Annotated in this window: 33 protein-coding genes and 1 tRNA gene; 24 read left to right on the forward strand and 10 right to left on the reverse strand. The window is 61.9% G+C overall.

From position 1 onward, the window contains the following. The first annotated feature begins 537 nt into the window (after window positions 1–537). The 4 genes from G3I74_RS03970 to G3I74_RS03985 all read left to right on the forward strand — a co-directional run bounded on the left by G3I74_RS03970 (window position 538) and on the right by G3I74_RS03985 (window position 6,646). Window positions 538–3,345, forward strand: coding sequence for a hypothetical protein (locus G3I74_RS03970; protein ID WP_164210298.1), 2,808 nt, complete (start codon window positions 538–540; stop codon window positions 3,343–3,345). Between the two features lie 698 nt (window positions 3,346–4,043). Further along, window positions 4,044–5,420 carry a S8 family serine peptidase gene (locus G3I74_RS03975; protein ID WP_164210299.1) on the forward strand — a complete coding sequence of 459 codons (1,377 nt, stop codon included), beginning with the start codon at window positions 4,044–4,046 and terminating at the stop codon, window positions 5,418–5,420. A gap of 538 nt (window positions 5,421–5,958) precedes the next feature. Then, a complete protein-coding gene (locus tag G3I74_RS03980; RefSeq protein WP_164210300.1) occupies window positions 5,959–6,345 on the forward strand; it encodes a type II toxin-antitoxin system RelE/ParE family toxin in 387 nt (128 codons plus the stop codon). Next, the gene (locus G3I74_RS03985) at window positions 6,326–6,646 is read left to right on the forward strand and encodes a helix-turn-helix domain-containing protein (RefSeq protein ID WP_164210301.1); all 321 of its coding nucleotides are present in this window, start codon (window positions 6,326–6,328) and stop codon (window positions 6,644–6,646) included. The genes G3I74_RS03980 and G3I74_RS03985 overlap by 20 nt, the downstream gene beginning before the upstream one ends. Window positions 6,647–6,656: 10 nt before the next feature. Here G3I74_RS03985 and G3I74_RS03990 read toward each other — a convergent pair. Together G3I74_RS03990 and G3I74_RS03995 are read right to left on the reverse strand one after the other, a co-directional pair. Continuing rightward, a tRNA-Ile gene (locus G3I74_RS03990) sits at window positions 6,657–6,733 on the reverse strand. 8 nt (window positions 6,734–6,741) lie between these two features. Then, a complete protein-coding gene (locus tag G3I74_RS03995) occupies window positions 6,742–7,074 on the reverse strand; it encodes a DUF3144 domain-containing protein (protein ID WP_203594528.1) in 333 nt (110 codons plus the stop codon). A gap of 153 nt (window positions 7,075–7,227) precedes the next feature. Between G3I74_RS03995 and G3I74_RS04000 the strand changes: the two genes are divergently transcribed. Both G3I74_RS04000 and G3I74_RS04005 read left to right on the forward strand, forming a co-directional pair. Then, window positions 7,228–11,532, forward strand: a complete 4,305-nt coding sequence (locus tag G3I74_RS04000) for a hybrid sensor histidine kinase/response regulator transcription factor (protein WP_164210302.1) — start codon at window positions 7,228–7,230, stop codon at window positions 11,530–11,532. Between the two features lie 242 nt (window positions 11,533–11,774). Then, window positions 11,775–12,683: a diguanylate cyclase gene (locus G3I74_RS04005; RefSeq protein WP_164210303.1), complete on the forward strand. Its 909-nt coding sequence runs from the start codon at window positions 11,775–11,777 to the stop codon at window positions 12,681–12,683. A 10-nt stretch (window positions 12,684–12,693) separates the two neighbouring features. Here G3I74_RS04005 and G3I74_RS04010 read toward each other — a convergent pair whose 3' ends face one another. Further along, complete coding sequence (locus tag G3I74_RS04010; protein WP_164210304.1) at window positions 12,694–13,488, reverse strand: methyltransferase domain-containing protein; 795 nt, start codon at window positions 13,486–13,488, stop codon at window positions 12,694–12,696. A gap of 92 nt (window positions 13,489–13,580) precedes the next feature. On the opposite strand from G3I74_RS04010, the gene G3I74_RS04015 reads away from it, so the two are divergent. Further along, complete coding sequence (locus G3I74_RS04015) at window positions 13,581–14,291, forward strand: ComF family protein (protein WP_239056578.1); 711 nt, start codon at window positions 13,581–13,583, stop codon at window positions 14,289–14,291. A gap of 7 nt (window positions 14,292–14,298) precedes the next feature. Here G3I74_RS04015 and ubiA read toward each other — a convergent pair whose 3' ends face one another. The 7 genes from ubiA to G3I74_RS04050 form a co-directional block, all read right to left on the reverse strand. Further along, window positions 14,299–15,186: a 4-hydroxybenzoate octaprenyltransferase gene (ubiA, locus tag G3I74_RS04020; RefSeq protein WP_164210305.1), complete on the reverse strand. Its 888-nt coding sequence runs from the start codon at window positions 15,184–15,186 to the stop codon at window positions 14,299–14,301. Then, the gene (locus tag G3I74_RS04025; RefSeq protein ID WP_164210306.1) at window positions 15,186–15,851 is read right to left on the reverse strand and encodes an SPOR domain-containing protein; all 666 of its coding nucleotides are present in this window, start codon (window positions 15,849–15,851) and stop codon (window positions 15,186–15,188) included. Before G3I74_RS04025 ends, ubiA begins: the two co-directional genes overlap by 1 nt. Before the next feature lie 123 nt (window positions 15,852–15,974). Continuing rightward, window positions 15,975–16,784 carry a biotin--[acetyl-CoA-carboxylase] ligase gene (locus tag G3I74_RS04030; protein ID WP_164210307.1) on the reverse strand — a complete coding sequence of 270 codons (810 nt, stop codon included), beginning with the start codon at window positions 16,782–16,784 and terminating at the stop codon, window positions 15,975–15,977. 10 nt (window positions 16,785–16,794) lie between these two features. After that, window positions 16,795–17,442 (reverse strand): glycerol-3-phosphate 1-O-acyltransferase PlsY, encoded by a 648-nt coding sequence (gene plsY, locus G3I74_RS04035; RefSeq protein WP_164210308.1) that lies wholly within the window; start codon window positions 17,440–17,442, stop codon window positions 16,795–16,797. Continuing rightward, window positions 17,439–19,268, reverse strand: a complete 1,830-nt coding sequence (locus tag G3I74_RS04040) for a DegV family protein (protein ID WP_164210309.1) — start codon at window positions 19,266–19,268, stop codon at window positions 17,439–17,441. Before G3I74_RS04040 ends, plsY begins: the two co-directional genes overlap by 4 nt. After that, window positions 19,261–19,491: a glutaredoxin family protein gene (locus tag G3I74_RS04045; RefSeq protein ID WP_164210310.1), complete on the reverse strand. Its 231-nt coding sequence runs from the start codon at window positions 19,489–19,491 to the stop codon at window positions 19,261–19,263. The genes G3I74_RS04040 and G3I74_RS04045 overlap by 8 nt, the downstream gene beginning before the upstream one ends. 54 nt (window positions 19,492–19,545) lie before the next feature. Beyond that, window positions 19,546–20,883 (reverse strand): metal-dependent hydrolase family protein, encoded by a 1,338-nt coding sequence (locus G3I74_RS04050; protein WP_164210311.1) that lies wholly within the window; start codon window positions 20,881–20,883, stop codon window positions 19,546–19,548. Between the two features lie 88 nt (window positions 20,884–20,971). Between G3I74_RS04050 and G3I74_RS04055 the strand changes: the two genes are divergently transcribed. The 17 genes from G3I74_RS04055 to G3I74_RS04135 all read left to right on the forward strand — a co-directional run. Further along, window positions 20,972–22,342: an L-serine ammonia-lyase gene (locus tag G3I74_RS04055; RefSeq protein ID WP_164210312.1), complete on the forward strand. Its 1,371-nt coding sequence runs from the start codon at window positions 20,972–20,974 to the stop codon at window positions 22,340–22,342. 95 nt (window positions 22,343–22,437) lie between these two features. Beyond that, entirely contained in the window at window positions 22,438–22,686 is a 249-nt protein-coding gene (locus tag G3I74_RS04060; RefSeq protein WP_164210313.1) for a type II toxin-antitoxin system Phd/YefM family antitoxin, read from the forward strand. 2 nt (window positions 22,687–22,688) lie between these two features. Next, a complete protein-coding gene (locus tag G3I74_RS04065) occupies window positions 22,689–23,117 on the forward strand; it encodes a PIN domain-containing protein (protein WP_164210314.1) in 429 nt (142 codons plus the stop codon). Window positions 23,118–23,214: 97 nt separating this feature from the next. Beyond that, window positions 23,215–24,183, forward strand: a complete 969-nt coding sequence (locus G3I74_RS04070; protein ID WP_164210315.1) for a peptidoglycan DD-metalloendopeptidase family protein — start codon at window positions 23,215–23,217, stop codon at window positions 24,181–24,183. Continuing rightward, entirely contained in the window at window positions 24,155–24,472 is a 318-nt protein-coding gene (locus G3I74_RS15655; protein ID WP_203594531.1) for a hypothetical protein, read from the forward strand. Before G3I74_RS04070 ends, G3I74_RS15655 begins: the two co-directional genes overlap by 29 nt. Beyond that, complete coding sequence (locus G3I74_RS04080) at window positions 24,469–24,768, forward strand: type II toxin-antitoxin system RelE/ParE family toxin (RefSeq protein ID WP_164210316.1); 300 nt, start codon at window positions 24,469–24,471, stop codon at window positions 24,766–24,768. Before G3I74_RS15655 ends, G3I74_RS04080 begins: the two co-directional genes overlap by 4 nt. 62 nt (window positions 24,769–24,830) lie before the next feature. After that, window positions 24,831–24,968, forward strand: a complete 138-nt coding sequence (locus tag G3I74_RS04085; protein ID WP_203594532.1) for a PIN domain-containing protein — start codon at window positions 24,831–24,833, stop codon at window positions 24,966–24,968. Window positions 24,969–25,057: 89 nt separating this feature from the next. Further along, on the forward strand, window positions 25,058–25,423 hold the full coding sequence (locus tag G3I74_RS04090) for a PIN domain-containing protein (protein ID WP_164210317.1): 366 nt from the start codon (window positions 25,058–25,060) through the stop codon (window positions 25,421–25,423). 73 nt (window positions 25,424–25,496) lie between these two features. Then, entirely contained in the window at window positions 25,497–27,107 is a 1,611-nt protein-coding gene (locus G3I74_RS04095) for a peptide chain release factor 3 (protein WP_164210318.1), read from the forward strand. Between the two features lie 137 nt (window positions 27,108–27,244). Then, on the forward strand, window positions 27,245–27,631 hold the full coding sequence (mntA, locus tag G3I74_RS04100) for a type VII toxin-antitoxin system MntA family adenylyltransferase antitoxin (RefSeq protein ID WP_164210319.1): 387 nt from the start codon (window positions 27,245–27,247) through the stop codon (window positions 27,629–27,631). Then, entirely contained in the window at window positions 27,628–28,035 is a 408-nt protein-coding gene (hepT, locus tag G3I74_RS04105; protein WP_203594533.1) for a type VII toxin-antitoxin system HepT family RNase toxin, read from the forward strand. Before mntA ends, hepT begins: the two co-directional genes overlap by 4 nt. A gap of 258 nt (window positions 28,036–28,293) precedes the next feature. Beyond that, window positions 28,294–28,479: a hypothetical protein gene (locus tag G3I74_RS04110; protein WP_164210297.1), complete on the forward strand. Its 186-nt coding sequence runs from the start codon at window positions 28,294–28,296 to the stop codon at window positions 28,477–28,479. A 172-nt stretch (window positions 28,480–28,651) separates the two neighbouring features. Next, a complete protein-coding gene (locus G3I74_RS04115) occupies window positions 28,652–28,915 on the forward strand; it encodes a hypothetical protein (protein ID WP_164210321.1) in 264 nt (87 codons plus the stop codon). A 43-nt stretch (window positions 28,916–28,958) separates the two neighbouring features. Further along, window positions 28,959–29,180, forward strand: a complete 222-nt coding sequence (locus G3I74_RS04120; protein ID WP_420823062.1) for a FitA-like ribbon-helix-helix domain-containing protein — start codon at window positions 28,959–28,961, stop codon at window positions 29,178–29,180. Between the two features lie 358 nt (window positions 29,181–29,538). After that, a complete protein-coding gene (locus G3I74_RS04125; RefSeq protein WP_164210323.1) occupies window positions 29,539–30,516 on the forward strand; it encodes a phospholipase A in 978 nt (325 codons plus the stop codon). 197 nt (window positions 30,517–30,713) lie between these two features. Further along, window positions 30,714–32,066: an MATE family efflux transporter gene (locus G3I74_RS04130; RefSeq protein WP_164210324.1), complete on the forward strand. Its 1,353-nt coding sequence runs from the start codon at window positions 30,714–30,716 to the stop codon at window positions 32,064–32,066. A 371-nt stretch (window positions 32,067–32,437) separates the two neighbouring features. Continuing rightward, on the forward strand, window positions 32,438–42,852 hold a 10,415-nt coding region (locus tag G3I74_RS04135), incomplete at its 3' end, for a DUF7507 domain-containing protein (protein ID WP_164210325.1).

Below are 42,852 nucleotides of genomic sequence, written 5' to 3' on the forward strand. Positions count from 1 at the left end.
AGGAAACGAAAAATGCCAAAACAAACGACCGGAAATGCCGCTTCTAGGCTAATCACGCCGATGGTGGCTGTAAAACGCCATTGTTCAGATGTTCCTTAGTTTCCGAAAACCGATCCTATTCCGAACGTCAAGTTCGGCGGGGCGCCAGGTTGGCGGTTCTAAGTCCACGACCGGAAATCGGTTTGTTTTACCGAACCTCGAACCCTGATCGACCTTGCTCCAAGAAGTAGGTTAATTCCGACAAAAGAATCTTCCAGGTCAATGGCTTAGCTGGCAGTTCGACGCGCGGCTGGAGTCTCATGGGCCATGGGCGTTGACGGATTTGACAGCGAAGTGTGAAGAAAAGTAGAGTAAAAAGGTGATATATTTCACACTCGCTGCTGCTGTGTGCGCATTTGACCCTGGGAGAGACTAGTGTTTAGAGGGATGTGCTTTAGGGGAATTATCGTCAGTGTCCTGCTCCTATCAGGACTGCTGCAAACCACCTCACCTGCAGTCGCACAGAGTCGAGGTGATACTCAAATCATCGAGCAGAGCATGATCTTTAAGACAGATCAGCAGGGCATTGTGCTTGATCCGAATCCCAGAATTGGGCATAAAAGCCGAGTTGAATACAGGCGCCCCATAAGTGAAGGAGCTCGACAGCCTGACGCTAACAAAATCGCAACGTCTTTCATAGTCAACATCCTAGAAAATGACATCGGACTAGGTGTTCCGGGCTGGCTAATCGATGTCGCCAATGAAGTAGGCGACTTCTTTGGTCTTAGTGTCGAGCCCACATTCCGGTTTGGCCTATTAGGCGACGTCGGGGGCTACTTTGAAGTGAATTCCGTGGGTAAATCAGGGCTAAAGATCGATTATCCGCTTACCGTCCCAATTACTCTGCCGGCTCCGAACACATTTGCGTGTGGGGACTTCGTAGATGTCTCCACAACACGGGTGAATGGTAACCCCTGGATGGAGGTAGAGCCAGCCTTCTACAATTTAGAGGTGGGACCAATCGCTGATGATTTAAGAATTGGAGTAGAGATCGGCTTAAGTGTCAGCGTTTGTTTGGGAGTCGATCTGCCAGGTGTTGGGTGTGCTGGAAAGCGCAGGCGCTTTAACTCTGGCCTCCAGTCCCTGACACTTCTTGACCTGCCAGATCTATCTCTTCCAGCTTTGCTCAACTTCTGCGAAGACGCTTTCGAAGAGGGTGCTGATGTCGCAACACTTCTTGGCTGTACTGCTCCTGGTGGCACAAGAACCCTTTTGCAGGTCGCGCAGACTCTAATTGAGAACAATTCAATAGCGAAAACAATTGCTACTTTTGAACCCGGCAAAGTCACCATTGCAACACCTGATCTTCCCACTAACCCAGTCAGTCTGCCTGAGGTTGCGGGTGAGTTTAGAGATGTCAGGTCCGGTGCGTTAAGTTTTAATGCCGAAGACGGGGGCGATCGTCTCAAAGTATCAGGCGCCACAGATGATATTGCAGAGGTAGGCTTTGATCTTGTTTCATTGATCGACGTTGCGACCGGTGTTCCGACAAGCTTAAGCCTTGGCTCAGGGCTGGGTTCGCTAGACCTAGGGGACATTGCTCCGACATTGAGTGTTAACCAGAGGACGCATTACCAGTTTGACGCGCTGCCTGAGTTTGATGCTGTGTTGGACACCGAAATGGAGTGGCAGGTATTTTCTGCTGAAGGGGCACTCGTTGCCTCCGGGTTTGGGAAAGTCATTCGAATGAGCCCGGGTGAGCGGCTGCAGGTTCGCTATCCTCAAGCGCTTCAAGATCCCACTGGAGTTGCCAATATTTTTGAATTGGCTGGACCGTTTACAACGCAGAGCCAGCAAGATTACATTCAGTCTCTCGAAGCTAGGGCGCTTCAACTAAACGTCCCGGGTTTGGTCAACGAGACGCTACTCGAACTGGATCTTGGTAAAAGTCAGATTCCGGGTTCTCCCAAGAAAATTGAGCATCATCGTTTTGAGCTTGAGAGTTTCAACATAAGCAGCCAAACGCCTTTCTTCCTGGACCCCGAGAAACCGATTCTTGACATCGTTCGCTTCGATGTGACCGATTCTTTGAATCTTGGGCGCGGCGAACGAGGTATTGTTTATAGGCTTGATGTTAGTAACGGTGGGGATGTTGTCCTCAATCAGCTGCAGATATTCCGAGATTTCTCCGAGACGTTTGGGTCAGCACAGAGCTTCGAGGTTCTGTGTGTTGACAGCCCTGACTTAGAGAAGAATGAGACTTTTGATGGCAATGAAGATACGAATTTGCTGGCCCAAGGAAATACTATGGAGATTGGGCAGCAATCCACCATCAAAATGCTCGTTAAAGTAAAGCCGGAAGTTTCGGAAGTCCTTGAAGACGGTTGCTTTGGAACGGTTGATTATTTCGCAACCTCATCGGCCACCGGTGTGAGTCCGATCGGTACTGCGGTAACTGACGGGTTCGATCAATGCACACAGACGAACCGATCTGACCCTATTGTTTCGCCGGTCGATCTTGGAGCCGCTGTGATCGATGAGCTCTCTGACTTTACGGTGTATGGCTGGGAGGGCGTTGACTTGGCTAGAAGCTTGGGATTGTCTGCCGGAAATTTGGGTACGGGTAAGGATCTCCAAGTATTGCCTTACAGAGGAAAGCCGTCAGAAGATCTCAGGATAATTGGAGATCTGCATATCGCGCGCGACCTACAAATCACGCAGAGCGTCTTGGAGGCTGATTATCTACAGCTGGGGCGAAACTTCAGGGGCAATGGTCGAGGAACAAACCTCATACTCAATGGCGCCAAAAGTGTCGGCTCAATGTGTGTATCCACTTTCGACAAGCCGAGCGTCAGTTCTGCAAATATCAGGCGTGCGCCTAAGATTGAAGTAAAAGAAGGAACTGAGATTAATCTTCCTCCAGGGCAGTATGAAGAAGTGATGGTAGAGCGGGGAGGGCTGCTAATTCTCTCTGCAGGAATCTATGATGTTGGAAGCCTCAGAATTGAAGGCGATGGCGCCATTGTGAATTTTGATGTTGCGCTCGGGCCAATAAATCTGAATCTCAATGAATGGTTAATGCTTCCCGTGAGAGATCTAGCCTTTCTTGTGGAAAACGGTTCGACGCGAGATGTACTGATTGACTATTCTGGACGCAAGCCGCAGATTTTCCGCTCAAGTCTCGTGCAGGCGACGATTCTCGCCCCCCTCGCTTCGCTTAACTTCGATGAAGGGACGCGATTAGAGGGGGCGGTCTACGCCAACAGAGTGAAATTCGGACCCGCCTCGAGCTTCAGCGGACATAGATTTCAAGAACCTCTTCAGATTGATCCGGTTTGTCAGGCTGTGCTGAACCCGGCCAACTAAGCCCGGACAGCGTGGAAATGGATTGACGTCACGACGCTCCACTTTGGGCACGAAGACTACCGAAACGGACTCTCGTTCACGCCACGCAAACGTGACGCAATGCACATATTACTACCCGTATTGCCGGTGTCTATAAAGGGAGAGAGCCGGCCGAGCCGATGCTGGTGGCCTGTTAGCTTGATTAGGTCGTGCGGCTCAGTTTGACAAAGCTCGGGAAATCTGTGGGCGCCACGACAGGTCCACGGAACCAAGTCACGCGACTACCCGACCCCCAGTCTATGGGTCACGCTGGTATTAAAAGTCCATAAATCAATAAGCTGTGTGGAACTGCAGGACTCGAACCTGCGAGTTGCCCGCATGAATCGGCCTGTCTCTTTCTATAACCTTTTCGATCCCAGCTCCCCAGTCAACCTAATCTGTTGATGATTTTACGAATCGCTTTCACAAAATCTTCGCGGCTATGACTGAATCTTCACTGCGCACGCGGGCAGGTTGCGCTCTCTTTTTTTCATCGAGAGCGTGAGGGCTTGAGTTGCTTGCGGAATGCGCGACGATGCGAATGTGGCATTGGTACTGGAAAATTGTGTTTCTAGTTAGGTTCGGGAGCCTTGACCGCTTAGCGATCTGATTAGGGGCGGGTGAAAATGCTTGTGTGGTTTTGCGGTTAAACCATTACACTTACCGAGGAGATTCAACCTGTGATACGTTTATTGAACGCGAAAGTATTCTTTGCGGCAGCCCTGACTGGGTTGCTAAGTATGGTGCCAGGGTCCGATGCGGCGCAGGCCAGCTCAATGCCCTTCTCGGCGCAGCCTCAGCACATGATTCTAACGAAGGGTGCACCCAGCACCCAGCTGCTTGCGGCAATTGAAGACGCTGGAGCTGAGGTCGTTTTCTCCCATGACATTGGGTTTGTATTCGCCCGTGGACTGGATTCGATTTCGGCAGAATCGCTTACAGCCGTTAGGGGTGTCACTGACGTTCAAGGTGACCAGTGGTTCTCGGCCGATGAACCACAATTCACTGATGCGATTGAGTCGCCCGAAGTTTTCAGTCCGGATGATCCATCACAGGCTTTCTTTTATCCGCTGCTGCAGTGGAACATGCCGGCGATCTCTGCCGAGACCGCGTGGGAGGCTGGTAGAACAGGCTCTCCGGATGTGACAGTCGCTATTCTCGATACGGGAATTGACTATCAGCACTTGGATCTTCAGGGACGGGTTGATTTGTCGCGATCAGTCTCGTTTGTAGAAATTGACGACCTGTTCGCGCAGGCTTTCTTCCCAGACAGGAACCTGATTGCTGATCTGCACTTCCACGGGACACACGTTGCTGCAACAGCAGTTTCAAACTCTATCGTTGCAGCAGGTGTCACCTCAAAGCCGACCTTGATGGGCGTAAAAGTCTGCACATTTACCGACTTCTCCTGTTCTTTTGCTGCCGTGATCTCAGGCATTCTGCACGCTGTTGACAACGGGGCCGACGTCGTCAACCTCAGCCTGGGTGGTGGATTCCCCAAAGCAGGCAATGGTCGTTTCGTTGGCTTCATCAACAACATCTTCAACTATGCACGTAGAAATGGCTCGACGATGGTCGTGTCGGCAGGTAATGCAGCGACGGATCTTGACAAGAATGGGAATATTTTCGCGAGCTACTGCGACGCTCCTGGTGTTATCTGCGTATCCGCGACCGGCCCGACTTCATCAGAAGGGGAGACTGGCCCCTGGTTCGAAGTCGATGCGCCTGCGGACTATACAAACTTTGGGCGCTCATCTATCTCGGTGGCCGCACCCGGTGGAAACACCGGGGGTTCAGTCTGGGCTGCTTGCACCACTACGAGTTTTGTCCTTCCTTTCTCATGTGGCCCCGACTCCGTCCTTGGTATATCCGGCACTTCCATGTCAGCCCCTCATGTTTCAGGACTTGCTGCTTTGATAGCCGAGGATGTCGGTAGTCGCCCCGGGCGGGTAAAGTCCGCTATCCAGAAGGGTGCTGATGACCTTGGCCAGCGGGGTACGGACAAGTTTTACGGAAAAGGCAGAATCAACGTTGGCAAGACGTTGGGTTTGAACTAAGATCCAGCCTCATCAATGTTGCTTTTGCAGAGGCTCGGCGAGGGGTACTGAGTGCCCCTCGTCTTTTATGGAGCAATTGAGCGCTGCAGACTCCTGGTAGATTCTAAACAGGCGCAGAAACGGCCTCCCATTGCGGCCAGGTTCGAAACAGGAACCGTTGGTAGATGTGCCCGCATCTTATTTCGAAACGATAAAGAGTGACTCCCTAGACCACGAGTGAGTGCAATCCAGAAGCTCTGGTGCGAAGGTTTTTAGTGGTATCGGGGTTTAGAGCGACCACCCGACCCCCAGTCTATGAGTCAACCGGCGGGTAAACCCATAGAAATCAATAAGATGGTGGGCCCTGCAGGACTTGAACCTGCGACCTACCGATTATGCGGCGCGCGCAGGCTCGGAAACTGCTTCGACTGCCTGCCAACTGGCCAGGATACATCCCACCGGACATGGCTTTGGTACTGACACCCGAGGAGGGCGTGAGTTTTTCCGCCGGAAGGGCTTCGCGGGCGCAAGTTACCCCACTGAGTGGTATAGTATTGGAATGATGCGAGTTTTCAAGACCCGCACTTTTGCCCGCTCGACCAGAAAGTTGGGGTTGACCGACGCTGCGCTCTGGGCCGCAGTCCAGGAAATGAGCGAAGGGCTCGTGGATGCGACTTTGGGTGGCGATCTCCTAAAGCAGCGAGTCGCATTATCGGGTCAGGGCAAGCGTGGTGGTGCCAGAACCATCGTTGCGATGAGAACGGCGGGCCGTTGGTTCTTTCTGTATGGCTTCAACAAGAATGAGCGATCCAACATTGGCAAGCATGAACTGAAGGTGCTCCAGGAACTGGCCAAGGAGCTGCTTGCATTTGAAGATCGGCAGCTGGAGATTGCCCTGTCTGCCGGTGAAATTGTGGAGATCATCAATGGCGACAACAAAGCGTAAGAGTCGAATTCTGAGTGAGATGCACGAGACCGCGTGCGGGCTGCATGACGCAGGCCTGATCAGCAAACGTCGCATGGGCGAGTTCGAGGCGCTGTGCCATCTGGACGTTCACGAAATGCCGCCGCAGAAGATCAAGGCCTTGCGCGAAAAGGCGCACGTAAGCCAGGCGGTATTTGCCGCAGTACTGAACACAAGTCTTTCGACCGTTCAGAAGTGGGAAGTCGGTGACAAAAAGCCTGGCGGCCCCTCTCTCAAGCTCCTGAACCTGGTCGAGCGGAACGGGCTCGAGGCGCTGCTGTAAAGCCGGAAGATGGTGGGCCCTGCAGGACTTGAACCTGCGACCTACCGATTATGAGTCGGCTGCTCTAACCAACTGAGCTAAGGGCCCGGGGATGTTCACTCTTCGCTGGAAGTCTTGCCCTGTTCGCCCGCGGCTTCGGCGACGGGTTTGGGCGTGAGGCCTTTTTCTTCCAGTTCCTGCTTTTTGCGCTGCTGGATATAGGACAGGTTTTTCTTGTACATGTCGGCCACGCGGTCGACGCCCCCGGGGGCCAGGAAGCCCTGGTTGCCGGCCGCGGTAAAGGTGGCGTAGACACCGGAGGCGGCCATCAGGGCGGCCGAGACCAGTTTCATGTCGAACCCCTTGTCGTTGACCATGGAGTTGGCCATCTGGATGAACTCCGACATTGCCTGGTTGTGGGCGTCGATCTGCTTTTGTTTTTCGGACATGCAGGATCCTGAAGATCGTGTGCTGAATGGCCTACCAGAATACCATGGGCTCGCCTGAGCAGTGGGCTCTGGCGCCGGGCACTGGTTGACTTTGCCGGCCGGACGGTGCAGTTTTGACGGCATAATTTCCCGCGACTGAGATTGATCTTCTGCATGACCCCCTTGACCCGGCCGGCTATTCGACTGTGGGGATGCGCGATACTGCTGCTCGGTCTGGTGTCGATGAACCACCTGCGCGCCGATGGCGAGGTGCGCTTTGATCGGTTGACGGTGACCGAGGGCCTGTCCCAGTCTTCGATTTCGGGCATTGCCCAGTGCAACGATGGCTACCTCTGGTTTGGCACGCAGTACGGGCTGGATCGGTTCGATGGCTACAGCGTGCGCGCCTTTCGGCACGAGCCGGAAGATCCGACCACGCTGAACGACAGCTTCATCACCGATGTTCAGTTGGCCAACGATGGTCACTTATGGGTCACCACGGAACGCGGACTGAACCGGTTTGATACCCGTACCGGCCATGCCGAGCGGTTTGCGATGCCCGGGCTGACCGAGATCGTGGCCGAGCATCCCGACGGACGCCTGTTTCTGTCGGCCGACGGGCGGGTACGGGTATGGCGTCCCGACACGGGGCAGATTCACCGGATTCCGTTCGCCCGGGAACTGGCGCGCAGCCAGTTGGCCGAGCGCTCTGGCGGGCTGGATCACCAGGGACGCTACTGGGTCTTCAATGCCGTCGGACTGTGGCGCCTGGACGAGGTCGCCGAGCGCATGGAGCTGGTTCTGCCGCTGGAACAAAGCCCCGGATTTCGAATGTTCAACCCCATGAGTATCACCGCCGACGGAGCCATTGCAGTGGCGGCGGATCATGCTTTTCTGCTGATCGACCCGAACAGTCTCGAGATTCTGGAGCAGCTCACGCTCGAAGACGTAGGCGGGGTCGATGATCGCTTCAACGCGGTGATGTCGACGGCCGACGGGCTGGTCTGGCTGCCGACGCCGACCCGCCTGTTGCGGTATCGACCGGAAGATCGCTCCCTGGAGGTCGTGTTTGACGGCGGGCGCCTGGACGCGGCCGAAAATGAACGGCAACGCCTGACGCTGCACCAGCACCCCAACGGGGATCTGTGGTTTGCCAGCCAGTACGGACTGGCTCATATGGACGCTGAAACCGGAGAAATCCGCCTGTTAGGACATGACCCGACCAACCCCTTCAGTATGCCGCAGACTATTCCCAGGGCCCCCATCTCGCTGTTCATTGACCGCCAGGGGCTGGTTTGGGTGGGGACCAACCTGGGCGGCGTGGGCTGGCACGCCCCCGAGAACGCCCGTTTTCGTCACATCTGGGACAGAACCCGCCCAAGCTCCAGCGCAATGCCTTTCGCGGGTCAGAACGTGGTGCGTGGCATTGTTGAAACAAATATGGCCGGTCATACCGATCTCTGGCTGGCGCTGGATCGGGCGGGTATACGGCGTCTGCGCCTGGCCTCTGACGGGTCTTTTGACTGGTACCGCAGCTATCACGCCGCTGATTCGTCACCGTCGGGGCTGCCGGAAAACCGTATCTGGTCGCTGGCTGCCGACGCAGAAAGGGGCCTGGTCTGGGCTCTGGGTGATCGCTACCTGGTGGCGATTGACGCCCGCTCCGACCAGGTCGTGAGCCGGCTTTCGCTGCGCGATGCGCTCGGAGTGGCCGGGATCGGACGCTCACTGCTGCTGGCGCGCGACGGGCGGACTTTGTGGATTGGAACGACCGAGGGCGTTTGGCAGTTTGAGATCGGTGACACGCCTGCCGATCTGCAGCGACTTGGGCCGCAGCGCCTGCCGGAGCTGCTGGTCTCTGATTTGCTGGAAGCGAAAACGGGTGACTTGCTGGTTGCCGGCGTGGAGGGTCTCGGGTTTATTGTTCCGGACGAGGCCGGTGGCGATGTCTTTTTTTCGACCGCGGAGTTGCACCCGACTCGCTCAAATCATCTGCACACGATCGCGCCGCATCACTCACAAGGGTGGTGGATTGGTGGCCGCGAAATCGGACTTGGCCATTTGCGCCTGAGCGATTTGGACGACGGTGCCAAGATACCGGAAGTCGAGTGGTTCGACCAAAGCTCGGGGCTGATTGACGACACGATCTATGCCATTGTGCCCGAGCCGGGTGGAGAACTCTGGATGAGCACGAACAACGGTTTGATGCGCTGGAATCCGGCCACCGGTCGGGCGCGCCATTTCACGCCGCTGGACGGTGTGCAGGCCCTGGAGTTCAATCGTACCGTAGCCCACGTCAGCCCTCGCGGCGAGTTCTATTTCGGCGGCATCAACGGTGTCAACCGGTTTCGGCCGGATCGCTTCGATTCGCTGCAGCCACCGCCGCGGGTGCTCCTGCAGGAAGTCCTGGTCAACGGCCAGACCGTGGATCTGGCCGGTGCCGATCAGCCGCGTCTTCGCCTGCGACACGATGAAAACGACCTTGAGATCAAGTTCGTCGGGCTGCAGTTTTCGGATCCGCAACGGCTGCGCTACGCGTTCCGCCTGGAGGGCGTGGATGGGGACTGGATCGACGGCGGCAATCGCCGCCAGGTGCGCTACGCCAGCCTGCCGCCAGGCCAGTATCGTTTCCATCTCCGCGCCGGTAACAGTGACGGCGTGTGGTCCGACGATGAAGTTTTGTTGGCTGCCAGCGTCGCCGCGCCGCCCTGGGCGACGTCGTGGGCGCTGGCCGGATATGGATTGCTGCTGATGCTTGCCGCCGCCGGGACGTATGGGGCATATCTGCGGCGAAGGCGAGGCCTGGAGTCAGAGGTGGCCGCCCGCACCGCGGCCCTGACCGAGCAGCAAGTGCTGATTCGGCGCCAGGCGCGCGACCTCGAACAGGCGCTGGAAGCGCGCACCGTGCTGTTTGCCAATGTCTCGCACGAGTTCCGAACGCCGCTGACCCTGGTCAAGGCCAGCCTGGATCGCATCGAGCGCGACGGTCCGGGTCCGGATACGCTGGCCACCGGGCGGCGGTATCTGCGCCGCCTGCTGCGCCTGGTCGACCAGCTGCTGGATTTCTCGCGCTTGAGCTATGAGCAGTGCGAGACTTCTCGCCAGGCCTGGCCGATCGGTCGTATGGTGCGATTGACGGTCGACGCCTTCAGCCAGGTCGCCGAAGAACGTGGAATCGAGTTGCTGCCCGATTTCGAGCCCGGCTGGCGCACGCGCTGCGACCAGGAGCAGATCGAAAAGATTCTGCTCAACCTCCTCACCAATGCGCTGAAGTTCACGCCGGCCGGCGGCCAGGTACGCGTCGAACTCAAGGGTGGTGAGCATGGCGTGGACCTCAGCGTTGCTGACTCGGGTCCAGGCATTCCGGAGAATGAGCAGGGCACTATTTTCGAGCGTTTCTACCGGGTCCCGGCCTCGGAGCAGGGTGCGGTCGACGGCGCCGGGATCGGTCTGGCGCTGGTCAAGGAGGCTGCTCTGGCCAACGGCGGCCAGGTTTACGTCGATAGTGAGCCGGGGCGCGGCAGCCGGTTCACGGTGAGCCTGCCGGCATGGCGGGAAGCGCATGCGGCCGGTCCCATGGTATTGCTGGCCCAGGGTGAGCGAAGCCGCGAGATTGAATCGCTGATGCCGGTATCGAACGCCTCTTCGGTCCGGCCGGTTGCCGAATCCGGTGCAGCAATGCCCCGGGTGCTGGTGGTCGAAGACAATGCCGATATGCGCAACTATCTGAGCGAGTTGCTTGCTCCCGGGTGGCGCGTTCACCAGGCCGCAGACGGGGAGGCGGGCCTGAAGGCGGCCCGATCCGTCCAGCCGGACGTGATCGTCAGCGACATCATGATGCCGGGTCTGGACGGTTTCGAGCTGCTGGCGCGCCTGCGCCAGGATCTGCGGACCAGCCATATTCCGGTGATGCTGTTGACCGCGCGCCGCGATCGGGATACCCGGGTTCGCAGTTTCTCGCTGGCGGCAGACGATTTCCTTGCCAAGCCGTTTGACGCCCGCGAATTTCTCGCCCGCCTGATGGCCATGATGGAGCGCCGCAAGCGCCTGCGCGAGGACTTGCGTATCGAGCTGGTCGGCGGCGGGCGGTCGGATGATGTCTCGGGCACGGCGACCGCACACAGCATCAGCACGCGCGACCGGGAGTTGCTCAAGCGGCTGCAGGACTGGCTGGAGGCCAAGCATGACGACCCCGAAATCAAGGTCGCCGACATGGCGGCCGCGGCCCTGGTGGATGCGCGCACACTGCAGCGAAAGCTCAAGTCGCTGCTGGATCGAACACCGGCCGGCTACCTGCAGGAGTATCGGCTGCGCAAGGCGAGAACGATGCTGCGTGAGAACGGGCGCGCGATCAAGGATGTCGCCGCCCACTGCGGCTTTTCCAGCGCGCAGGCGTTTACCAAGGTCTTTCGCCAGGTCGAGGGTATGCCACCGTCTGAATGGCGAAAGATGCAGGGCCGCCCCGTCGACACCCCCTGAGCTGACGCTTTCAAGGTCGATTGTCGCGTTTTGACAATCTCTTGTCGCGCAGCGATAACACGAGAAATGCATGTTCCCTAAACTGCCTGTGTCTCGGCAGCTGAGCATCGGCCGCCCGCTTACGGGGGTTTGCCGGGCGGGCCGGTTTCAGCGAGGGGGACATAACCGATGAGGGCAAGGGCCGGCATCCTGCAAAAGATGCCGGCCCTTTTTTTCTCGACACGGGGCCGTATACTTCGCGCATGAGTGCTGGAAACCGCGAAGGCCTGACCGATCCGAATACGGTGCTGCTTTGTCCTACCGATGAAGTGCTGTCGACCGGTTCTCCGGTTCTGGTGGTCATCCGGGGAGAGCGGCTGGGCGCGCGGCTGGACATCTCCGGCGGGCCCCTGGTCATCGGCCGCAGCAGCGAGAGCGATTTTCGTATTGCCGCGCGCAGCGTATCGCGCACGCACTGCCGGGTTTCACAGCAGGGTCAGTCGGTCTGGGTGGAAGACCTCGGCTCGACCAACCGGACCTTTGTCAACGATGAGGTGATCGATCGTCGCCAACTTCGCGACGGTGATCAGTTGCGGGTCGGCAAGACCGTCCTGAAATTTCTCGGGCCCGACAATCCCGAAGCGCATTACCTGGCCGAAATGCACGAAAGCTCGATCCGCGACAGCCTGACCGGTATGTACAACCGGGCTCACGCAATGCAGGTGCTGGAAGAAGAGTTTCGCCGCAGTCAGCGGCTTGCAGACGCCCGGCTGGTGCTGGCCATCATCGATATCGATTGGTTCAAGCAGATCAACGACGAGATCGGGCACCTGGCCGGTGACGCCGTTCTGGTTCACCTGGCGCGGGTCCTGGGCAAGGCCTTGCGGGCCGGTGATACGCTGGCCCGGATCGGGGGTGAGGAGTTTGCCCTGATCATGCCGGATACCTCGCTGCAGGAGGCGCACCAGGCCTGTGACCGTCTGCGCCAGCGGGTGGCCGACGAATCGTTTCTGACCGATTGCGGAAAGCGCCTTGAAGTCACGATCAGCATCGGCCTGGCCGAAGCCACGCCGCAGATGACGGAGTTCCGTGAACTGCTTGGCGAAGCCGACAGCCATCTCTACGACGCCAAGACCGCCGGTCGCAACAGCGTGCGCTCCAGGGCGGCGTGAGTCTGGCGGTTCAGGATCGGCGACGCACGCCGATGCTGCCGACCGGGATGCTGGCCTCTTCTCCGAACCCACCACGAATCGGCTGACCCGGCTCGGGCGCCCAGGCCGACGCCGAGACGACCTCCCAGCGAACCGCGACCTGCTTGGGTCCGCCGTCGGCCCACTCGGCGTTGCCCTTTTGGTCATTGAGCAAGCCGGTTCCCAGCAGTTCGGTGGCCAGCGCCGCCGGAGAAGAGTGCGTGGTCGTCAGCCAGTCGGTATCCAGCACCGGCTCAGAGAAGCCGGCGGCGACCAGCATGCCCCCCAGCTGCTGCACATCGGGCAGTAGCCGCAGCGCCAGCGCGGCCTTGTGATCCGATTCGTCGAGCGTATCCGGACCGAACAGCGCGACGAGTAGCAGACCACCCGGGCGCAGTATTCGCCGCATCCCGGCCAGGGCCCGCTGCGGATCATGCGACCAGTTCAGGCTCAGGTTGACGTAGACCAGATCCATGCTTGCGTCGGCCAGCGGCAGGGCTTCCAGATCGGCCCGCAGCAGATCGAAGCGCGGTCGCCACCAGCCGCGCCGGCGCCGGGCCCGGGCGAGCATCGCGCTGCTAGTGTCCAGACCGATCACGTGTGCCCGCCCAAAGCGCTCGTGCAGGGCCTGACATTGCCTGCCGGTGGCGCAGCCCAGCTCCAGTACCCGGGCGGGCTCGAAGCGCAGCCCGTCGAGCCGCTCCAGCAGCCGCCGGCCGGTTTCTTCGGCCACGGCAGCGTGTTGGTCGTAGGCGGCGGCCAGAGGATCGAAGCGGCTTGCGGACATCTCGGCGAACGGGGATGCGGGACTGGCCGGCATTCTATCCGGCCGGGGTGAGGCGGGTCGATGGCGCTGTCCTGCGCTATGCTGGCGTCCGGTTGGCTGCAGTTATCCGAAACGTGATCCTCGAGCGGCTCCAACAGGCTTTTTTCCCGCCCGTCTGCCTGGTTTGCGGCCAGGCAGGTCGGCCCGGGGTGGACTGCTGCGGCGGTTGCGAGGCCGAGCTGCCCGTGCTGGCCGGACAGTGCGGGCGCTGTGGCCTGGAGCTGGACCGGGACGTTGCCGTTTGCGGTCGCTGCGCCATGGCCATGCCGGCCTTTTCGGCGACCTGGCCAGGATTTGCTTATCGCGGGGAAATCGAGCGACTGATTCGCCGCTTCAAGTTCCACGGTGACCTCGCTGCCGGCCGCCTGTTGGCCGATCTGCTGGCTCGTCGTCTCGCCTCGGTGGGGGCACCGAGGCCGGATCTGCTCGTTCCGGTTCCGCTTCATCCGCGCCGGCTGCTGCAGCGCGGCTACAACCAGTCAGCCCTGCTGTGTCGGGATCTGGCCGCCAGAATGGATGGTCTGCCCTGGATGGATGCGCTCGCGCGCCTGCGCTCCACGGCCAGCCAGGCCGAGTTGCCGGCCGAGCGACGTGGTGGAAACGTTCGCGATGCGTTTCGGCTCGCCAGGCTGCCGGGGCCGCCACGCTTCGTATCGCTGGTCGACGACGTCATGACCACCGGTTCGACTCTGAACGAGTGTGCGCAGGTACTGCGCGCGGCCGGGGTCGAGCGGGTAGAGGTGTGGACCGTGGCCCGCGCCTGATAAACGATCAGGGGTGGAGGGCGAACGACAGCGCGATGCCGGCGAAGATGGTCATGCCGACCCAGTGATTGCTCAGAAAAGCCCGGAAACAGGCTTCCGGGCGGCGATCGCGGATTCGCCAAAGCTGGTTTTGAAACAAAAAGAACACCAGAACCACGGCCGTAAACCAGGCCGGCGTGGGCAAAAACTGCAGGCCGATCAGCACCAGCAGCGCAGTCACCAGACCCATCAGGCCGGCCAGAATCGGCACGTCGAAGCGGCCGAAGGCAATCGCGGTGGATTTCACCCCAACCTGTAGATCGTCGTCGCGGTCGGCCATGGCGTACTCGGTGTCGTAGATCACCGTCCAGACCAGGTTGGCCGCGAACAGCCACCAGGCCAGCACGGGGATGGTGCCGGTTTCGGCCGCGAACGCCATCAGGATGGCCCAGCTGAATGCCGTGCCCAGCCCGATCTGGGGAAAATGAGTGAAACGTTTCAGGAAGGGATAAGTGCCGGCCAGCAGGGCGCCGCCAATGGCCAGCAGCACGGTCAGCCGGTTGGTCATCAGCACCAGGCCCAGCGCGATCAGCATTAGCACAATAAACAGCGCCAGCGCCTGGCCGGGCCGGATCTCGCCGCAGGCCAGCGGACGATTGCGCGTGCGCTGAACGCTGGGGTCGAGGTCACGGTCGGCGAAGTCATTGATCACGCAGCCGGCTGCTCGCATTACCACCACGCCGAGCGTAAAGATGACCAGATTTTTGATCTGGGGCACCCCGCCGGCGGCAAACCACAGCCCCCACCAGGTCGGCCATAGCAGCAGCGCCATGCCGATCGGCCGGTCGAAACGCATCAGCCGCAGCCACGGCCCCAGCGGCCCGGAAAAGATGCGGGCGGAAAGGCGGAACTCCATCAGCTGAATGCCTCCCCATCTCCAAAGCAAGGAATGGCGCGGTGCTGGGCGTTGGGAGAGGCCTCAATGACAAACCGCCAGGGTGCTTCGAGCTCAGGGTCGACCTCGTAGTCGACCCAGAACTGGGGCGTGGACTCGCGCCGAATCTCCATCTGGGCGTTGAATCCGGCCTCTCGCACCTGGCGCTGACGCGCGCGCGCATTGTCGATGTTCTCGAACAGCCCAACGGACACCACGTTCTCCATGTCGCCGCGAGTGACGACAAAGAAGTCCTCCAGGCCGCTCTCGGCCAACTGACGGGTCAGGTCCAGGGCTCGGCCGCGTGATCCGGCCGCCAGGTAGACCCACCAGCCACGATCCCGTTCTGAAACGGTCTGGCGGGTGCGGATCCGGTCAGCGACCAGTCGCAGCCGATCTTCGGCGCGTTGCTGGGCCAGCAGGGAGGGCAGCGGGCCGATGCTGAAGCATTCTTCTTCGCTGCCACTGTCGTCCGCGGTCTCCGGGGCTTCAGCGGCCATGACCAGTCGAGGCCATTCCGCGGGCAGAGCGGGTACCGCCGGGGCCGGGGGGTCGGGGCGGACATCGCCACGCAGGTAGATCACCAGCGCAAAAGTGTTGGCGATCACCAACACAGCGACCAGCCAGCGCCATACGGCAACGCTCATGTCGTCGTCACCGGGCGGCCCGGAAGGCCCCTATGGTCAGCCACTCGATGTGCCGGACGGGCGTACAGAATCATCCGGGAAAGGATAACCCGCCCCGGCGGCCAGTGTCGTTTTGGCGGCGCGTCAAGAGTTGGTTCTCAGCGAGATTTCCCCGCCGTGGAGGCGACGAAGCCCTTGCGGTGTCTGAATCAGCAGGCGGCCGGATTCGTCCACGCCCTGTGCCTGCCCCCTGATCATGGTCGTGCCGGGCCCGGAAGCGAGCACGGCACATCCCGCCAGCACATCCCGGCGGGCCCACCGAGCCTGCATCGCTGCGAATCCCTGGTCATCGAACGTATCCAGGTCCTCGGCCAGCTGGTCGATGAGGGCGGCGGCCAGCCTGTTGCGATCCGTCGCCTGCCCGGTCGTGGTCGCCAGGTCTGTCCAGGGCTGATCCGGCGCGGTCTGGCCACGGAAATCAACGTTGATGCCGATACCGATGATGGCGCTGGCGCCATCGCGCCTGCCACCCAGATCGATCAGGCAACCGGCCACCTTGCGCCCGTCGATCTGGATGTCGTTGGGCCATTTCAGACCCGCTCGCAGGCCGCAGCAACGTTCGATGGCGGCAGCGCCGGCCAGTCCGGCCACCAATCCCAGCGCTTCGAGGCGCCTGACCGGTCCGGAAAAGCGTCGATATAGCGACAGGTACAGTCCGCCCGGCGGCGAGATCCAGCGTCGTCCGCGGCGGCCGCGACCGGCCGACTGGGCTTCGGCCAGCAGGATATCGACCGCTTCACCCCCCGCCCGCAGCGCGGCCAGCCGGGTATTGGTGGAATCGACCTCGCGCTCGACCCTAAGCGTCGCTGTGCTTCGGTTCAGTCGGCTCCGGATGCGCTGGGCATCCAGCGCGATCGGGCCTGGCGCCGGCTGAGGACGGCTGCCGTTGGTCATGACGAGCCAGTCAGCGCCGGCGCTTGAGCAGGAGGGCCTGGTCGAAGCGATTTTCCGAGCCATCGCGCAGGCGCGCAAGATTGCTGCGGTGGGTGAAGATCAGAGTAACCGCGAGGATGACGGCCAGCGCCCCCAGCACCGGGGGCAGGGGATCCGGACCCAGCAGCCACATCGCTGGGACCAGTGCGATGCCGGCCAGAATCGTCGCCAGGCCAACGTAGCCGGTCCCGACGATGGTGACGATCCAGACCAGCAACAGCGGCAGTATGCACCAGGGTGCCAGCACTGCGATCGCGCCGACCGCGGTGCCGGCGCCCTTGCCGCCGCTGAACCCGAAATACAGCGGCCAGACATGGCCGAGCACGGCGCAGAATCCGGCGACGGCGGCGAGCGTGAGCGGCGCCACGGCGGTCGGAAGCAGACCTGCCACCAGCCAGGGTGCCACCAGCGCGGCCAGCGCGCCCTTGCCCAGGTCGATGATGATCACCGCCAGCGCGAAACGCCAGCCCAGGGTACGCAGGGCGTTGGTCCCGCCGGCGTTGCCCGAGCCCATGGCGCGGATATCCACGCCGCGCAGTCGGCCCAGCACCAGACTGCCGGAGAGAGAGCCCAGCAGGTAGCCGATCAAGGCCGCCGTGCCCAGGGCGAGAATAGTCACTTGGCTTGTTCTTCCGGGGCGTGCCAGGGGTGGAGGCCGCACAGGAGGGCGCCCGGTCCGGCGTGGCAGCCAATGGCCGGGCTGGCGTCCTCCAGCCAGCAGGCGTCGACCTTTGGATGCCCGGTCAGCAGCCGATCGCGCAAGGTTCGAGCGTCTTCCAGGGCATCGGTATGGCTGATGATGACTCGATACACTCGATCGCGGTCCATTTTCTTGAGCACGAAGCGGGCGAACCGCTCGACCGCGTTGCGCCGCCCGGGCAGCACGCCGCGGGGCCCCAGTTTGCCCTCTGCCGTGTTGGCCAGCACCAGGTTCAGGCGCAGACGGCGCGAGACGGTTTCCATCCATGGCTTGATCCGCCCACCGCGCACGCCCCAGGACAGATCGCGCACCAGGCACAAGGTCTGGAATTCGGCTCGTGTCCGGGTGAGGTGTTCGATGATGGCCGCCCGCTCCCAGCCGCGGGCGGCGGCTTCGGCGGCCCACAGCACCATCAGGCCCTGGCCGGTCGCACCGTTGAGCGTATCGAACACGGAGATAGCGTCGCCTTCGAAGCGCTCGCCGGCAGACTTGGCAGCCTGGAAGGTACCGCTCACGGCGCTGGAAATCTGCAGGGCCAGCACCTCGAGACCGTGCGAGGTCAGCAACTCGAACTGGCGGCGGAAATCACCCGGCGGTGGTTGCGAGGTGCGAGGTGCCGTCGTGCTTGCCGCCAGGCGCTGGTAGAACGCGGTCGGCGTGATCGTAAGCTTGTCGAGGAATTCCTCGTCGCCGAAGTTCAGGCGCACCGGCACGACGTTGATGCCCAGGCGGTCGACTTCCTCGGCCGGCAGATCGGCGGCCGAGTCGGTCACGATGGCGACCTGGCCGTGCTGGTTCATCAAGCCGTGCTGGCGGGTCATGTCGTCGGCTTTCTGCTGACGGATTTCGCCATGATCGCCGCAGATTCGAAAGACCTCGCCGGGGGAGTCGGTGTGAATGTGCACGCGCGCCCGGCGCGCGCCGCCAGCCACGACCAGCGAGGACGCATCGAGCGCTTCGAGTTCGCTTCTGAGCGCGACCACGTCGAGGGATTCGCCGGCGATCAGGCATTCGGTGCAGAAACGATGTTCATCGGGCGCCTCGCCGTGCAGGTGCATGGCTTCTCCGCCGGCGATCGCGGCAGAACCCTCGCTGATGCCGGGCACCTTGCCGCTTTGGATGTAGCGCGAAATGCCTTCGAGGAAATCCACAAAACCCTGCGCGCCGGCATCGACGACGCCGGCCTCGCGCAGGACGGCCAGTTTTTCCGGGGTGGCGGCCAGTGACTGGCGGGCGCGCTTGAGGCCGCGCTGAAACAGGGCCCGGATATCGTCGACGCCGTCGCGCGCCAGGCGGCCGAGTTCGTCGCCGAAGTCTTCCAGCACCGTCGGCAGGGTGCCCGGCACCGGGTTGGACATCGCGCCCCAGGCTGAACGCGCGGCCGAGCGCGAGGCTTCGGCCAGCCCCGCGGCATCGAGCACCTGGTGATTGCGGCTGGAGTCGCTCAAGCCCTGGAAATACTGGGCCATGATCGCCCCGGAGTTGCCGCGCGCCCCGTCCAGCGCGGCCTCGGCGATCTGCTCGAGCAGTTCCGGCAGACTGCGCCGGTCCGGTTGCTCGATGGCGCTGCGGACGCTGGCCAGAGTGAACGCCAGGTTGGTCCCGGTATCGCCGTCGGGCACCGGGAATACATTGATCTTGTTGATGTAATCGCGCCGTGCGAGAACGTTGGCAATGCCCGCCAGCAAGGCTTCCTGAAGCCGGGAAGCGTCGACGTGGGTGACAGCCAGCGCGCCGCTAGCCATTCATCAGGTCCCGGACCTGAGACGCGGTAAACGGCCAGGACAGTTTTTCACCGGTGGAGTCTCGCATGAGGACCGGGATCTGGTCGCCGTAGCGCTCGGTCAGCTCGGGGTCATCGTCGATGAAGACCTTGTCGACCTCACCCCCAAAACCGGCTTCGGCCAGCAAGTGCTCGGCCTTGGTGCAAAGCTCGCAGTCGCTGCGGGTATACAGAATCAAGCGCATGAAATCGTCAGCTCAATTAAGAAGCGGAAGTGTAGCGTCGGGCCGCAGCGGCGTTCAAGGCGCCGTCGCGTCACGCATGATACGGCCATCTTTGAGGATCACAACGAAGTTGCGCGCAGGCTCAGCAAGCACGGTCAGGTCGGCAAGCGGGTCTCCGTCGACCAGCAGCAGGTCGGCCAATGCGTCCGGTTCGATCACGCCGAGTCGACCGGGGTAGGGATTCCTGGGCCCTGACAGCGCCAGCAGGCGGGCGTTGTCGTGGGTGACCATCTTGAGGATCTCGGCCGGCGTGAACCATTCCAGCAGCAGCATCAGGTTGCTGTTTTGCTCGTGGTTGAGGGCTGGTTCGAACAGGAAATCCGTCCCCCAGGCCAGCTGTACGCCCAGCTCGCGGGCCAGCGGCCACAGCCGGGCCTGCCCGGCCAGTACCGGCTCTCGCTTGGTTCGGCGCATCGGGTCCATATCCGGTGTGCTGGCGCGCAGGACCTGGGTCGACAGCCAGATCTCTTGCTCGGCCATGATGCCCAGCGTTTCCTCGTCGAGCAGCTGGCCGTGCTCAACCACCCGCACGCCCGCCTCGATCGCCCGGCGGATGGCGCGCGGGGTGTAGGCATGAACGGCGACGTAAGTGCCCCAGTCTTCGCTGGCCTCAACCGCGGCGCGCATTTCGTCGAAGGTGTACTGGGTGACGTCGACCGGGTCATAGGCCGAGGAGGTGCCGCCGCCGGCCATCAGCTTGATCTGGCTGGCGCCGAAGCGCAGGTTTTCGCGCACCGCCGTCAGCACTTCGGCGCGGCCATCGGCGATGAAGGTCGCACCCAGTTGCTCGGCCCGCGAGGGTTCGCCAAAGAACCGGCGCGAGCGCTCGCTGGGCAGCCGGAAATCACCGTGACCGGCGGTCTGGCTGATGGTTGCACCCGAGGGCCAAACCCGCGGCCCCGGATAACGGCCCGAATCGATGCCCTTCTTCAGGCTCCAGATCGGCCCGCCCATGTCGCGCACCGAGGTAAAGCCGCGCAACAGCATGGCCTCGGCTTGCTCGGCTGCAGCCGTCTCGGCCAGCTCAGGGGTCAGATCGGGCGAGAGCAGGCGCGGCATGGACAGGGCGCTGAAGGTCAGGTGCACATGGACATCGATCAGGCCCGGCATCAGGGTGCGGCCCTGGCCCTTGATCACCCGAGCACCCGATGGCGTTGCCAGGTCGCCGCCGATGGCAGCGATGCGATTGCCCTCGACCAGAACACGCGTCGGTTCGGTCAGTTCGGTGGCTGTTCCGTCGAAGACCCGGACGTCCTGAAACAGGATCGAATTGGGTTCCTCTCCCCCGGCGAAAGCCGTACCGAGCAGGGAAAAGACCAGGAGCAGCGTCGTAGCGGTCGATCTCGTGTTCATCAGGCCGGACCTTGGGGTGTGAGTTTTGATTATTTCATCGGGGCTTGGCGCCGTCCAGCCGGCCCGGCTTTTGGCTACACTGGCATGCATGGCTGTCAGCATTTTTGATTTGTTCAAGATCGGCATCGGTCCATCGAGCTCGCATACCGTGGGCCCGATGCGAGCGGCCGGGATTTTTGTCCAGCGGCTCGACGAGCGCGAACTGCTCGAGCGCGTGGACCGGGTGCGGGTGGAATTGTTCGGCTCGCTGGGGCATACCGGCCGCGGCCACGGCACCGACCGGGCCGTGTTGATGGGCCTGGAGGGCGAGCTGCCCGAGCAGGTCGACCCCGACGCGATCGGCTCGCGCGTGGCCGAGATCGCCGAGCAGGGCCGACTGCGCCTGGCCGGGCATCACGAAGCGCGCATCGATCTGCGCGCCGACCTGGTGTTTCACAAGCGCCAGACCCTGCCGCATCACCCCAACGGCATGCGCTTCATCGCGCTCGATGGCGACGGCGAGGAATTGCTCCGGCGCGACTACTACTCGGTCGGCGGTGGTTTCGTGGTTAATGCCGACGAGGCGGCCTCGGACCGCATCGTGGCCGACAGCACGACACTGCGTTATCCCTACACCAGCGGCGACGAGCTGCTGGCCATTTGCGACCAGGAAGGCCTGCGCATCAGCGACGTGATGCTGGCCAATGAGCAGGCCTGGCGGTCACAAGACGAGGTTCGTGCCGGGCTGATCGAGATCTGGCAGGCGATGCAGCTGTGCGTCGAGCGCGGCCTGGAAAAGACCGGGCACCTGCCCGGCGGTCTGAAAGTAGCCCGGCGCGCGCCAACCCTGTTTCGCAAGCTCAAACACCGCGCCCAGGAGAACAATCTCGACCAGCTCGACTGGATCAACCTCTACGCCCTGGCCGTCAACGAGGAAAACGCCGCCGGCGGGCGGGTGGTGACCGCGCCCACCAACGGCGCGGCCGGCATCATTCCGGCCGTGCTGCACTACTACCGCCGCTTTGTTGCCGGCGCCGACGAGGACGGGGTGATCGAGTTTCTGCTCACCGCCGGCGCGATCGGCATTCTGTACAAGGAAAACGCCTCGATTTCCGGCGCCGAGGTCGGCTGCCAGGGCGAGGTTGGCGTGGCCTGCTCGATGGCCGCCGGGGGCTTGACCGCCGCCCTGGGCGGCAACATGGGCCAGGTCGAAAACGCCGCCGAAATCGGCATGGAGCACAACCTGGGCCTGACCTGCGACCCCGTCGGCGGCCTGGTCCAGATCCCCTGCATCGAGCGCAACGCCATGGGCGCGGTCAAGGCGGTCAACGCCACCCGCATGGCCATGGCCGGCGACGGCAAGCACCGGGTTTCACTCGACAAGGTCATCAAGACCATGCGCGACACCGGCCGCGACATGAAGACCAAGTACAAAGAGACCTCCCGGGGCGGGCTGGCGGTCAACGTCATCGAGTGCTGAGGCGCCTCGACGAGGGTGGGGCTGAACAGCGTAGTCATCGCTTATCCCGGTTTGCTGACTTGCCAGGTGACCACTTTGGTGACTATCATTTACCCATGAGCGAAGCGACCACCAATCTCAAGGACGCCAAGGCGCGCCTGAGCGAGCTGGTTGATCGGGCCCAGGCCGGTGAGACCGTAACCATTTCGCGCCGAGGGCGGGTGGTGGCGCAATTGACGGCCAGTCCGTCCGCCCGCCGAGCCATTGACGTCGAGGCCTTGCGCGAATTGACCCGTCGGCTGCCCAGAACCGACCAGGAGGCCGGTCGGCTACTCCGCCAGATGCGCGACAACGCCCGCTATTGACGGTGGGGCCCTGTTACCTGGACACCAGCACGCTGGTGGCCGCCCTGGGCAACGAACCGCATACGGCAAGATCCCAGGACTGGCTGGCCGCCCAGGCCGCGCAAGACTTGTTCATCAGTGACTGGGTGATCACCGAATTTTCCAGCGCGCTGGCGCTAAAGCTCAGAACCAGGCAGATTGAGGAAGATCACCGGGCCGAATGCCTGGCGGTTTTTGCCCGCCTGGTTGAGCACAGTCTGATCGTGCTGCCCGTCAGCAGCAGCGATTTCCGCGCGGCCGCTCGTCTGGGCGATCAGCACCAGATCGGCTTGCGCGCTGGTGACGCCCTGCACCTGGCCATCTGCGCCGCCCACGGCCTGCGCATGATCACCCTGGACAAGGCTTTGGCCCAAGCGGCCACCACCCTGGCCGTCCCGGCGAGACTGCTGTGAGTTGCCCATCACAGGGTCGGTCTGCGCCTGTCCGGCACACCTGGCCCCAGCCCGGGCTTGCCGTTACTTGCGCCGTGAACGCTAGACTGGCCTGCTAATGAAGCTCGCGTCCGCCCAGCTCTTCGCCGTTCTCCTGCTCAGCGGGCTGCTGACCGTGCCGGCAGCCTGGGCCCAGACGATTTATAGCTGGACGGACGAGGACGGGATCACCCACTTTACTGATCGCAAGCCTGACACCGATCGGGAAGTGACGGTGCAAAAGGCGATCGCCGAGCCGGAATCACCATTGGAGATCCGGCGCAGCGGGCCGGACGATGACCCGGTCTGGTGGTTTCGCAATCGCCTGGCCGGACCGCTGGCCGTGCGTCTCAGCCTGGCCGAGTCGGACAACGTGGTCTCCGAGCCTGAATTGCCGCGGGTCTTCATCCTGCCGGGCGAGACCGAGAGCGAGCTGGTCACCCTCGGCCCGCTGGACCCGCGCCGGTCCTGGCGCTACCGCTTTCAGACCGAGGCCGTGGTCGGTTCGCCCGAAGCCGTTCATCGCCCACCAGGGCCTTACCGCCCGCCGTTTGCGCCGGGTGAGTCGTTCACCATCGGCCAGGCTTTCGGTGGTGCGTTCAGCCACAGCGATGCGCAGTCGTTTCATGCCGTCGACATTGCCATGCCGGTCGGCACAGCCATTCATGCAGCGCGCGCCGGGGTGGTTATGGACATCGCGCGCTACTTCCACCGCGCCGGTACCGACCGCGACCGCGACGGCCCCAGGGCCAACTTCGTCCGCATCCTGCACGACGACGGCACCATGGCCGTCTACGCCCATCTCGACTACGAAGGCGTGCGTGTCCATCCCGGCGAGCGGGTGGCCAGAGGCCAGTACATCGGCCGCTCCGGCAACACCGGCTACTCCTCCGGACCGCACCTGCACTTCGTCATCCAGAAAAACCGCGACATGGCGCTGGTCTCGGTGCCGTTCGAGTTCGAGGGGGCGGGCGGCGGCGCGGTAACGCCGCGTGAGCGGCTGCGCCTGAGCGCACCTGATGCACGGACGCCCGGATCATCACTTTGAAGATGCACTGATCGCCGCGACCGCCTTGATCCATCATCTAACCGTTGCCGCTCTGAGACTGACGCGGAAAACGACAAGAGGTAAACTAGACCGCATGGCTTCTAAATCAGACACCGTTAAGGCCAAGGCTCGGGAGTTGATTGAGCAGCTACCCGACACCGTAACCTGGGATGACGTGGCTTATGAAATCGCCGTACGTCGATCCGTTGAGCGTGGGCTGGACGATATTGATGCCGGGCGCACTTATACGAGCGAAGCCCTGCTGAAGTCTCTTGGCCTGAGTGCATGACGGTCATCTGGTCGGCCGAGGCGCAGGCTCAGCTTGCTGCCATTCATGAACATGTGGCCGAGAACGACCCCCAAGCTGCCGAGGCACTGATCAAGCGCCTGGTCGCCCGTGTTGTTCAGCTGGAGACTGTTCCGTTCAGCGGACGCAGGGTGCCTGAGTACCCAGACGACGACCTGCGCGAGTTGCTGTTACGACCTTATCGGATCATCTATCGGCAACGCGATGAGCGCGTGGAAGTCGTGACCGTGATGCACTACCGGCAGCTGTTGCCCATTAACCCCCACGACTTGACCTGACTTCGGCAAAACCGTGTGAAACGCGGTAACGCCGCGAGAGCGGCTGCGCCTGAGCGCACCTGATGCACGGACGCCCGGATCACCACCTTGAAGATGCACTGATCGCCGCGACCGCGTTGACCCATGATCTGACCGTTGCCACCCGCAATACGAAGGATTTCGGTTTGTTTGGCGTCAGTTTGGTCAATCCGTTCCGGTGACCACCGAGAGGGGCTCAACGCCCGAACCGCCGTCCGCCTGCATACCCGTCGTGAACGCGCGGCCTGCGCGAAGAGTGGAATGACCGGTTTTGAAGTATCTGCTCGACTCGGTCATCGTGCTCGATCATCTTAACGGCATTGCTGAAGCGACCGGGTTCTTGCGTGCGCATGCCCACCTGAGTGCCGTTTCCGTCATCACCCCGGCCGAAGTACTGGCGGGAGTATCAGACACCGAGGAACAACCGGTCACCCGCCTGCTCAACCAGTTCCGCACTCTGCCGATGACGGTACAGGTGGCCGACCAAGCCGCCGCGCTGCGTCGCTCGGAACGCTGGAAACTGCCCGACGCGGTCAAGGCAGCCATTGCGATCGAATCCGGGCTTGTGGTGACCCACAATACCCGCGACTTTCAGCCGGGCAGCCTGCCCGAGGTGCTGATTCCTTACCGTCTGTAGGTTATCGGCCTTTGAAAAGTGGTTAATGGCACCCAAGGCTTATAATGGCCAGTTAGCTCAAGAAGTCGTTGATATGCCCCGCCTGCCCGAAGAAATCGCCCGCCGCCGCACTTTCGCGATCATCTCGCATCCGGATGCCGGCAAGACCACGCTGACCGAGAAGTTTCTGCTGTTCGGCGGGGCGATCCAGCTGGCCGGGTCGGTCAAGTCGCGCAAGGCTTCGCGCCATGCCACCTCGGACTGGATGGAGATGGAAAAAGAGCGCGGGATCTCGATCACCTCCTCGGTGATGCAGTTTCCCTACCACGACGCCATCGTCAACCTGCTCGACACGCCGGGCCACGCCGACTTCTCCGAAGATACCTACCGCGTGCTGACCGCGGTCGACTCGGCGCTGATGGTGATCGACTGCGCCAAGGGCGTGGAGGAGCGCACGATCAAGCTGATGGAGGTCTGTCGCCTGCGCGACACGCCGATCTTCACCTTCATCAACAAACTCGACCGGGAAGGCCGCGAGCCGATCGAGCTGCTCGACGAGGTCGAAGAGGTGCTCGGCATCGAGTGTGCGCCGGTGACCTGGCCGATCGGCATGGGCCGGCGGCTCAAGGGCATCTATCACCTGATCCGCGACGAGATCCACCTGTACGAATCCGGCAAGAACTACATGCGCCAGGAGCCGCGCGTCATTGCCGGCCTGCACAGCGCCGAGGCCGATGAGGTACTCGGCCCGATGGCGGCCGAGCTGAGAGACGAGATCGAGCTGGTCCAGGGCGCCAGCCACGAATTTGACCTCGAGCGCTATCTGAAGGGCGGCCAAACGCCGGTGTTCTTCGGCTCCGCACTCAATAACTTTGGCGTCATCCCGCTGCTCGATGAGTTTGTCGAACACGCCCCGGCGCCGCAGCCACGCGCGACCCTGGGTCGGACAGTGCAGCCAGCCGAAGAAAAGCTCACCGGCTTCGTGTTCAAGGTCCAGGCCAACATGGACCCGGCCCACCGAGACCGCATGGCCTTCATGCGCGTGTGTTCCGGCGTTTTCGAGAAGGGCATGAAGCTGCATCACGTGCGCTTGGGCAAGGAGCAGCGCACCCACGGCGCCCTGACCTTCATGGCCGACGAGCGCGCGGCGGCCGAGTACGCCTACCCCGGCGATATCGTCGGCCTGCACAACCACGGCACCATCGGCATCGGCGATACCTTCACCGAAGGCGAGAACCTGCAGTTTGCCGGCATCCCGAGCTTCGCGCCCGAACTGTTCCGGCGCGTCCAGCTCCGAGACCCGCTCAAGCTCAAGGCCCTGACCAAGGGCCTGACGCAGTTATCCGAAGAGGGCGCGACCCAGTTTTTCAAGCCGCTGATCGGCAACGACCTGGTCCTGGGCGCGGTGGGCCTGCTGCAGTTCGACGTGGTCGCCTACCGGCTGAAGGCCGAGTACAACGTCGAGGCGCGCTTCGAGGCGGTCAACGTCGCCACCTGCCGCTGGGTGTCCTGCAGTGATGAGCGCGCGCTGGAAAAATTCCGCAACAAGAACGAGCAGCACCTGGCCGAAGACGGCGGCGGCCAGCTGGTCTACCTGGCCCCGACCCGGGTCAACCTTCAATTGGCCCAGGAACGCCATCCCGAAATCACCTTCCGCGCCACGCGCGAGGTCAGTGTGTATGTCGAGGTCGAGCAGGCGGCTTGAGGGGGGCTTTACACTGAGAAATTGAGAAATCAGTGGAGCAATGAGCGTCCCAAAGGTGAGCCTACGAGGGCTTGAGTCTGACTTCCCCTGATCTGCCGAGCTTTCGACCATCCCGGAACCTAACCTATACTTCACTGATGGATACACAACTCCAGCAAATTTCCCAGTGGCTGGCAACCCAGCCGGATATCCGGCTGGCGGTCGGCTTTGGTTCGGTTGCCGAGGGCACAGCGAAGCCGGATAGCGATATCGATATTGCGGTGCGAGCCGAACAGCCGCTGGATGCCGAGCGCAAGATGGCGCTTATTGAGGGCATTGCGAGCCTGGCTGGTCGCACCGTGGATCTGGTTGACCTGGCGCGCATCGGCGAGCCGTTGCGAGGTGAAGTCCTGAGGGGGCAACGCTTGTTTGGCAGCGACGAAGATTGGGCCGAGCAAATGCTGCGTCACATCTACGACAACGAAGACTTCGTGCCTTATGTTCGGCGTCTGTTGGCCGAGCGACGTGAGCGGTGGCTGAGATGATTACTGAACGCAAACTCGACTCTCTCCGACGTTGTCTCGAGCGAGTCCGACGCTGGTGCCCTGACGAGGCCGAAGCACTCACAGTCGATGTTGATGCGCAGGATATTTTGTCGCTCAATCTCACCCGAGCGGTGCAACTGTGCGTGGACATCGGTGCTCAGGTCTTGGCGCGCAGCGGAGCTGCAGCGCCACAGACGATGGCCCAGACCTTTGCCCAGCTCAGCCAGGAAGGCATCATTGCTCCGGAATTGGCCGAGCGCATGCGCCGAGCGGTAGGATTTCGCAATATAGCGATTCACGAGTATGACGAGATCGACTGGCAAATTGTCCACGCCATCGCCACCCGTCACTTGACTGACTTCGAAGATTTCGCGCGGGCTGCCGTCGCTGAGCTTGGCAGCTGAAACAGCCCTCTTATGCTCAATTCATTAGAGAATCTTCGAATGCACTTGCTAGTAGCGTCACGCTGCGGAAAATCCCTGCCGACCATAGATTAAACCTCGCAGACCCAGTCGCGCCCGGGGTTGCGACTGATTGCGATGCTGGTGTTGGTCGCGATGGTGATCACTGGCCTGGCCGCTACGACGTCAGCTCAGGCGCAGACAGCGGTTGCGCCCACTATGCACTCTGAGTAACGAAAACGATCCGCAGTCCGCAGGGCGTTGTCGTGTCTGCACAACCACGGCACCATCGGCGTCGGCGACACCTTCACCGAAGGCGAGAACCTGCAGTTTGCCGGCATTCCGAGCTTCGCGCCCGAGCTGTTGGCCCAGGAACGCCATCCCGAAATCACCTTCCGCGCCACGCGCGAGGTCGGTGTGTACGTGGACGTTGATCAGGCGGCTTGAGGCTTTGCAGTAGAGCAGGGGCTGACGCTGAGCAATACCAGCGCGGCTGGTCCGACTATCGAGGCCTTCTTCGAAAACTGTCGCAGCCCGCGCCGGAAGTACCGTCGAGCAGTCGCTCGACGGTATCCGGCAGCGGCAGGACAATAAGGCCGCAGATGGCCTGCCCGTACAAGTGACCAAAATCGCGACGATCACCGGTCACGAAAAGGTCGGCTTTTTGGGCTATTGCGGCTGCCAGGATGGGAATGTCCTTGGAAGGCAGTCCCTGGGCTCGAGCGGCGGCCAGATGCTCAGCGCCTGGCTCGGCACCGATGGCAACATTGCCCAGCAAATTCTCGAGAATCTCCCCGCGTTGCGCGCGCTTACTGGCCAGGTTTCGACGCGCCTCTTCGACGGCAAGCCTGGACCGATGGGAGAAAACATGTTGAGCACATAATAAAATGTGCGAAACATTTATAGTGGAGCAGGCCGTGAGCCACATGATTCAGATCAGGAACGTGCCCACCGAGCTGCATCGTGCGCTGAAAGCGCGAGCGGCAATGGAAGGGACGAGCATGAGCGAGCTGTTCTTGGACCTGATGCAAGGCTGGCTGGAGCTGCCCTCGGAACTGGAGTTACGCGAGCGGTTGCGCGATGCCGAGCCTTTCGACATGACCGAGTCCTCGGCCGAGCTGATCCGCAAAGAACGAGATGCGGCGTGAGTCGGATTCTGGTCATCGATGCATCGATTGCCATCGACCTGATCGCCCGCTTTCGTCCCGAGCCGGGCAGATCCCCGCATCCCGGTCGGACCTGGCGGGCGAATTGAAATCATTGCCCATCCGCCGTTACCGGCACGCAAACCTGCTCGACGGCATCTGGTCACTGCGCGGGCACCTCACCGCTTATGATGCTGCCTATGTCGTATTGGCCCGACTTCCTAACGCCACCCTGGTGACACGCGATGAACGACTGGCGCGCGCAAGCGGCCAGCTCGAGCGAGTGCTATTGCCGTAACTTGAGGAAATCCTGATGACGTTATTCGCGACAAGGACAATCGCGGCAGGCATCCTGCTGATAATGGCGACCGCGCCAGCGCTGGCGGAGTCACCGCGCGAGTTGCGCCAGCAGGTTCAAAACTGCCAGACCATTCGCGAACCCGAGCAGCGCCTGGCCTGCTTTGATCGCTTGCTGGAAACGCCCCAAGAGCGCGCCGAAGGCCCGGGCGCGGAGTCTGCGACCGAGGATATCCGGCCCGTCTCCCGCATGAATCTATTCTGGGAGCTGGACGACCAGACCCACAGCGGCCTAGGCCGCATCCGAGCCTACCGCCCACTGCTGGCCACGTTGGCGCGCTGGAGCAGTTCACCGAATGGCAGGCCGTCTTCGCCGAACGGTGAGGCGATTGACGACTTTCCGCTCGATTCGGTGGAGGCATTTTTCCGCATCAGCCTGCGCACCAAGGCCTGGGACAACCCGATCGGGGACAACGGTGATATCTGGGTTGCCTACACCCAGACGGCCCATTGGCAGGCCTACAACACCGACAATTCCTCGCCGTTCCGCGAAACCAACTACATGCCGGAAGTGTTTTCGGCCTGGCGCGTCGGCCTGCCGCTGGGTGAGCGGTGGCGCTGGGAGCTGCTCAGCCTGGGTTTCAAGCATCAGTCCAACGGCCGTGGCTCGGTGCTGGGCATTTCCCGGAGCTGGAACCGCATCTATGCCAACTTCGGTTTCAAGGCGCAAAATACCGAGGTCTATCTGCGCCCCTGGGTTCGGGTCTTCCATGAAGATCCGGACGACAACGCCGACATCGAGGACTTTCTCGGCTACGGCGATCTCCAGGTCATCCGCCACCTGAACCAGAGTCGCCTGGAACTGACCGCCAGACTCAACCCGTCGACCAGAAAAGGGATGGTTCGACTGGGCTATCACTTCCCGCTGGTTGGCGATCTCCACGGCTACCTGTCCGTTTTCAGTGGCTATGGCGAAAGCCTGATCGACTACAACCATCGCCAGACCACCCTGAGCGCGGGTGTTTCGATGTTTCAGTTCTAGCTCAGTCAGGAGAATCGCTAAGGGGTCGTTTAAGCCGCATATCGCCCTGGGACATGTTCAACATGCAAATTCCCCAGGGATGAGATGCCGCGATCAGGAATTCAGCCGCGCGCCGCCGGTTCGTGAGCGTGGTCTGGTTGCAACATCGGGCACAATGCCCAAGTGACTTTCGTTCCCGCTCCAATCTGTCCTTCCCGATGGTGATCACCGCCGGTTCCGGTCTTTTCCCCAGCCGAACCCGCCGCCGCCAGCTGTTTGCCATTGCCCTGCCGGTGATCGGCGGGATGACCTCGCAGAATATTCTCAACCTGGTCGATATCGGCATGGTCGGGCGGCTGGGTGATACGGCGCTGGCCGCGACCGGGCTGGGCAGCTTCGCCAACTGGCTGTCGATGGCCTTCATCCTGGGGCTTTCGACCGGCGTGCAGGCGATCGCCGCCCGCCGCATGGGGCAGGGCGCGAGCGGGGAGCTGGCCTTGCCGCTCAACGGCGGATTGCTGCTGGCGCTGCTGCTGGGCACGCCGCTGGCCGCGGCCCTGATTCTGCTGGCGCCCGAAATCATGGCCCTGCTCAACCCGGACCCGGACGTGGTCGCCGAGGCCGGACCCTACCTGCAGGTTCGCCTGGTCGCGCTGGTGGCGGTGGGGATGAATTTCTCGTTTCGCGGCTACTGGTCGGCGGTGCACCTGACCCGGCTGTACCTGGTCACGCTGTTGATCATGCACACGGTCAACGTGTTTTTGAACTGGGTGTTGATCTTCGGCAACCTGGGCGCCCCGGCGCTGGGCGTGGTGGGCGCCGGCCTGGCGACCACGCTGTCGATCTTTTTAGGCCTTGCCGTCTACGTCTACTTCGGCTTTCGCTACGCCCGCGAGGAAGGTTTTCTGTGCGCGCTGCCCAGCCTGGCGATGCTCAGAAGCCAGCTCAAGGTGTCGCTGCCGGCCAGCCTGCAGCAGTTTTTCTTTGCCGCCGGCATGCTGACCCTGCTGATCATCATCGGCCAGATCGGCACGCGCGAGCTGGCGGCGGTCAACGTGCTCATGACCCTGGGCCTGGTGATTATCCTGCCGGCGATCGGCTTCGGGCTGGCCACGGCCACCCTGGTCGGCAATGCCCTGGGGCGCGAGGATCCCCAAGACGCCATGCTGTGGGGCTGGAACGCGGCCGTTTTCGTCGCCGTGCTCGGGCTGGCGCTGGGTGCGGCGGTGATGCTGGTCGGGCGCCCGCTGCTGGAGGTCTTTCTGACCGACCCGGCGACCGTCAAACTCGCTCTGCCGGCGCTGATGATCTCGGCGGCCATCATTGGCGTCGACGCCGCCGGCATGGTGCTGCTCAACGCCCTGCTGGGCGCCGGCGACACGGCCCGGGTGATGCGGATTTCCATCATCGCCCAGTGGGGCATCTTCCTGCCCCTGGCGGCCCTGGTCGGGCCGATCCTGGGCGGCGGCCTGCTTGCGGTGTGGATTTTGCAGGCGGTCTACCGCTGCGGCCAGGCGGCCTGGTTTGCGCGAACCTGGAAGCAGGGGCGGTGGCAGTCGATCAGGATATAGATGACCGTTTTTCTCAGGCGCATTGCGGGACAAAGCGCGGCCTTTTCGGGCTCACCGGATCGATCCCGTAACAATTCTTAATAAACCAGATGGGGCTCGGGCGCATTGAGCTTGCTAGAGTAATCAACGCGTCTTATGCGTGTTTCCATGGTTTTTGCGTTTTCCGCTGAATGGAGTTCGGGGACCGTCTCCAGCCAGGTGATCACCCCTGGAGCATGACTGCAATACGGACGCAGAAAAATGCTTGAACGTCCAATGCGAGTCTTTTCCGGGGGCTACTTGTTGTGTCCAGATGGTTCGCGATTTTCATCGCGGTCTTTTATTGTGTAGTAATCGAGGGGGCCTCGGCTCAGGAAGCCCCGGAACCGCAGTTGACCGAAACGGTTCCGGATGAGTCCTTTCTGGGCGAGCCGTTCTGTTTTAGCACTGAGGTGACCAACTCCGGCCCGACCGGTTTCGGGCCTTATCTGCGCCTGGTGTTGCCGCCGCTGCTGCAGTTCGACTCGGCCTCGGCCTTCGGTGGCGGAACGGCTAATTTTATCGGCCAGTTTCCTCTCGACCCGGATCCGTTGGTCACCGAGACTGAACTGAACGATCCGCGTATCGATGAGCCGGTAACCGGGCCGGAGGGTTTCTCCTATCGCAACATCTTGCTGCCGGTCGGCTCCCTGGTCGAAGGCTCTCCACCGCTACCGGTGGAAATCTGCCTGACGATCGACCCCGATGCCGTGGTCGGCGATCCGCTTACCGTGGACCTGACCCCGGTCTACCAGTTCGGCGACAGCGCCACCGGCGACAACGGGCCAATCGTCGGCGATGGGGTCGAGCAGGCGGTTGTTCCGACCGTCCTGCTGTTCGACAAGACCGACAGCACGCCCGAATCCGAACGGCCGCCGGGTAGCAGTTGGCGTTATGCCTATACCCTGTCTGTGGATATCGCCAATACGGCGATCATCGATCCGATCACCATTGTCGACACCCTGCCGGACGATTTCCTGTACGAGGCGGGATCGGCGACCGTCGTGGCCGGGGATAACTGTTCGGTGACGCAGGAGCCCCTGGGCGGCGCGCCGGGCGGGAACCTGGAAGTCCAGTGTGGTGCAAACGTGGGAATGACCGGGGGCGGCGAGATCGTCGTGACCTATTCGGGTCATATCGTCGATATTCTGAACGAGACTGTCTGCGAGACCAGTCCGATCATGAACGATGCGAGCGTGACGGCTACCTACATCGATCAGGACAACAACCGCAATCCCCTGCCGGAGGTCTTCGACGACACCAAGGTCACGGCCGAGCATGTTGCGGTTCAAAAGAGGGCCTCGCCCGGACAGGCCAGCCCGGGAGCCGTGATCGACTACAGCTATGCCGTTCAGGTCACTGACTTTGGCGATGTCTCTGACCTGGTGTTTACCGACGTGCTCGCCGACGGAATCGACCTTGATGCCGACAGCGTGATTTTCACGGTCGACGGAGACGCGCCGATCTCGATAATCCCCGACGTGACGGTGGCCAACGACACCACGGTGTTGCTCGATCTGTTCTCGGCCTGGCAGGACGCGACCGGCAGCACGCAGATCGACGCCGGCAGCACGATTGCGGTCAGCTACCAGGGCAGCGTCCGTCAGACCTACCGCGAGACCGGCTTGCCGGTACTGGCCGCCGATGCCCTTGGCAACTCGGTGGTCGCCGACTACAACCTGCTGCAGGGCGCGAGTGCCTGCAGCGACGGCAGCGGTGCCACCGTGGACGTTCTGCCGGTATCGATCGACAAGTCACTGGTCGACGCCCAGGACTTCTACGAGCCGGGTGAAACCGTCATTTTCCGCCTGCGCATGAATGTCCCTTCCGGTGATACGCGCGACATCGAGTTCCTCGACTTCCTGCCGCTGCCGGTGTTGCAGGTCGGCGACGTGGAACTCGCGTTCAGCACCGACAAGGCCGATTGCGACGCCGGAACGGCCGGCATCTGCCTCGGCCCGGACGATACCGCGCGACTGACGCCGGTCGCAATCTCGGCCGATGGGGCGCAGAACGCCATCCAGATCGACTGGCCGGATGTCGATACCGAGGAGCCCCAGGTCATCGAGGTCGACCTGTATACCACCGTGACCGATGAGCCGTTCGCCGACGGGCTTGTCCTGACCAATATTCTCCAGGCCTTTACCGCCAACACCCCCGGCGAGATTGCGGCCGATACCGGCCCGGTACAGATCCAGGTCGGCGCGCCGGCGCTGGAACTGACCAAGGGCGTGATCGCTACTGATGGGGACGGTGTCATCGACCCGGTACCCGGAGATTTCCCCGAAGACAGCAGCATCAGCAAAGTCGAGGCCGGCGACCAGATCACCTTCCGCATGACCGTCGAAAACCTTGGCACTGCCCCGGCCTTTGAGGTCACGCTGTTCGATGACCTGCCGGCCGGGCTTTCCTTGTGCACGGTCGACGACGTGGTCACCCAAGCCGGAGACGGGCTGGATTTCAGCGGCGATCTGTTCGATGCCAACGATCCGCTCACCCTGAATGACCCGCTGCCCGGTCTGGCCGAGCCGCTCGATGAGCAGAACGTGGCCTTCATAGACTTCAGCTGCGAGGTCGAAATCGGTGTCCAGCCCGAAGAGCAGTTTTCCAACTTCGCCGTCGGCGCCTACACCTCCCAGCCCGGCGGGCCGGAGTTCCCGACCATCGAGGATGATGCCGCTATCGAGGTCGCCTTGGTCGAGTTAGGCAAGTCACTGGCCGCCAGCTCCGAAGCTCACACCAGCGACAGTGCCAACCCGCCGCGCCTGACCATTGGCGAGATCGCCCGCTATCGGCTGATCACGCGGATTCCGCGTGGCACCCTGCCGGACTTCACCGTCGAAGACGTGCTGCCGACCGGTCTGCAATTTCTCGACGATGGCACGGCCACGGTCGGATTTGTTTCCGCCAATGGTGACATCACGTCTTCGACGCTCAGCGGCGTCGATTTGAACATGATCGGTTCCGACCCGAACGTGTCGCCGACCTTTCAGATTCCCGCCGCGGCGATCAGCGGCGAACCGTTCGAAAGCGGTACCAACCCGATCTTTAGCCTCGGCGATATCGTCAACTCGGAGACCGGTGACGACGACGAGTGGATCGTGATCGAATTCAACGCCCTGGTACTCAATGCCGCGGCTAACAGTGCCGGTACCAACCGGGACAATCGTTTCCGTGCAAGTGTCGATAGTAGCCAGGTGGGAGACGACTCCAACGACCAGCGCATCCGTATCGTCGAGCCGGCCATGAACGTGACCAAGTCGGCCAGCCCGGCCACAGGCCAGGCGGGTACGGTCATCGATTACGAGGTGGACTTGGATGTGCTGTCAGGCAGCGATCGGGCCGACGCCTTCAATGTCGTCGTTGACGATGTCCTGCCTGGCAGTGCCGTACTGGATACAAATTCGGTCAGCGTGACAAACCAGTCCGGCTGCGGCTTGCCTGGCGTGACGGACTCTTCGGCTGGCAATACCGTCAGTGTAGCGTTCGATACGCTGCCCATCGGTTGCTCCCTGAGCGTTGTTTACCGGGCCACACTGTCGTTCAACGTCGTGCCCGGCACGACCCTCCTCAATACCGCCAGCCTGGGCTGGTCCAGTCTGCCCGACGGTGGCAGCGATCCCAACCCGACCGGATCAGTTACCCCTGGTGCGTCCGGTGATGGCGATGGCGCGCGGCTTTACGGCACCAACAATTCGGCTTCGGTAACCATTGATAGCGTCGGCACCGAGAAAGACGTGTCCGCGACCACCGAATCGCACACGGCCGGCAATGACCTGGCCATTGGCGAGGTCGTGACCTACCGTCTGGCCATCGAAGTGCCCCAGGGTAGATCGCCGGACTTTACTGTCATTGAAGCGCTCGCCCCGGGTCTTGAATACCTTACCGGCACTGCGACACTGGGCTTTGTTGCCAATGACGCCGGCATTCGTTCCGATGACGGGGCTATTGGCACCAACCCGCAGATTTCCGGCAACGATCCGAATGTCTCGCCAACCTTTAACGTGCCGGCGGGCAACCTTGATGTTAGCGGCGATCCATTGGGCGCGGGCACGACGCTGACCTTTGATCTGGGAACGCTCAGCAACGACGACGATGATGCTGACAGCGAATTCGTCGTCATCCAGTTCGATGCCCTGCTGCTCAATATCGCCGGCAACCAGGCGGGCACGGAGCGTGATAACCAGTTCAGCGTCGAGATCGCCGGCCAACAGAACGGCCCGGCCTCCAATGCCGAAACCATCACCGTGGCGGAGCCGGAAATCGTGGGCTTGAGCAAGTCCGCCACCCCGGATTCGGGGCAGGCCGGCGACCCGATCGAGTTCACGGTCAGCTACACGGTTGCCAGTGGTGCCAACACCGCCGATGCCTTCGACCTGCTGGTCGATGACGAACTGCCCGCCGAAATGGAACTGGATATCGGCAGCATCGAGGTGACGCTGACCGACTGCCCCGATGCGCCGGTTGAAAGCGATCGGTCCTCGGACAACCAGGTGCTGCTGGAGTTTGCGGCGTTACCCACCGGCTGCAGCGTGCAGATTGACTACGCCGCCGAGCTGCTGGTCGACGTCAAGCCGGGTCAGCCGCTGGAAAACACCGCCGATGTGACCTGGACCTCCTTGCCCGGCAGTGGTGCGGCCACGCCGGGAACCCCGGGCGGCCAGGAAGGCGAGCGCACCGGCGACGGTGGCGTCAACAACTATGCCGATTCGGCTTCCGGCGAAGTGACCATCGATGCGGTGGTGCTGAGCAAGAACATCATCGACGGCTCCGATCCGGTTACCGTGCTGCCCAAGAGCGCCATCGGCGAGACCATCACCTATGAACTCGTCATCACCATTCCGCAGGGCACCACGCCCAGCGTGACCTTGCGTGACGAGGTGCCGCACGATGCCACCGGCGTCATGGAGCTGATATCGGTCGCGGTGCCTGCCAATGGTATTGGTTCGAACCTCGATGTCGATAATCCCACCGGCAATCCGCAGATCCAGAATCTACGCCTGACTCCGCAGGGGCTCGCCGACACCGTCGATTTCGATTTCGGTCAGATCATCAATAACCCTGACACGGCTACCGGCGCGTCCGGCGAAAACGAGATAGTAGTAGAGGTCGAGGCCCGCCTGAACGATCTTGCGGCCAACGCCAGTGGCGATGTGCTGACCAACACCGCCGTGGTCCAGTTCGGCCCGGATCTGACCGCGTTGGCAGCCGCCGATATCGAGGTTGTCGAGCCGGCGCTGAATATCTCCAAGGTTGGTGATATCACCTCGGGTGATGCCGGTGACCTGGTCGAGTTCACCATTGAGATCGACCATGCCGGTGCCTCCAATGCCGATGCCCAGAACGTGATCTTTGTCGACGACCTGCCGAGCGCCGAAGTGGTCTATCAGACTGGCACGGTGGGCGTCGATGGTTATGACGTTGACGTGGAGATCAACGACGGCGGCGGCATCATCACGGTTGAATGGCCCGCATTCCCGCAGGGCGAGTCGGCCACGATCACCTACCAGGCCGTGCTGGATAACACGGTGCAGACCGGCACGACGGTTACCAATACCGGGGAGCTGGAGTGGACTTCACTGGTCGACGATACCGAGCCGGAAGTGCGCGACTACGAAACCAGCGATACGCATGACATCGTGGTGTCCGACCCGGGTGTCGACAAGTTCATCTTCGCCACCAGCGAGCCGTCGACGAGCGACCCGGACCTGACCATCGGCGAGCAGGTGACCTGGCGAGTCACGGTGACTTTCCCGCAGGGCCTGACCCCCGATGCCGAGTTCGTCGACCTGTTGCCTTCGGGTAATGACTTTGACTATGTCAGCAGTGAGATCGTCTCGATCGGTTCGAACCTGGGTGTGGCCGGCATTTCGGCCGGAGATCTCGGGACCTTCGATGCCGGTGGTGGCACGGTGACCTGGTCGCTCGGGACCGTGAGCAATCCACCGCTCGGCGCCAATGAGCAAGACCAGCAGATCGTTTTCGAGGTGGTGGCCGTGGTGCTCGATGAAACGGCCAATCAGAGCGGAGACAGCGCCACCAACCGCGCCCGGCTCAGTGCCGATACGCTGGCCAATGCCATCGAGGACACCAGCACCGTCGAAATGGTCGATCCGGTACTCAATTTCAACAAGACCGTTTCCGACCCGGTTTCGGGCATTGTCAATGCCGGGGATGTCGTCACCTTCGAGCTGGTCATCAATCATGGCGGTGTTTCCACGGCTGATGCATTTGCACTGGCCATTACCGACACACTGCCCGATGAACTGGACTGGCTCGGGCTCGTAAGCGAGGATTGCGACAGCGATCTGGGCGTCGATGCCTCCGCGGCGCCGATTATCCAATTCGATCTCGACACGCTCACGCTGGCCGAGGGCGGCTGCACCGTCATCTACCAGGCTCAGGTCGATATCAGCGCCGAAGTCGGAACCAGTTTCGCCAACAGCGTGGTCGCGCAGTATGATTCGACCCCGAGTTTCGTCGCCGATGAAACCCGCCGGCGTAGCGGCGCCACTTCGGCCGATGTCACCATGGAAGCTCCGGCGCTGGTCAAGGTCGGCGATGCGAGCGACCTTGGCGATACCGGTTCGGGCGCGTTCGATCCGAACCGGTTCGATCTGGCCATTGGTGAACTGGTCACCTACGAACTTGATGTGCTGGTGCCGCCGGGCACGACTTCCGAGGCTGTGGTGACCGATTTCCTGCCCTCGGATATCGACACCGGGGTCATCGAGGCCGATAGTGCCCAGGTCTCGGGCGTTGGTGGCGCAGTCACGATCAGCCGGCCGATGGCCGACATCATCAGCATCTTCGATGACAACGGCAATGGCTTCGATGACACGGTGGTGTTCGATTTCGATACCATCGTGGTCCAGCCCAATGCGACCGCCGAGGATCGCACGATTAAGCTGCGGGTAACCGGGCGGATCGTGGATGTGCCGGGCAATGTCGACGAACTGATGCTGACCAACACGGCCGAGTTCGACTTCTTCGGCAATCCCGAGGAGCCGCTGTCCGACACGGCAGATATCGACATTGTCGAGCCCGACCTTCAGCTGGGCAAGTTCATGACCCAGCAGGGCAACGGCGTGGTCCGGATTGCCCTGAGCGTCGAGAACACCGGTACCGGTCCGGCCTATGATTTCGAGCTCACCGATGTGCTCAGCGACGTCGACTGGGATCTTGGCAGTTACCAGCGGGTCGACGTCCCGACCGACTACGAGCTTGTCGACTCCCTGTCCGCCTCGGAACTGACCGTGACCTTCCAGGCGGAGAGTTCTTCGGTGGCGCTGCTGCCGGGCGTCAGCCGGACGGCGTCGTTCGACATCAGTTTGGCCAACAATCCGCCGCTGCCGTCACCGGACGGCAACAACCCGGTGGTCAATCTTGCCGATCTGGAGTTTGCCTGCTCTTTCCCGGCCGGCTGTGGCGAGGCCGATCCTGAAGACAATATCGGTCGCATCGCCGATCCGCTCGATGATGAGGCCGAACTGGGTATTCCCGATCTGGCATTGAGCAAATCGGTCGAGTTGGAAAACGATGCCGATGGTTCCGGCGATATCTCGCCGGGAGACACGCTGCGCTATACCCTGGTGCTGGACAATACAGGTGTCGGTGCGGCGACGGACCTGATCATCACTGATACGCCCGATGACAACAGTCCGCTTGAGGTCGACACCGTCACCACCACCCAGGGATCGGTGGTGCTGGGCAACAACCCGGGCAATACCTCGATCCAGGTGGAACTGGCCAGTCTCGGAGCCGGCGACTCGGTGACGGTGACCTACGATGTGGTCATCGGCGATCCATTCCCGGCCGGTGTCGACGATCTGGTCAACCAGGCCGAGGCGGTGTCCTTCGAGACACCCGATCTCGATGATGAGGTCACGACACCGGTCAATGCCGAGCCCGACCTGTTTATCAGCAAGGATGATGGCGGGATCACCGCTGAGCCTGGCGATCTGGTGGTCTATACCCTGAACTACGGCAATATCGGCAACCAGGATGCCACTGGCGTGTTCATCAGTGATGTCGTGCCGGATCACACCACTTTCGATCCGGGCAACAGCAGCGCCGGCTGGAACTGTGTGCCCGATAGCAGCGCCGGCAGCACCTGTGAGCTGAGCATCGGGGATCTCGATGCGGGTGACTCCGGGTCGGCAACCTTTGCCGTGGTCATCGACAATCCGCTGCCAATGGGTATTGACGAAATCGACAACCTTGCCGTGGTCAGCGATGACGGCACCAATTCCGATGACCCGATCACCGACAGTGACGGCGAAATCACGCCGCTTGATGTGAATCCGGAACTGACGATCGACAAGTCCCTGGACTCGGCCGATCCGTCGCCGCCAACGCTTGAGAGCTTGTTGGCCTACACCATCATCGTCGAAAACGTTGGCAACATGACGCTGACTGGTGTAACCATCAGCGATCCTCTGGTCGATCCCATCGACCTGGTCGCCGACTGCGCCTGGGACGGTGCCGTGGACACGTTGCTGGTGGGCGACTCGGTCGCCTGTACGGTTGAGTACACGGTCAGCCAGGGCAACGCCGATGCCGGGCAGGTCGTCAATACCGCCACCGCCGACAGCGACCAGACCGGCCCGGTCAGCGATGGCGAAACGGTTGGCATCGATCCGAACCCCGGGCTGGTGCTGGTCAAGTCGGCCACGCCCGACAGCTACGCTCAAGCCGGCGATACCATCGATTACAGCTTTGAGGTCCAGAACGTCGGCAACGTGACCCTCACCGGCGTTGTCGTCGACGATCCGATGCTCTTCCCGACCATTGCCTGTACACCGTCGACGCTGGCGTCGGGTGAGACGGCGACCTGTGGCCCAGTCACCTATACCGTGACCCAGGACGACGTCAATGCCGGTCAGATCGTGAATACGGCGACGGCCTCCGGTGTCGAGCCTTCCGGAGGTGATGTGGACAGCCCGCCGGATACCGAGACGGTTATCGGCCCGAATGCTGCACCCGAACTGGGCCTGATCAAGTCGGCCTCGCCGGAGACTTTCGGCGAGGTGGGCGACATCATCGAATACAGCTTCGAAGTGGCCAATATCGGCAACGTCACCGTCAGCAACATTGAAGTCGATGATCCCATGCTCGGCGGTGCGGTGACCTGCGCGCCGATGACGCTGGACCCGGGCGAGACCGCGAACTGCGGACCAGTAAGCTACACCGTGACCCAGACCGACATTGATGGCGGTGAAATCGTCAACCTGGCCCAGGCCTCGGGTGAGGACCCGAGCGGCACACCGGTGTCCGACAACGACGAGGAGACGGTGGTCGGCCCAGCTGGCGCGCCGTCCGTTGAGTTAGTCAAGACAATCACCGACGGCTCGCCCTACGCGAACGTGGGTGATGAGATCAGCTACGAGATCACGGCCACCAACGCCGGCAACGTGACTCTGTTCGACGTTGAAATCAGCGATCCGCAGGCGAGCATCCACAGCTGCGCTCCTGCTCAGCCGGCCGAGCTGGCGCCGGGTGAGGAGCTGGTTTGCGGGGCAACCTACACGGTCAGCCAGGCTGATCTCGATGCCGGCAGTTTTACCAACATGGCCATGGTTGACGGTGAAGATCCGAATGACACGCCGATCAGCGACACCGACGATGCCACAGCTGATGGTCCCGATGCTGAACCGGCGATTAAGCTCAGCAAGATCATTAACGCCGGTTCGCCCTTCGCCGAAGTTGAAGATGTGATCGAGTATGAGATCACGTCGATTAACACTGGCAATGTGACGCTTTTCGATGTCGAGATCAGTGATCCGGATGCGACGATCGATAGCTGTGACCCGGCACAGCCGGTTGAGCTGGCCCCAGGCGATGAGCTGGTCTGCCAGGCCAGCTATACGGTGATCCAGACAGACATTGACGCCGGTAGCTTCACCAACATAGCCTTAGTCGGCGGTGAGGACCTGAACGAGACGCCGGTCAGTGCACAAGACGATGCAACAGCGCCGGGTCCTATTGCTGGTCCTTCTCTGGTACTCAATAAGGTTTTGGGCGCTGAGCCGGATCCGATTGAGGTGGGCAGTATTCTGGAGTACACGCTAACGGCGACCAACAACGGCAACGTGACGCTTGGCGATGTGATGGTGAGCGATGATCGGATTGATCCGAACCAGATCACCTGTTCGGTGGTGGCCCCGGAAGACACCTGCGTGCTGGTGGGCCGGTATGTGGTGACCCAGGCCGATGTGGATGCGGGTCAGATCGTGAATACCGGCGTTGCCGATGGCACGGATCCGGATGGTGTGCCGGTTGGTCCGGTCAATGATGATGAAACGGTGGCTCTGGATCAGTCACCGGCGATTGAGCTGGACAAGGACATCAGTGCTGGCAACCCGTATCTGGAGGTGGGTGACGCGGTTGGCTACGAGATCACGGCGACCAATACGGGGAACGTGACGCTGAGGGGAGTGGAGATCAGTGATCCGCAGGCGCAGCTGGGCGAGTGTGTGCCGGCCCAGCCTGCGGTGCTGTCGCCGGGTGACAGGCTGGTCTGTCCGGCCAGTTATGAGACCACGCAAGCCGAGATCGACGCTGGCAGCTTCACCAACGTAGCGACTGTTGCGGGAACCGACCCGAACGGGTCTGGCGTTGCAGACGAAGACGATGCCACCGCGCAAGGTCCGCAGGCTGAGCCGTCCCTGGTGTTGCTCAAACGCCTGACGAGTGCGCCGGACCCGATTGAGGTGGGCAGTATTCTGGAGTACACGCTAACGGCGACCAACAACGGCAACGTGACGCT

The sequence above is a fragment of the Wenzhouxiangella limi genome (genome assembly GCF_010499265.1).
In the GTDB taxonomy this organism is placed as follows: domain Bacteria; phylum Pseudomonadota; class Gammaproteobacteria; order Xanthomonadales; family Wenzhouxiangellaceae; genus Wenzhouxiangella; species Wenzhouxiangella limi.

Bases quoted from the DNA above. Each gene is read 5' to 3' on its own strand.
- G3I74_RS03970 (WP_164210298.1), top strand. From the start codon at position 538: ATGATCTTTAAGACAGATCAGCAGGGCATTGTGCTTGATCCGAATCCC.
- G3I74_RS03980 (WP_164210300.1), top strand. From the start codon at position 5,959: ATGATGCGAGTTTTCAAGACCCGCACTTTTGCCCGCTCGACCAGAAAG.
- G3I74_RS03985 (WP_164210301.1), top strand. From the start codon at position 6,326: ATGGCGACAACAAAGCGTAAGAGTCGAATTCTGAGTGAGATGCACGAG.
- G3I74_RS03995 (WP_203594528.1), bottom strand. From the start codon at position 7,074: ATGTCCGAAAAACAAAAGCAGATCGACGCCCACAACCAGGCAATGTCG.
- G3I74_RS04000 (WP_164210302.1), top strand. From the start codon at position 7,228: ATGACCCCCTTGACCCGGCCGGCTATTCGACTGTGGGGATGCGCGATA.
- G3I74_RS04005 (WP_164210303.1), top strand. From the start codon at position 11,775: ATGAGTGCTGGAAACCGCGAAGGCCTGACCGATCCGAATACGGTGCTG.
- G3I74_RS04010 (WP_164210304.1), bottom strand. From the start codon at position 13,488: ATGTCCGCAAGCCGCTTCGATCCTCTGGCCGCCGCCTACGACCAACAC.
- ubiA (WP_164210305.1), bottom strand. From the start codon at position 15,186: ATGGAGTTCCGCCTTTCCGCCCGCATCTTTTCCGGGCCGCTGGGGCCG.
- G3I74_RS04025 (WP_164210306.1), bottom strand. From the start codon at position 15,851: ATGAGCGTTGCCGTATGGCGCTGGCTGGTCGCTGTGTTGGTGATCGCC.
- G3I74_RS04030 (WP_164210307.1), bottom strand. From the start codon at position 16,784: ATGACCAACGGCAGCCGTCCTCAGCCGGCGCCAGGCCCGATCGCGCTG.
- G3I74_RS04040 (WP_164210309.1), bottom strand. From the start codon at position 19,268: ATGGCTAGCGGCGCGCTGGCTGTCACCCACGTCGACGCTTCCCGGCTT.
- G3I74_RS04045 (WP_164210310.1), bottom strand. From the start codon at position 19,491: ATGCGCTTGATTCTGTATACCCGCAGCGACTGCGAGCTTTGCACCAAG.
- G3I74_RS04050 (WP_164210311.1), bottom strand. From the start codon at position 20,883: ATGAACACGAGATCGACCGCTACGACGCTGCTCCTGGTCTTTTCCCTG.
- G3I74_RS04055 (WP_164210312.1), top strand. From the start codon at position 20,972: ATGGCTGTCAGCATTTTTGATTTGTTCAAGATCGGCATCGGTCCATCG.
- G3I74_RS04060 (WP_164210313.1), top strand. From the start codon at position 22,438: ATGAGCGAAGCGACCACCAATCTCAAGGACGCCAAGGCGCGCCTGAGC.
- G3I74_RS04070 (WP_164210315.1), top strand. From the start codon at position 23,215: ATGAAGCTCGCGTCCGCCCAGCTCTTCGCCGTTCTCCTGCTCAGCGGG.
- G3I74_RS15655 (WP_203594531.1), top strand. From the start codon at position 24,155: ATGCACGGACGCCCGGATCATCACTTTGAAGATGCACTGATCGCCGCG.
- G3I74_RS04080 (WP_164210316.1), top strand. From the start codon at position 24,469: ATGACGGTCATCTGGTCGGCCGAGGCGCAGGCTCAGCTTGCTGCCATT.
- G3I74_RS04085 (WP_203594532.1), top strand. From the start codon at position 24,831: ATGCACGGACGCCCGGATCACCACCTTGAAGATGCACTGATCGCCGCG.
- G3I74_RS04095 (WP_164210318.1), top strand. From the start codon at position 25,497: ATGCCCCGCCTGCCCGAAGAAATCGCCCGCCGCCGCACTTTCGCGATC.
- mntA (WP_164210319.1), top strand. From the start codon at position 27,245: ATGGATACACAACTCCAGCAAATTTCCCAGTGGCTGGCAACCCAGCCG.
- hepT (WP_203594533.1), top strand. From the start codon at position 27,628: ATGATTACTGAACGCAAACTCGACTCTCTCCGACGTTGTCTCGAGCGA.
- G3I74_RS04120 (WP_420823062.1), top strand. From the start codon at position 28,959: ATGATTCAGATCAGGAACGTGCCCACCGAGCTGCATCGTGCGCTGAAA.
- G3I74_RS04125 (WP_164210323.1), top strand. From the start codon at position 29,539: ATGGCGACCGCGCCAGCGCTGGCGGAGTCACCGCGCGAGTTGCGCCAG.
- G3I74_RS04130 (WP_164210324.1), top strand. From the start codon at position 30,714: ATGGTGATCACCGCCGGTTCCGGTCTTTTCCCCAGCCGAACCCGCCGC.